Annotated in this window: 60 protein-coding genes, 2 tRNA genes and 1 other RNA gene (2 of these 63 cut by a window edge); 52 read left to right on the top strand and 11 right to left on the bottom strand. The window is 36.6% G+C overall.

Annotation, left to right across the window (positions count from 1 at the left end; all coding sequences use genetic code 11):
* The 4 genes in view from BUB87_RS01150 to BUB87_RS01135 are tightly spaced (at most 15 nt apart) and all read right to left on the bottom strand, a layout consistent with a single transcriptional unit that may run on beyond the window.
* Positions 1 to 448: the 5' portion of a metal ABC transporter permease gene (locus tag BUB87_RS01150; RefSeq protein WP_073341242.1), read on the bottom strand. 353 nt of this gene lie to the left of the window's left edge; 448 of the gene's 801 nt are visible here — the first part of the coding sequence; the start codon lies at positions 446 to 448; the stop codon falls past the left edge of the window.
* Positions 442 to 1,206 carry a metal ABC transporter ATP-binding protein gene (locus BUB87_RS01145; RefSeq protein WP_073341241.1) on the bottom strand — a complete coding sequence of 255 codons (765 nt, stop codon included), beginning with the start codon at positions 1,204 to 1,206 and terminating at the stop codon, positions 442 to 444. Before BUB87_RS01145 ends, BUB87_RS01150 begins: the two co-directional genes overlap by 7 nt.
* Complete coding sequence (locus tag BUB87_RS01140; protein WP_073341240.1) at positions 1,206 to 2,084, bottom strand: metal ABC transporter substrate-binding protein; 879 nt, start codon at positions 2,082 to 2,084, stop codon at positions 1,206 to 1,208. Before BUB87_RS01140 ends, BUB87_RS01145 begins: the two co-directional genes overlap by 1 nt.
* 15 nt (positions 2,085 to 2,099) lie before the next feature.
* A complete protein-coding gene (locus BUB87_RS01135; RefSeq protein WP_073341239.1) occupies positions 2,100 to 2,513 on the bottom strand; it encodes a Fur family transcriptional regulator in 414 nt (137 codons plus the stop codon).
* A gap of 153 nt (positions 2,514 to 2,666) precedes the next feature.
* Here BUB87_RS01135 and BUB87_RS01130 point away from each other — a divergent pair, with 153 nt between their 5' ends.
* From BUB87_RS01130 to BUB87_RS01100, 7 genes are all read left to right on the top strand, one after another.
* Entirely contained in the window at positions 2,667 to 3,152 is a 486-nt protein-coding gene (locus tag BUB87_RS01130) for a methylated-DNA--[protein]-cysteine S-methyltransferase (protein WP_073341238.1), read from the top strand.
* Entirely contained in the window at positions 3,152 to 4,465 is a 1,314-nt protein-coding gene (locus BUB87_RS01125; RefSeq protein ID WP_073341237.1) for a histone deacetylase family protein, read from the top strand. The genes BUB87_RS01130 and BUB87_RS01125 overlap by 1 nt, the downstream gene beginning before the upstream one ends.
* Positions 4,462 to 6,078 carry a hydantoinase/oxoprolinase family protein gene (locus tag BUB87_RS01120; RefSeq protein WP_073341236.1) on the top strand — a complete coding sequence of 539 codons (1,617 nt, stop codon included), beginning with the start codon at positions 4,462 to 4,464 and terminating at the stop codon, positions 6,076 to 6,078. Before BUB87_RS01125 ends, BUB87_RS01120 begins: the two co-directional genes overlap by 4 nt.
* A 58-nt stretch (positions 6,079 to 6,136) precedes the next feature.
* Complete coding sequence (smpB, locus tag BUB87_RS01115) at positions 6,137 to 6,607, top strand: SsrA-binding protein SmpB (protein ID WP_073341235.1); 471 nt, start codon at positions 6,137 to 6,139, stop codon at positions 6,605 to 6,607.
* A 32-nt stretch (positions 6,608 to 6,639) separates the two neighbouring features.
* Positions 6,640 to 6,990, top strand: a transfer-messenger RNA (tmRNA) gene (gene ssrA / locus BUB87_RS01110).
* A 24-nt stretch (positions 6,991 to 7,014) separates the two neighbouring features.
* Complete coding sequence (locus BUB87_RS01105) at positions 7,015 to 7,779, top strand: prolipoprotein diacylglyceryl transferase (protein WP_073341234.1); 765 nt, start codon at positions 7,015 to 7,017, stop codon at positions 7,777 to 7,779.
* 84 nt (positions 7,780 to 7,863) lie between these two features.
* Positions 7,864 to 8,355: a GNAT family N-acetyltransferase gene (locus BUB87_RS01100; protein ID WP_073341233.1), complete on the top strand. Its 492-nt coding sequence runs from the start codon at positions 7,864 to 7,866 to the stop codon at positions 8,353 to 8,355.
* 41 nt (positions 8,356 to 8,396) lie between these two features.
* Here the strand turns inward: BUB87_RS01100 and BUB87_RS01095 are convergent, their stop codons facing one another.
* Both BUB87_RS01095 and BUB87_RS01090 read right to left on the bottom strand, forming a co-directional pair.
* The gene (locus BUB87_RS01095; RefSeq protein WP_073341232.1) at positions 8,397 to 8,699 is read right to left on the bottom strand and encodes a hypothetical protein; all 303 of its coding nucleotides are present in this window, start codon (positions 8,697 to 8,699) and stop codon (positions 8,397 to 8,399) included.
* A 233-nt stretch (positions 8,700 to 8,932) separates the two neighbouring features.
* Positions 8,933 to 9,003: transfer RNA gene (locus tag BUB87_RS01090), tRNA-Ala, on the bottom strand.
* 869 nt (positions 9,004 to 9,872) lie between these two features.
* Here BUB87_RS01090 and BUB87_RS14495 point away from each other — a divergent pair.
* The 5 genes from BUB87_RS14495 (at position 9,873) to BUB87_RS01065 (ending at position 14,071) form a co-directional block, all read left to right on the top strand.
* Positions 9,873 to 10,070 (top strand): recombinase family protein, encoded by a 198-nt coding sequence (locus BUB87_RS14495; RefSeq protein ID WP_073341231.1) that lies wholly within the window; start codon positions 9,873 to 9,875, stop codon positions 10,068 to 10,070.
* Between the two features lie 48 nt (positions 10,071 to 10,118).
* Positions 10,119 to 11,555, top strand: a complete 1,437-nt coding sequence (locus BUB87_RS14490) for a recombinase family protein (RefSeq protein WP_073341230.1) — start codon at positions 10,119 to 10,121, stop codon at positions 11,553 to 11,555.
* A gap of 300 nt (positions 11,556 to 11,855) precedes the next feature.
* Positions 11,856 to 12,338 carry a hypothetical protein gene (locus BUB87_RS01075; protein WP_073341229.1) on the top strand — a complete coding sequence of 161 codons (483 nt, stop codon included), beginning with the start codon at positions 11,856 to 11,858 and terminating at the stop codon, positions 12,336 to 12,338.
* On the top strand, positions 12,316 to 13,314 hold the full coding sequence (locus BUB87_RS01070) for a CehA/McbA family metallohydrolase (protein ID WP_073341228.1): 999 nt from the start codon (positions 12,316 to 12,318) through the stop codon (positions 13,312 to 13,314). Before BUB87_RS01075 ends, BUB87_RS01070 begins: the two co-directional genes overlap by 23 nt.
* Before the next feature lie 37 nt (positions 13,315 to 13,351).
* Positions 13,352 to 14,071 (top strand): glycerophosphodiester phosphodiesterase, encoded by a 720-nt coding sequence (locus BUB87_RS01065; RefSeq protein ID WP_073341227.1) that lies wholly within the window; start codon positions 13,352 to 13,354, stop codon positions 14,069 to 14,071.
* A 124-nt stretch (positions 14,072 to 14,195) separates the two neighbouring features.
* Here BUB87_RS01065 and BUB87_RS01060 read toward each other — a convergent pair whose 3' ends face one another.
* Positions 14,196 to 14,555 (bottom strand): cupin domain-containing protein, encoded by a 360-nt coding sequence (locus tag BUB87_RS01060; RefSeq protein WP_073341226.1) that lies wholly within the window; start codon positions 14,553 to 14,555, stop codon positions 14,196 to 14,198.
* Between the two features lie 157 nt (positions 14,556 to 14,712).
* A complete protein-coding gene (ychF, locus tag BUB87_RS01055; protein WP_073341225.1) occupies positions 14,713 to 15,801 on the bottom strand; it encodes a redox-regulated ATPase YchF in 1,089 nt (362 codons plus the stop codon).
* A 129-nt stretch (positions 15,802 to 15,930) separates the two neighbouring features.
* On the opposite strand from ychF, the gene BUB87_RS01050 reads away from it, so the two are divergent.
* Positions 15,931 to 16,449, top strand: coding sequence for a YhcN/YlaJ family sporulation lipoprotein (locus tag BUB87_RS01050; protein ID WP_073341224.1), 519 nt, complete (start codon positions 15,931 to 15,933; stop codon positions 16,447 to 16,449).
* A gap of 15 nt (positions 16,450 to 16,464) precedes the next feature.
* Here BUB87_RS01050 and BUB87_RS01045 read toward each other — a convergent pair whose 3' ends face one another.
* Positions 16,465 to 17,712, bottom strand: a complete 1,248-nt coding sequence (locus BUB87_RS01045) for a M48 family metallopeptidase (protein ID WP_073341223.1) — start codon at positions 17,710 to 17,712, stop codon at positions 16,465 to 16,467.
* Positions 17,713 to 18,013: 301 nt separating this feature from the next.
* Between BUB87_RS01045 and BUB87_RS01040 the strand changes: the two genes are divergently transcribed.
* A complete protein-coding gene (locus BUB87_RS01040; protein WP_073341222.1) occupies positions 18,014 to 18,871 on the top strand; it encodes a phosphatase PAP2 family protein in 858 nt (285 codons plus the stop codon).
* 66 nt (positions 18,872 to 18,937) lie between these two features.
* On the opposite strand, the gene BUB87_RS01035 is transcribed toward BUB87_RS01040, so the two are convergent.
* Complete coding sequence (locus BUB87_RS01035; protein WP_073341221.1) at positions 18,938 to 20,146, bottom strand: NADP-dependent isocitrate dehydrogenase; 1,209 nt, start codon at positions 20,144 to 20,146, stop codon at positions 18,938 to 18,940.
* Between the two features lie 248 nt (positions 20,147 to 20,394).
* Between BUB87_RS01035 and BUB87_RS01030 the strand changes: the two genes are divergently transcribed.
* Complete coding sequence (locus BUB87_RS01030) at positions 20,395 to 21,543, top strand: MFS transporter (RefSeq protein WP_073341220.1); 1,149 nt, start codon at positions 20,395 to 20,397, stop codon at positions 21,541 to 21,543.
* Between the two features lie 15 nt (positions 21,544 to 21,558).
* Here the strand turns inward: BUB87_RS01030 and BUB87_RS01025 are convergent, their stop codons facing one another.
* Positions 21,559 to 22,371, bottom strand: a complete 813-nt coding sequence (locus BUB87_RS01025; RefSeq protein WP_073341219.1) for an AAA family ATPase — start codon at positions 22,369 to 22,371, stop codon at positions 21,559 to 21,561.
* 216 nt (positions 22,372 to 22,587) lie between these two features.
* On the opposite strand from BUB87_RS01025, the gene yfmF reads away from it, so the two are divergent.
* The 37 genes from yfmF to BUB87_RS00840 form a co-directional block, all read left to right on the top strand.
* Entirely contained in the window at positions 22,588 to 23,841 is a 1,254-nt protein-coding gene (yfmF, locus tag BUB87_RS01020) for an EF-P 5-aminopentanol modification-associated protein YfmF (protein WP_234945915.1), read from the top strand.
* A gap of 1 nt (position 23,842) precedes the next feature.
* Positions 23,843 to 25,126, top strand: coding sequence for an EF-P 5-aminopentanol modification-associated protein YfmH (yfmH, locus tag BUB87_RS01015; protein WP_073341217.1), 1,284 nt, complete (start codon positions 23,843 to 23,845; stop codon positions 25,124 to 25,126).
* Positions 25,127 to 25,297: 171 nt separating this feature from the next.
* Positions 25,298 to 25,729, top strand: a complete 432-nt coding sequence (mraZ, locus tag BUB87_RS01010) for a division/cell wall cluster transcriptional repressor MraZ (protein WP_073341293.1) — start codon at positions 25,298 to 25,300, stop codon at positions 25,727 to 25,729.
* Positions 25,730 to 25,737: 8 nt separating this feature from the next.
* Positions 25,738 to 26,673 carry a 16S rRNA (cytosine(1402)-N(4))-methyltransferase RsmH gene (rsmH, locus tag BUB87_RS01005; RefSeq protein ID WP_073341216.1) on the top strand — a complete coding sequence of 312 codons (936 nt, stop codon included), beginning with the start codon at positions 25,738 to 25,740 and terminating at the stop codon, positions 26,671 to 26,673.
* Positions 26,674 to 26,698: 25 nt separating this feature from the next.
* On the top strand, positions 26,699 to 27,067 hold the full coding sequence (locus tag BUB87_RS01000; RefSeq protein ID WP_073341215.1) for a cell division protein FtsL: 369 nt from the start codon (positions 26,699 to 26,701) through the stop codon (positions 27,065 to 27,067).
* Positions 27,068 to 27,118: 51 nt separating this feature from the next.
* A complete protein-coding gene (locus BUB87_RS00995) occupies positions 27,119 to 29,188 on the top strand; it encodes a stage V sporulation protein D (RefSeq protein WP_073341292.1) in 2,070 nt (689 codons plus the stop codon).
* Between the two features lie 119 nt (positions 29,189 to 29,307).
* On the top strand, positions 29,308 to 30,747 hold the full coding sequence (locus BUB87_RS00990; protein WP_073341214.1) for a UDP-N-acetylmuramoyl-L-alanyl-D-glutamate--2,6-diaminopimelate ligase: 1,440 nt from the start codon (positions 29,308 to 29,310) through the stop codon (positions 30,745 to 30,747).
* On the top strand, positions 30,740 to 32,140 hold the full coding sequence (locus BUB87_RS00985; RefSeq protein WP_073341213.1) for a UDP-N-acetylmuramoyl-tripeptide--D-alanyl-D-alanine ligase: 1,401 nt from the start codon (positions 30,740 to 30,742) through the stop codon (positions 32,138 to 32,140). The genes BUB87_RS00990 and BUB87_RS00985 overlap by 8 nt, the downstream gene beginning before the upstream one ends.
* Positions 32,125 to 33,084 (top strand): phospho-N-acetylmuramoyl-pentapeptide-transferase, encoded by a 960-nt coding sequence (gene mraY, locus BUB87_RS00980; RefSeq protein ID WP_143156589.1) that lies wholly within the window; start codon positions 32,125 to 32,127, stop codon positions 33,082 to 33,084. Before BUB87_RS00985 ends, mraY begins: the two co-directional genes overlap by 16 nt.
* 17 nt (positions 33,085 to 33,101) lie before the next feature.
* Complete coding sequence (gene murD, locus BUB87_RS00975; protein ID WP_073341211.1) at positions 33,102 to 34,460, top strand: UDP-N-acetylmuramoyl-L-alanine--D-glutamate ligase; 1,359 nt, start codon at positions 33,102 to 33,104, stop codon at positions 34,458 to 34,460.
* Between the two features lie 3 nt (positions 34,461 to 34,463).
* Complete coding sequence (gene spoVE / locus BUB87_RS00970) at positions 34,464 to 35,567, top strand: stage V sporulation protein E (protein ID WP_073341210.1); 1,104 nt, start codon at positions 34,464 to 34,466, stop codon at positions 35,565 to 35,567.
* A gap of 20 nt (positions 35,568 to 35,587) precedes the next feature.
* Positions 35,588 to 36,313 (top strand): cell division protein FtsQ/DivIB, encoded by a 726-nt coding sequence (locus BUB87_RS00965; RefSeq protein WP_073341209.1) that lies wholly within the window; start codon positions 35,588 to 35,590, stop codon positions 36,311 to 36,313.
* Between the two features lie 2 nt (positions 36,314 to 36,315).
* A complete protein-coding gene (locus BUB87_RS00960; protein ID WP_073341208.1) occupies positions 36,316 to 37,056 on the top strand; it encodes a DUF881 domain-containing protein in 741 nt (246 codons plus the stop codon).
* A complete protein-coding gene (locus BUB87_RS00955) occupies positions 37,056 to 37,388 on the top strand; it encodes a small basic family protein (RefSeq protein WP_073341207.1) in 333 nt (110 codons plus the stop codon). Before BUB87_RS00960 ends, BUB87_RS00955 begins: the two co-directional genes overlap by 1 nt.
* A 58-nt stretch (positions 37,389 to 37,446) precedes the next feature.
* A complete protein-coding gene (gene ftsA / locus BUB87_RS00950; RefSeq protein WP_073341206.1) occupies positions 37,447 to 38,685 on the top strand; it encodes a cell division protein FtsA in 1,239 nt (412 codons plus the stop codon).
* Between the two features lie 90 nt (positions 38,686 to 38,775).
* Positions 38,776 to 39,870 carry a cell division protein FtsZ gene (ftsZ, locus tag BUB87_RS00945; RefSeq protein ID WP_073341205.1) on the top strand — a complete coding sequence of 365 codons (1,095 nt, stop codon included), beginning with the start codon at positions 38,776 to 38,778 and terminating at the stop codon, positions 39,868 to 39,870.
* 158 nt (positions 39,871 to 40,028) lie between these two features.
* The gene (gene spoIIGA, locus BUB87_RS00940) at positions 40,029 to 40,886 is read left to right on the top strand and encodes a sigma-E processing peptidase SpoIIGA (protein WP_073341204.1); all 858 of its coding nucleotides are present in this window, start codon (positions 40,029 to 40,031) and stop codon (positions 40,884 to 40,886) included.
* A 56-nt stretch (positions 40,887 to 40,942) separates the two neighbouring features.
* Positions 40,943 to 41,671: an RNA polymerase sporulation sigma factor SigE gene (sigE, locus tag BUB87_RS00935; protein WP_073341203.1), complete on the top strand. Its 729-nt coding sequence runs from the start codon at positions 40,943 to 40,945 to the stop codon at positions 41,669 to 41,671.
* Between the two features lie 61 nt (positions 41,672 to 41,732).
* Positions 41,733 to 42,506, top strand: coding sequence for an RNA polymerase sporulation sigma factor SigG (gene sigG / locus BUB87_RS00930; RefSeq protein WP_073341202.1), 774 nt, complete (start codon positions 41,733 to 41,735; stop codon positions 42,504 to 42,506).
* Positions 42,507 to 42,569: 63 nt separating this feature from the next.
* Positions 42,570 to 42,842 carry a YlmC/YmxH family sporulation protein gene (locus BUB87_RS00925; RefSeq protein ID WP_073341201.1) on the top strand — a complete coding sequence of 91 codons (273 nt, stop codon included), beginning with the start codon at positions 42,570 to 42,572 and terminating at the stop codon, positions 42,840 to 42,842.
* A 55-nt stretch (positions 42,843 to 42,897) separates the two neighbouring features.
* Positions 42,898 to 43,392 carry a transcriptional regulator NrdR gene (nrdR, locus tag BUB87_RS00920; protein ID WP_073341200.1) on the top strand — a complete coding sequence of 165 codons (495 nt, stop codon included), beginning with the start codon at positions 42,898 to 42,900 and terminating at the stop codon, positions 43,390 to 43,392.
* On the top strand, positions 43,367 to 44,080 hold the full coding sequence (locus tag BUB87_RS00915; protein ID WP_073341199.1) for a response regulator: 714 nt from the start codon (positions 43,367 to 43,369) through the stop codon (positions 44,078 to 44,080). The genes nrdR and BUB87_RS00915 overlap by 26 nt, the downstream gene beginning before the upstream one ends.
* Positions 44,081 to 44,082: 2 nt before the next feature.
* A complete protein-coding gene (gene pnpS / locus BUB87_RS00910) occupies positions 44,083 to 45,501 on the top strand; it encodes a two-component system histidine kinase PnpS (RefSeq protein WP_073341198.1) in 1,419 nt (472 codons plus the stop codon).
* 99 nt (positions 45,502 to 45,600) lie between these two features.
* Complete coding sequence (gene pstC / locus BUB87_RS00905) at positions 45,601 to 46,491, top strand: phosphate ABC transporter permease subunit PstC (RefSeq protein WP_073341197.1); 891 nt, start codon at positions 45,601 to 45,603, stop codon at positions 46,489 to 46,491.
* The gene (gene pstA, locus BUB87_RS00900; protein ID WP_073341196.1) at positions 46,488 to 47,372 is read left to right on the top strand and encodes a phosphate ABC transporter permease PstA; all 885 of its coding nucleotides are present in this window, start codon (positions 46,488 to 46,490) and stop codon (positions 47,370 to 47,372) included. The genes pstC and pstA overlap by 4 nt, the downstream gene beginning before the upstream one ends.
* A 49-nt stretch (positions 47,373 to 47,421) precedes the next feature.
* A complete protein-coding gene (pstB, locus tag BUB87_RS00895) occupies positions 47,422 to 48,171 on the top strand; it encodes a phosphate ABC transporter ATP-binding protein PstB (RefSeq protein WP_073341195.1) in 750 nt (249 codons plus the stop codon).
* Positions 48,172 to 48,187: 16 nt separating this feature from the next.
* On the top strand, positions 48,188 to 48,847 hold the full coding sequence (gene phoU / locus BUB87_RS00890) for a phosphate signaling complex protein PhoU (protein ID WP_073341194.1): 660 nt from the start codon (positions 48,188 to 48,190) through the stop codon (positions 48,845 to 48,847).
* A 102-nt stretch (positions 48,848 to 48,949) separates the two neighbouring features.
* A complete protein-coding gene (locus BUB87_RS00885; protein ID WP_073341193.1) occupies positions 48,950 to 49,774 on the top strand; it encodes a DUF1614 domain-containing protein in 825 nt (274 codons plus the stop codon).
* Positions 49,740 to 50,873, top strand: coding sequence for a stage II sporulation protein P (gene spoIIP, locus BUB87_RS00880; RefSeq protein WP_234945914.1), 1,134 nt, complete (start codon positions 49,740 to 49,742; stop codon positions 50,871 to 50,873). The genes BUB87_RS00885 and spoIIP overlap by 35 nt, the downstream gene beginning before the upstream one ends.
* An 8-nt stretch (positions 50,874 to 50,881) precedes the next feature.
* Positions 50,882 to 51,307, top strand: coding sequence for a DUF3189 family protein (locus BUB87_RS00875; RefSeq protein WP_073341192.1), 426 nt, complete (start codon positions 50,882 to 50,884; stop codon positions 51,305 to 51,307).
* The gene (locus BUB87_RS00870; protein WP_073341191.1) at positions 51,291 to 51,755 is read left to right on the top strand and encodes a DUF3189 family protein; all 465 of its coding nucleotides are present in this window, start codon (positions 51,291 to 51,293) and stop codon (positions 51,753 to 51,755) included. Before BUB87_RS00875 ends, BUB87_RS00870 begins: the two co-directional genes overlap by 17 nt.
* 30 nt (positions 51,756 to 51,785) lie before the next feature.
* Positions 51,786 to 53,096 carry a DUF512 domain-containing protein gene (locus BUB87_RS00865; protein ID WP_407641810.1) on the top strand — a complete coding sequence of 437 codons (1,311 nt, stop codon included), beginning with the start codon at positions 51,786 to 51,788 and terminating at the stop codon, positions 53,094 to 53,096.
* The gene (gene der / locus BUB87_RS00860; RefSeq protein WP_073341189.1) at positions 53,097 to 54,416 is read left to right on the top strand and encodes a ribosome biogenesis GTPase Der; all 1,320 of its coding nucleotides are present in this window, start codon (positions 53,097 to 53,099) and stop codon (positions 54,414 to 54,416) included.
* A gap of 18 nt (positions 54,417 to 54,434) precedes the next feature.
* Complete coding sequence (gene plsY / locus BUB87_RS00855) at positions 54,435 to 55,031, top strand: glycerol-3-phosphate 1-O-acyltransferase PlsY (RefSeq protein ID WP_073341188.1); 597 nt, start codon at positions 54,435 to 54,437, stop codon at positions 55,029 to 55,031.
* A 111-nt stretch (positions 55,032 to 55,142) separates the two neighbouring features.
* Positions 55,143 to 56,618: a stage IV sporulation protein A gene (gene spoIVA / locus BUB87_RS00850; RefSeq protein WP_073341187.1), complete on the top strand. Its 1,476-nt coding sequence runs from the start codon at positions 55,143 to 55,145 to the stop codon at positions 56,616 to 56,618.
* A 54-nt stretch (positions 56,619 to 56,672) separates the two neighbouring features.
* Positions 56,673 to 56,748, top strand: a tRNA-Pro gene (locus BUB87_RS00845).
* A gap of 85 nt (positions 56,749 to 56,833) precedes the next feature.
* Positions 56,834 to 57,671: the 5' portion of a biotin/lipoyl attachment domain-containing protein gene (locus BUB87_RS00840; protein ID WP_073341186.1), read on the top strand. The gene runs 260 nt beyond the window's last position; the window shows 838 of its 1,098 coding nt (coding positions 1-838); its start codon is at positions 56,834 to 56,836; the stop codon falls past the right edge of the window.

Here is a 57,671-nt window from a genome sequence, read left to right as displayed (position 1 = left end):
ATATTAAAACTATTGTTATAACTACCACGATACCCAGTACTATTATAATTTTAATATCAGCGGTGGTCACAGAAATGATGCTGCCCCATAAATAGCTCACTACGTTTGTGGCCCGGCTTCCTGCTAGGCTTAAAAGCAACACTGCCAGGGCTATCCCACCTGACATAACCACAGCTATGGATATTTCTGAATATCTGAAGTATGATTTTCTCAACTTTTCTATTCCAAAGGATGAAAGTAAAACGAATATCACTGAGCTTATAGTTGGATTTGTACCCAATAGCATCCCGCCGGCTATGCCAGCTAGGGCTACATGGGACAGGGTGTCGCCCATCTGAGATAAACGCCTCAATACCAGATAATTACCCACAAGGGGAGCTATTATTGAAATAATTGCCCCGGCTATAAAGGCCCTTATCATAAAATCATAAGAAAATATGCTCACAATTTTTCACCACCGTGTTCGTGTTTTTCTAATTTTACAGGGTATCCGTATAAATCCGAAGCCCCTGCCTCCAGCAAGTCAATAGCTGTACAGTGTTCGTTTACTTTTCCGCCTGAGAGGCATATAATTCTGCTTACCTTTTCTGTGATTGCCATGATATCATGGGTTACCATTATAATCGTTATACCTGCTTTGTTCAGTTTTTCTAAGAGATCAAAAAGGTTTTTTTCGGATCTGGCATCGATGCCGACTGTTGGTTCGTCTAGAATTAAGATCTGTGGGTCAGATACGATAGATCTGGCTATAAATACCCGTTGCATCTGCCCCCCTGAAAGATTTCCTATAAGTGTGTCCTTGTGTTCATACATATCTACGATTTTGAGAGCATCATGGACTTTTTCACGATGTATAGCTCCTGGCTTCTTAAATAATCCAATGCTGGCGTAAAGGCCCATCATCACCACTTCAAATACTGTGGCCGGAAATGATAAATTAAAAGAAAAAGACCTCTGGGGCACGTAACCTATTAGATGTTTTTGCTTGAGTTTATCTATGCTTTCGCCAAATATATATATTTGACCCCGAGAGGCTTTGAGCTTACCTATAATCAGGTTCATAAGGGTACTTTTACCAGAGCCATTGGGACCTATCACGCCGATAAATTCTCCTTTTTTAATTGTAAGAGACACATCATTTAATACCTGGTTTTGTCCATAGGAAAAACTGACGTTTTTGACTTCGATGATATTTTCCACAGCCATCACTCCAGTGCTTTTTTTAGGTTATTTAAATTTTCTCTCATAAGCGAAAAATAATCTTTACCTTCTTTTATTTCACTTTGCGTTAAACCCTCTATAGTATTAAGTGGAAGCACTTGAACATGAGTATCTGCTGCGATGGTTTTTATAGCTTTAGGGGATGTCAGAGGTTCTGTGAATATATACTTGATTTTGTTTTTCTTTATATAATCCATTACGTAAGCCACTCTGGATGGAGAAGGCTCTTGTTCATCGCTTAGACCTGTCAATGATATTTGCTTTAGCCCGTAATCTTGTGCCAAATAATCAAACGCTGAGTGATATACGATAAAAGACTTTTTTGAGGTGTTTTTAAGTTCTTCAGAATAATCCTTGTTCAGTTTTTGCAGTTGATTTTTTATGTTTTCATAATTTTTTTCGTAATACGCTTTGTTTTTATTATCAATAGATATCAATGCGTCTTTTATATTTCTGGCTATTATTATAGCTCTACTGGGAGAAAGCCATATGTGGGGATTTATAGCGTTGCCTTCTTTTATTAATGGGACCCCCTTAGATACATTTATAAACTTTGTTTGAGATCCATTTTGTGCTTTTACAGCCCATGAATCTAAATCGAGGCCAATGTACAGTACAAGGCTGGCATTTGACATTTCAGCTACATTTTTTGTGGTGGGTTCCCACTCGTGGGGTTCAACGCCAGGAGGGATAATGTTTTTTACGCTTAATTTATTTCCAGCTATCTTTTGTGTGAAGTCATAAAGCGGATATATTGTCGTATATACGATTTTTTTGCCACTAACATTTTCTGCATTTTTATTACATGCCGCAGATAACATTAACACAGCTACTAATAACAATACGAGAACAACTTTTTTCATATTAATACCTCCGCGTCAATTGTTTGACTGGCATTTTTTGCAAATACCATAGATTTCTAATTTATGATCTAAAATTTTAAAATCATCTAGATTATTTACGCAATAGTCTAAAGGGCATATCTGCAACTCGAAAGAATTACCACATTTAACGCACTGTAATGTATGAGAGTGAATACTCTTTTTCATTTCATAGAGGGTATTATTCCCAATACTTGTGGAATTTAATATATTGATATCGCATAACAACTGCAGATTTCGATACACCGTATCCAGACTTATTTGTGGGAATATCTCTTTGACCCTTTCATATACATCTTTTACGGGAATGTAGCCGTCTACCTGTAAAAAGATATCAATTAAAATTTCCCTTTGAGGCGTTAACTTGTAATGATGATTTTTTAAACAGCTAACGGCCTCCTCTTTTGTCATAATATCACCTCTTAAATAAGAATATATTACTATTTAGTATAGTAATATTAATTAATTGTTTTGTCAACATATTTCATATTAGAATCATCTATTGTATTCTAACGATAAAGGATATATAGTATTAAGTAGAAATAATTTATAAGGTGTGATAAGATGTTCTTTATTTCAACGATGGAGACTGTTATAGGTAAAATCTATATTGCATCCAGCTCAAAAGGGCTCTCTAAAATAAGTTTTGACAGTGATGAGTTTAGAAAATGGCTTGAAGGTAGGGGAAAAGAATGGAAGTACGATGAATCTAAAAATTTAGAAGTGGCGAGGCAATTAAATGACTATTTTAACGGTGCTCTCAAAAAATTTGAGGTGGACCTTGACATAGTGACTACGGACTTTCAGAGATCTGTATACGATGTCCTCATGAAAGTACCTTATGGACAATTGGTTTCGTACAAGGATATAGCTGTAAGCATTCATTGTCCTAGAGCCTGTAGGGCTGTGGGAGGGGCTGTACATCGCAATCCTGTACCTATAATCGTGCCATGCCACAGGGTTATAAACAGCAATGGGACTATCGGGGGATTTGCGTATGATATAGATTTAAAAAAGAAACTTTTGAGGATAGAGGGGGTGGTGCTGTAGTGGTACTTAAAGCTCAAAATACCCTGGGAGTTGTTTTCTTTCCTGCATATGATTGGGCTATCTCACCTACTCATCCAGAGAGAGAAGAGCGGCTGTTGTATACTCACGATCAAATAATGGAAGAAGGCATCTTTGACATTGAAGGCATATGGGAGATTAATCCTGACATTGCAGGTGAAAAGGATGTAAACCGCGTACACATATGCGTTCCTGATGTAAAAACGAGGGCAACGCAATCCCACCTTATATCTGCAGGTGGAGCCATAAGAGCGGCGGAGGCTGTCATGGAGAGGAAAGTGGATAAGGCTTTTGCTGTCGTAAGGCCACCAGGCCATCATGCCCATAGAGTAGTGTGGGGTGATAGGGGTTTTTGCATTATAAACAATGAAGCGATTATGATTGAATATATTAGGAGAAAATATGGGAATATGAAAGTAGCTATTGTAGATACCGATTGTCATCATGGCGATGGGACGCAGGACATATTCTGGCATGACAAAAATACCCTCTTTATATCCCTTCATCAGGATGGCAGGACGCTTTATCCTGGAACTGGTTTTCCTGATGAGCTGGGTGGTCCCAATGCTTACGGGTATACACTAAACATACCATTACCGCCAGGGACTACAGACGAAGGTTATTTATATGTAATCGATCATGTGGTGCTACCTGTTTTATCGGAATTTAAACCCGACCTGGTGATAAATTCCGCTGGGCAGGATAACCATTATAGCGACCCTATTACCAATATGGCTATATCAGCAAGAGGTTATGCTGAATTGAATAAGAGATTGGATCCTGACATTGCGGTATTAGAAGGAGGGTATTCCATTGAAGGCGCTTTGCCGTATGTTAATCTAGGGATTATGCTGGCTATGGCAGGACTTGATTTTAGTGGCATAAAAGAGCCTGATTACAGGGAAGAGATATCAAAGCAGTCACCCCGCGAGATGGATTATATAAAGAAGGTCTGCGATATAGTTTATGACAATTGGCGACAAAAGGATGCATTAAGGGAGCGCTATGTAAAAGGAAGGGATATTGTACGGCGGCAGAGGAGAATATATTACGATACTGATAATATCATGGAATATCAGGAAGAAACGACGTGGGTTTGTTATCATTGTTCAGGCCTTACGTGTATCCAATCTTATGCAAATGGAGAAACTGTATACGCTATTACTATCCCTACAGATGCCTGCGACAGCTGCTACGAAAAGGGTGTTGAAGAATGGGAAAAGGCACAAAAAAAGTATAAAATGATATACTTGCAGGATAAGAAAAATGACTTATTTGAGAAGGTGGTAATATGATAATAGGCCTTGATGTTGGCGGAACTAATGTGGATGTGGTGGCTATAGAAAAAGGTGAGATTGTAGCTAGCGAAAAGATACCTATAGAGAGGGAATATCTATCTGAAAATATATTTAATGCTCTTAGAAAGGTTATAAAAAAGAACAGCGATATAGAACGCATAACCATAAGTACCACCCATTGTACTAATGCAATTGTAGAAGGGAATGTACAACCTGTAGCCATGATTTTAGAACCGGGTCCTGGTATTTGTCCTTCTGAGTACTTTGATGTGAATTATTGCAGTATATCAGGCTATATTGATCACAGAGGTACTGAAATCGCCCCAATAACAAAAGAGGATATAAATAGGGTGAGAAAATACGTTGAAGACTATGAATATATAGGAATTGCAGGTAAGTTTTCTGTGCGAAATCCCTCCCATGAGAATTATATAAAGGATAATCTGATAGGAAATTTTAAACATATTACGTTGGGTCATGAGCTTTCGGGTACGTTGAACTTTCCAAGGCGAGTTAATTCTACGTATTTAAATAGCTGTGTTCACAAAATCTATAAGCACTTTGTAGATTCCTTGAAAAGTGCCCTTAAGGAAATGGGCATATTATGTCCTGTGTATGTTCTAAAAGCTGATGGAGGGACTATGGACCTGGAGGCTTCTGTGAGATTTCCTCTAAATACCATATTGTCTGGTCCTTCTGCAAGTATAATGGGAGTCCTGGCTTTAACTGATGTGGATGAAGATGCTGTATCGCTGGATATAGGGGGAACCACGACTGATATTTCATTTTTCATCGATGGTGTTCCTGTTTATGAACCAAATGGAATAGAGATAGGCGGTTATAAAACCGTGGTCAAAGCTCTGTATTCACGGTCAATTGGCATAGGAGGGGATAGTACTGTCAGGCTTAAAGATGGCCGTTTACTTGTAGGGCCACAGAGATTAGATAAAGCCATGGCATTGGGAGGAAAATATCCTACGCCTACTGATGCTTTTAATGTGCTGGGGTTTTGCAACTATGGGGATATATCCAAGTCTTATAAAGGCATGGAACAAATCGCTCAAGAAATGGGTATTGATGTAAAGACCGTCGCTTACAAAATATACGACATGGTTTGTGATGCGATTGTAAGTGAGATAAATAGGTCCATGGAAGAGATCAACAACAAACCTGTGTATACGGTAAAAGAATTGATATCTGGGAGAAAGGTCAAACCTAAAGCGGTAATAGCCGTAGGAGGACCTGCAAAGGCGATAGTTGGTAAAATCGCGTCGATCCTAAACCTAAAACCTGTGGTGCCGCGGATGTACCAGCTTGCTAATTCTGTAGGTGCAGCCTTAAGCCGCGTTACGACAGAGATAACATTGCTGGCTGACACAGAAAAGGGCTTTATGGTTATACCTGAGAAAGGTATAGAAAAAAGAATAGATAGAAATTTTAGCTTAAGAGAAGCCAGGGATATAGCTCTAAATATATTAAAAAGCCAGGGAGATGGCAGGATAATAGAAGAACAATGTTTTAATATGGTCAGAGGATTTTATACCGTGGGTAAAAATATAAGAATAAAAGCAGCTATAAAGCCAGGGTTGATCGATAGTAATCGTATTTGACACCGATATATTATTCTGTTATAATAAATTGTACAAGAGAGGTCGTGGGTGTTGAAATATGGCGGAAGACAATATAAAGATTATAGCAGAAAACAGAAAAGCTTATCATGATTATTTCATAGAAGAAAGATATGAGGCTGGTATAGTACTTGCAGGTACGGAAGTAAAATCTATAAGAGCAGGTAGGGTTAATTTAAAAGATAGCTTTGCAAGGGTAGAGGACAATGAGGTTTGGTTGTATAATATGCATGTAAGCCCATATGAAAAGGGCAATATATACAATAAGGATCCGCTGCGCACCCGTAAATTGCTTTTAAACAGGCATGAGATAAATAAACTGGCGGGATATGTGCAAAAAGGCGGTTATACTCTTGTACCACTTAAGATATATTTAAAGCGTGGTCTTGTAAAGATTGAACTGGCTGTAGCAAAAGGCAAAAAGATTTATGATAAAAGAGATGTGATAGCAAAGAAAACGGCTCAAAGGGAAATGGAAAAAGAATTTAAAGTTCGCAATATAGGAATGTGATTTTAAGATTTTTAAGATAGTATTTAAGACATGGGGGCGTATTGGTTTCGACGGGGGTAACCGGAGGAAGAGAAGCGGGTCGTGGGGTCCGGGACCACGTTAAAACCTGGAGAAAAAATAAACGACAACAATAGAGTAGCTTTAGCTGCCTAATTAACAGGTAGCCGTCCAACCATCAATTCCCGCATTGATGGATTGGGCGTCGACTTAGCGGGGAACGGGTTCTCCAAAGCTTTGAGGAGAATCGGCATTTATGAAGCTAGCTGAGAGCGTATCCTGTTGCTGGGAGACGCTTGAGGCGAATTTCAAAACAGCAACTGCACCCGGAGATGCTCTTGTTTCGGTACCTTCGGACCGGGGTTCGATTCCCCGCGCCTCCAATAATTGTTATTAGATGGAGGATTTTTATGGAGTTACCTTTGAATCCTATAGCTTTTCATATAGGCCCGATAGCTGTCCATTGGTATGGCATTTTTATGGCAATATCCATAGGCATTGGTATGTATTATCTATATAAAAAAGCTATTGCCAATGGCTACGATGATGACTTTATAACCAATCTTCTCCTACTGGTTGTAATATGTGGTGTTATAGGCGCAAGATTGATGTTTGTGCTAACAAATACACCTCAATGGTTTATAAATGATCCCCTTCAGATATTAAAAGTATATCAAGGTGGGCTTTCATGGCATGGCGCCGTATTGGGAGGATTTTTAGCAGGCCTTTGGTATTGTAGAAAGAAAGGGAAAAGGATTAACCCTTTAGAAGACTATGCTGTGGTAGGTCTTGCGGTAGGGAATATACTTGTTAGGATTGGCAATATATTTAACCACGAGGTTTTAGGGAGAACAACAATATTTGCTTTTAGAAGATGGCCTGATCAACTGATTGGCGTATCTATTGGTATTATTTTATTGATAAGGTATTTTTATTTGCAAAAGAAAGGAGTTCCTGAAGGATATCAGTTCTGGTCTTTTATATTTTACTATCAATTGATAAGAGGAGTTGTTGAAGAGACCTTTAAGGATACGCCACTGCTATTGCCGATTTATTACAACAGAGCCTTAGGAATTGGATTGCTTACTACCACTCAGGTGGTTACACCGTTCATACTTTTACTTGCTTATTGGATGATGGTAAGGGTGAAGAAGGATGCTCAAATACCAAATTAATTGAAATATATAAAATACTACACATATATTATGCATGTGCTATAATATATGTGTTTTATATTGCATAAAAGGAGAAGAGGTTTGATGGATTTAGTTATAAGGAGAGCAAAAATAGAAGATGTGCCGTGGATTATGGAGATTTATAATGAGGCGATTTTATCGTCTTTTGCGACGTTTGATGTGGAACCTAAGACACTGGAGGATAGAAAGGAATGGTTTCTATCCCATGGCGATGATTATCCGATATTTGTAGCAGAGTTAAATGGAAATATTGTAGGCTGGGCCAGTATAAGCAGATTTAGAGATAGATACGCGTATAGATATACAGTAGAAGATTCTATTTATATTAAAAAAGATTATAGAGGTATGGGCATAGGGACTGAATTACTAAAAACACTCATAAATGCTGCAAAAGAATTGGGTTATCATACGATTGTGGGTGTTATTTCATCTCAAAATGTGGAAAGTATCAATTTACATAAAAAATTAGGCTTTGAGATTACGGGTGTGTGCAAAGAAGTAGGATATAAATTTGATCAATGGATAGATGTAATTTATATGCAGATTATGTTATGATATAGAGTTTGTCCAGAGAAGATTGGACTTTGTCTATTATATTATTTATGTGATGATATATGAGGATGGGCTGCCAAGGAGTGTCTGGGAGCGTGTACAATGGTGATGCTGTTTAAAATTATTTCAGTATCCCATTGCTGGTTATTTTTATCTACGGCTTTTTCTCTTATTTCTGCTCTTGGTATCACAACTGTGATTTCATGGGGAACGCTTATATCTAATTTTCGTGATACGGTGATACTTAGGCCGTAAAGATCTAATTTGACAATGTCTTTCTGGGTATGTTTAATGCCTAGAAAATCAAACATCTTTTTAAAGAGGCCTTTTTTTTCATCATTATACATAAATTTCACCTCATAACGCATTTACTCTGCTATATATTTATTCATATACTGTAGGTTTGTGAGTAACTTTGATTCGTGATTTGAATACTACAAAATTATTTAAATACAAATTGTAATAAACTCTTACCAACAGTAAAAAGCTAATATCTATTTGTATTTAATCCGTTTTTACCAAATTATTGGATAAAATAAAATAGCAGCTATTTATATTTAGCTGCTATCTATTTAAGTAGTGGAGACATCGGGAATCGAACCCGAACCACTACAATGCGAATGTAGCATTCTCCCTTTAAACTATGTCCCCGTCAAGTAGATATTATAATATAAACTTAAGTAAAAGTAAAGACTAAAATGGTTGACAACACTGTAAAATACTTATATTACTCTACTATAGATGAAGAAATTATAATCAAGAATTGTTTGGGTATTTGACTCTACATCTGTACACAAAAATGCATGCAATGCTTTATCGTTCTTAATGCTCTCTCGTTCCAACACAATAATACCACTGTATTCTCTATCCTATTAAGAGCTCCTTCATAGCGATATGCCCACTAATTATAAACTTTCACTGTAACAAGGTGAACGTCATTCTTATCAATATACTGGGCAAAGTCTTTAATCTGGATGCGAGAAATTTAATTATTATGCACAGCAGATAAGGATAATTTATTTTGCAGTTTTAGAGTATTTTTTTAATTGGAATAATGAGCCGTTTAACACTATTTTTTGTAAAGTTCATCTACCTTCCTTTGTTGGGTTTTCTCTCTATCTTCAATCTTTTTATCATTTTCTTGAATAATCGCAGGAGATTTTTTAGATCATTATTTTCCATTTACTTAGAAGAGATGGATCAACCTCATATTCTGATGCGATTTAAGCTAAAGTTTTCCGTTCTTTCAAAATTTTCAGTAAAACTTTGGATTTAAATTCTGGCGAAATATTTTTTCATATTTTTATTTTATCATATTTTTTTAAAATCGACGATTTTAGGAAATATTTAGAGTATTATATTTCATAGTTACCAACCACCACAGGTGATAGAATAATAATTGTTATTAATACCAATTTTGGTATTGATTTTTTTATTTTAGTTTGGTATGATCTGGAGTGTTAATAATATATATATTGAATCATTCTTGTATAGTAATACAAATAAAGGAGTTGCAGCATATGGAAATAAAGAGAGTAGCTTGTTTGTATAGAGTATCTACAACTAAACAGCTAGATGATAATGATATACCTATGCAGAAAAAAGCGTGTAGAGAATTTATAGCTAAACAAGATGGGTGGGTATTAGTAAAAGAATATGAAGAAAAAGGTGTGAGTGGTTATAAAATATCGGCTCATGAAAGAGATAAATTACAATAAGCAAAAATTGATGCTGAAAATGGTTTATTTGACATTCTATTAGTTTTTATGTTTGATAGGTTAGGAAGACGAGATGATGAAACTCCATTTATTGTAGAATATTTTAACAGTATCGGAGTTGAAGTTTGGTCTACTGTGGAAGGAAAACAAGAATTTAGCAGTCATGTAGATAAGCTAATAAATTATATTAGATTTTGGCAGGCAAATGGAGAAAGTCAAAAGACCTCTATACGAGTTGATACTAAACATAAACAAATGATAAAAGAAGGTTTATATAGAGGCGGAGCTGTTCCGTTTGGATATAAATTAGTAGGTACAGGTGAATACGGAAAAAAGGGAAATGAATTACATAAACTTGCTATAAATGAGGAAGAAGCTAAAGTAGTGAGAAAAATTTTTGAACTTATTTATCATGAAGGATATGGTACACATAGAATTGCTCAATACCTCAACGATAATAATATACCAACACGTAATGGTAAGAAATGGGGTTCAACAACAATTAACAATATTATTAGAAACCCTATATACAATGGTTATTTATCATACGGAAAAACTTCCCAAAAATCAGGAGCAGTTCATAGAAGAAGTAAAGATGAATGGCTACTTTCTAACCAAATTTCAGAATTGAAAATTATTCCTGATGAAATGTGGGAAAAAGTGCATGAGATTAGAAAAAGTAGAAGTCCTTTTGCTGTTAAAAATCCAGAAAAAGAAGTTTTACTTGTCCGCCCACCATCTTATGGTACATTGTTATTTACTGGATATATTTATTGCGGATATTGTGGTTCTTCTTTATCAACAACTTATCATTGTAAAGAATGGAAAAGAAAAGATGGAACGGTGAGGAGGACAATCATTGGTAAATATAGATGTAATGGAAAACTATTAAATAAAACTAAATGTAAAGGACAAACAACTTATGGACAAAAGAAAATTGAAGGATTAGTTTTAAAACAAGTTTATAAATATTTAGATAATTTAGAGAAAGTTGATTTCTCTCATGAGATTGAAAAATACAAAAGAGAATTACTTAGAGAGAAAGAAGAAGAAATAAATAAGCTACAAAAAGCGAATGAAGAAAATTATAAAGATTTAGATTTGTTAAACAATGAAATACTTAAAAGTCTAAAAGGACAAAGTAATTTCTCGCCAGATAGGCTTAGTAAATTAATAGAAGAAAAAGAAAAAGAGATAAAAGATATAGACAGTAAAATAGAACAATTACAAAAAGAACTGCAAAGCAAACAGCTGGAAGTTAATGATATGATTGAATTAAAGAATACTATCCCTGTTTGGAAAGAAGTTTTTGAAAAGGCAAGTATAAGTAAAAAGAAAATGATGCTTTCACAAATCATAGATAAGATAGTAGTATATAGAGATAAGATTGATGTTCACGTTAAAATACATTTAAATCAGTTTATCAATACCTCGAGAATTGATATTTTTGGTGATGTTAACAAGACAATGCTGGGAGAGCACTAGCTTCGCATGTTAGGGGTCAGGGGTTCGAATCCCCTTATCTCCACCAGCATTACAAGCGGAATTCCGGCACCTTGATTAGGTGCCGGAATTTTTATTTTTTTATCCAAAAGAATGTTAGCATCAGCAATTTGATATCACAGTCAAGGCACTTGCCGATGCTATTGAATTTTTTTGGAAACAACCTATTTTGTAAATATTGCAAATTACGAAATAAAGGCGCTTATTGACATAATTTGTAATGTAAATTAAAATACGATTTATAGGGAACAAAAACTCAATCGGTTACAGGAGGTGAGATTAATGAGTATACTTTTAAATGTAAAGGGGACTTTGAGTACAGATAATTCCAAAAGCCATATACGTTACCCATTTAGGATAGAAAGGGACGTAAATGTACTTTATATAGAATTTTCCTATACCCCAAAAGAAAAAACAGACATAGACAATGCAAAGAAAATAATTGTTGAATGCTTAAAAAAGTATACTCTTGACAGTATAGAACATATAAGTGGTATATGGCAAAATTATCTTCCTGTTACAAATCTTTTGACATTATCTTTGGATGATCCTGAAAAATTCAGAGGAGCTGCTCACCGTCCTTCTCCTTGCCAGCAAATATACATATCGGAAAATGAAGCTACAGATGGATTTATCCCGGGGAAAATTATTGAAGGAGATTGGTTGCTGACATTAAGTGTTCATGCGGTTGTTACAAATGAATGTCGTTATAATGTTCTTGTTTGGGGAGGAGAAGAAAAACATGAAATATTGGATTCCTTGTGAACTTCATACCCATACCACCCATAGTGATGGAAGACAAAGTTTGATGGAGCTTGCAGAAAAAGCAAAAAAAGAGGAGATAAGATGCATTGCTTTAACAGATCACAATACGATTTCGGGAAATAGTGATAAGTATAATGTTATGAAACAAACCGGTGTACACATTATAAGCGGTTTGGAATGGACGACATTTTATGGGCATATGGTTATCCTAGGAGTAAAGAGGTATGAAGATTGGAGAAATATAGAGATAGATAATATTGATGCGAGTATAGAAAAAATACATGATCATGGTGCAATAGTAGGTATTGCTCACCCTTTTCGTATTGGAAGCCCGCTGTGTACTGGATGTTATTGGGAATATAAAGTAAAAGATTGGAACAACATTGATTATATTGAGGTTATGTCGAGTGATGTTTTAAAAGACAAGTCAAGCAACATGAGAACTTTGGATTTTTGGACTGATTTATTGAATCAAGGCTTTCGCCCGACTGCTGTTTACGGTCGTGATTGGCATTCTGGTGGAAATGCCGAAAAAAATGTTGCTGTGACATATCTAGGAATTGATACGTTAAATGGGGATTTTGATTCCGCTGTATTGAATGCGATAGCTAATGGTGCTGCAGTGGTTACATCAGGTCCTTTACTGTTGATGGAGTGCAAATTAAAAAATGTAAATAAGATTTATACGATAGGAGAGACGATACAGCTAGAAAAATCGGATGGATGTATTGATATAGATGTAAGCATAGATTTTACCGTTAGAAAAGATCAATGGAGATTAGGTGAAAATATGACTTTATCAATTGTAAGCAATAAAGGTGAAATTGCTAGAGTTCCTGTTGATGTGAATAGACCCAATTTTTCATTTGATGTATTACATACAGGCATTAAGTGGATAAGAGCAGAATTGTACGGATTCATTGATGAACAGCAATTGCTTATTGCACTTACTAATCCTATATATTTTAAAATGTGAAGTAAAATTTATAAAAAGAAAGAGGTATTAAAATATTATGGGTAGAAAATTTCCTTTGATAACAGCTCATACAGGATGTATGGATACACCCGATAATACTATAGAGTCTGCTCTGGTGGGACTTGAGTCAGGAGCGGATTTTATAGAGGTTGATGTTCGTTCTACTAAAGATAAAGTTGCTTTTTTGGCTCATGATTATAGAATAATGTCTAATGATGGAAAAATACTAAATGTTTATGATTTGACACTAGAAGAATTAAAAGTAATTAGTAGAGAAAGTAATAATGAAATTGCTCTTCTGGATGACGTGTTGGATATGGTTCGATCTTATGACAAAAGAATTAATCTGGATTTAAAAGGACCGTTTGCTGCTGAAGCAATGGTAAAATCAATTAAAAAAATGAATGTGAGAGATCGAGTGGTTATCTCCGGATGTGGTTATGAGCTGGTATATTATTTGAAGCATATTTATCCTGATCTGGACTTTTATTTAAATGCTGATGATTTTTACTTTTTCGAACAATTCAACGAACAAAATGTAAGAAATGCTTTGTCGGCTTCATGTATCGGAATTAATCTGGAGTATCAAAAATGTAATCCTCGTCTTATAGAAATAGCGAAAGAAAACTCATTACTTATATCTGTGTGGACGGTTGACGACGAAGATAATATGAAGAAGATGATAGAGATGGGTGTAGATTCTATTACAACGAGAAATGTACCAGCATTATTAAGACTAAAGAACATGTTGGGCTAAAATGTAGTGAGCTAAAATGCGTGATGTAAAAAGCGGCCCCATTAATCAAAAGTCACAAGGTAGAATTTTACGATGTAGCCTTTAGAAGATAGCAAGGCTGATTAATGGGACCGATGGAAATATATCAGATGTTTGCATCTTCTAATATAATGACGGCAATAAATTCCAGTGGCTCTTCTCCGGTATTTTCAACAGAGTGACCCGCTCCGTTTCCCGTTTTAACGGCGTCGCCAGCTGCTACCTTATAGACTTGGCCGTTGTCGTTAACTATACCTTCACCTCGTAAAAAATAAAATATTTCTGTCTCATTTACATGCTCATGAAATCCGATGGAGCAGCCTTTTTCTAAAGTTAGATGTGCCAGTAAACGGCTTTTTTCTGGTAATTCATCTTTGTTAAAGATATGTGTTATTTTTACAGTACCGTTGCCTCCTCGCATCTGGTTTCTCAGTTCAACTTCCATATCATGGGCCCGTTTGAACATTTACATAACACCCCTTATAATTTGCGTTATTTAACTATAAATATTCTATCATAATCAGAAATTATTTACTATAATTTAGAACAAAAAGAAGAATTATATAAAAATTGGCAGCCATATAGGCAGCCAGATGAGAGATGAAAAATATTTTAAATCACAGCTATACATTAAACCTAAATACGATCACGTCTCCATCCTGCACAACATAATCTTTGCCTTCAAGGCGCATCAGGCCTTTTTCTTTTGCTGCAGCTGGTGAGCCAGCCGAGATAAGGTCATTGTATCCTATTACTTCTGCCCTTATAAAGCCTTTTTCAAAATCTGAGTGTATTTTACCGGCTGCTTCTGGCGCTTTTGTACCTTTTTTTATCGTCCACGCATGTACTTCTTTTGGGCCTGCTGTAAAGTAGTTAATCAGTCCTAGAATTCTATATCCTGTCCTTATCAACTTATTTAGTCCAGGCTCTGACAATCCTAGCTCTTTTAAAAATTCTTCTTTTTCGTCGTCAGGTAGATCGGCCAATTCAGCTTCAATTTTAGCGCATATAACTATTACCTCTGAGTTTTCTTTTTGGGCATATTCTTTTAAACGCTTGACGTACTGGTTTTCTTCTAATAGGTCATCTTCTGAGACATTGGCTACATATATCACTGGTTTATAGGTTAAAAGCTGTAATTGCCTCACAAAAACTTTTTCGTCATCGCTGAACTCCATTGACCTTACGGGTTTTTCTGCTTCCAGTTGATTTTTTATCCTTTCGATGATTTCGGTCTCAAGGATATATTGCTTATCACCTGATTTGGACATTTTTTTAGCTTTTTCCAGACGCCTTTCTATGACTTCTAGATCCGCTAATATAAGTTCCAGGTTTATCGTTTCTACGTCTCTAATGGGATCTATATTTCCTTCCACATGAACTATATCGGGATCTTCAAAACATCGGACTACATGAGCGATCGCTTCAACTTCTCTTATATGCGATAAAAATTTATTGCCCAAACCTTCTCCTTTGCTGGCGCCTCGAACTAGACCAGCTATATCCACAAACTCTACAGTGGCTGGAATGATTTTGGCAGGATTAACCATTGCAGCCAGTTCATTTAATCTATGATCAGGAACCGCTACTGTTCCCACATTTGGTTCTATAGTACAAAAAGGGTAATTAGCGCATTCAGCGCCGGCTTTTGTTATAGCATTAAAAAGCGTGCTCTTACCAACATTTGGTAGACCAACAATTCCGATTTGCATCCCATTCTTCCTTTCATTAGTATTTCCATCGTTTATGCAAAAATCAGTATAACACTTCAATGTATAATATTCAATACCGTATAAATAAAACTTAATAAGTTAAAATAAGATTTGGAGGTGGATTTAAAGATGAAAAAGATAAAAAATTTCAGTATGCTTTTGTTGATATTGTTTATATTTTCAGCGATTTCTTTGGGATGCACATCGGCTGCAAGAAAACCGACACCAGCCAGACCCACTAAAGTTACACCCAGAGCTATTACCCCGCGTACGACTCCTACTAGGCCAGCACCAACGCCACCCAGAGCAACTAATACTCAAGCAGCTAGAGCAAATCGGATAGCAGCTGCAGTAGCAAAATTGCCCAATGTAAACAGAGCTACGGTTGTTATTACTGGAAATACTGCATTGGTCGGAATTGATATGAAAGGACATGTTGAGAAGACAGGAATCACAAAGGTAAAAAAAGAAGTGGAAAAAACTGTTAAAACAACCGATAAAGCTATTAAAAATGTAAGTGTAACAGCAGATCCAGACTTGTATAACAGGATAAATAGCATTGCAGCTGAGATAGCCAGGGGCAAACCTGTATCAGGATTTGCTAGGGAGATTTCAGAAATCCTCAGGCGTATAACACCATCTAAATAGACTAAAATCCTATCACTATTGTGATAGGATTTTAGATTTTTCAACGTATTGGATGCGGTGCATTGTACTGGGATGCGTGTACGAAAACCACTCAATAAAATCTGGAGGTTCCACATCTGAAAGACTTTTCTTGGCCAGGTCTACTTGTAATTTGATGACAGGCTGTTTAGCATGTAGGAAACTAACGGACAACAGATCTGCTTGTTGTTCCATTTTTCGTGAGATATAATTTTGTATTGGGTTGGAATCAAAACCTATTAATATTAAAGATAAATATACCAGAGCTAATGAGGCTACAGCAATCTTTTTGCCGTGGGGCCATATCAATGTACTTTTTAGCAATTGATGTAGTATAAATAAGGCGATAAAAATTCCTATTATCCCTATTAGTAGGCTTTTTAGCACATGATTCTCCTTCCAATGAGCTGCTTCATGGGCGATCACGGCTTTGATTTCATCTTTTGGATACTTATTTAGGAGTGTATCGTAGAGTACTATCCTCCTATTTTTCCCAAAACCATAAAAGTACGCGTTGGCCCGTGTCGTTCGTCTGCTGGCATCCATCACTTCCACTCTATTAATATTTATACCGGCATTTTTTGAGATTTCTTCTACCATCTTTAGTACTGCAGGATCTTTTACCGGCGTAAATTTGTTAAATAAAGGAGCAATCACATATGGCCATATTAAATTTTGAATAAACAGCATTATAGATAGAAATACAGAAGCGGGAAGCCACCAGGAATACCTCCATTTGTTTGCAGCGTAGAAAAATAATATGACACCTAAATAAGAGATGATCACATCTAATATCGAATTTTTTAGATAGTCAAGGCACCACGCTGTAATGCTTTGGGTGGAAAACCCCAAGCTGGCATCTAAGAGGTAGCTGTATAGGCTATAAGGCAAAGATATTACTTTTAATATTAGCCATAAAATTATAAAAAATAGGCTTACGTTTAGGTAGTAATGTCCTGATGATAGCTTTTCCGTTAAAAGAGATATTTTAACTGCTCCATTTCCAAACACGAGCCAAATGAAAAAAACGGCATCGATTAAAAATGAAAATATGTATAACAATCTATTAATTTTATGGTATTCTCGCGCTTTGGCGACTTCAGCTGGCGTAAAGTATCTATATACATCAGGAGATATATTACCCGGAAATAATGTGTAATAAAGATATAACAGAAAAAAAATAAAGGCAATTGATATTAATAATGTCCAGTATCTGTTAAATTTAAAGAGATTAAAATTATCCATTGTTAGGCTCCTCTCTTTACTATTATTCTCTTTGTTATTTGGTTTTGTTTTTTTGCAAATTTGCTTTTAACTAAACCAGGTTATAAATAATTTTACTACAAATACCAATAAAATTAAAGGTGTATCATCAATTCCTTCAATTTGTAATTTACAATATTTTGTAAAATAGGTCGCTTTCCAAAAATTCAATAGCGTCGTAAGCGACTTTGATGGAATGCGTTACGACCTCAAATATCTGTATGACATAATAAGATAATATTATGATATAATAAAGGAGAATAAAAGGAGAAAGGGGATTATTTTGCAGGTTGAACTTTTAAAGATCATCCAGTCAATACATAGTCCGATTTTTGATGTTCTATTTGTTTGCATTACCTATTTAGGTAGTGAATTTTTTTATTTCGCTTTTATTACATATTTTTACTGGCATGTAAATAAAAGATTCGGATTAAAACTAGGGCTGGTGTTTCTTGCATCAGTATATTTGAACACGATTTTCAAAGAATTAACAGCAATAAAAAGACCTATTGGTTATCCCGGTATTCGTTCGTTAGCTGTGTCTACTGCAGGAGGATATTCTTTTCCCAGCGGCCATGCTCAACATGCCACGGCATTTTGGGGCATTATAGCATGTTATTATAAGTCCAGGAAATGGGATATAATAGCAATAGCGCTAATTGCAGCGGTTTCATTTTCACGATTGTATCTAGGGGTACATTGGCCTTTAGACGTAGTAGGCGGTATTGCTATAGGTCTTGCGCTAGTATATGTTTCATTAAAAGCTGAACGATTTTATTATCGGTTGTCTATTAAAAAAAGCTTTAACATCGTATGCAAAATGATGATTTCTATTGTTGTTCCTGTCCTGTTGCTTTTAATATTCCGGCACCATGATATATTGATTGCAATGGGGACGATGTCAGGTATGCTTTTTGGGTATTTTGTAGAGGCAGAATATATTGGATATGAAGCGGGAAATATGCAGGTACATACGAAGATTATAACGTATCTATTGGGAATTTCAGGTCTTTTTATAATATATATTGGATTGAGTATCATGCCCTTCAAAACGCCTTTTTTTACATATATGAAATATTTTATATTAGGGGTATATATAACCCTGTTTGTTCCGTATGTGTACAAGAGAATAACGGGATAAAAGGAAGTATAAAAGCATGTTATACGTTAAGATGATCAGAGATCTTACGCATAACATGCTTAATCATTATAAAGATTCGAATCGTTTCTTGATTTCAATCAGGAATTCTTCGGTGTTTACGACCTTTTTATCAGGTAGGTCTGAAAGCAGCGCTAGGTCTTTTGTCATTGTCCCTTCTTCAATGGTTTTAATTGAGGCTTTTTCCATTTTATCTGCAAACAATACCAGGTCGTTTATCCCGTCTAACTCTCCACGTTTTCTCAGAGCTCCCGTCCACGCGAATAATGTGGCCATTGAGTTAGTGGAAGTTTCTTCTCCTTTTAAATACCTGTAGTAATGCCGTGTAACCGTTCCATGAGCTGCTTCATATTCGTAGCAACCATCAGGTGAAACCAACACAGATGTCATCATGGCAAGGCTCCCAAAAGCAGTTGCGACCATATCTGACATAACGTCACCGTCGTAGTTTTTACATGCCCAGATCATTCCGCCTTCAGATCTCATTACACGGGCTACCGCATCATCTATCAATGTGTAAAAATATTCGATACCTGCATCAGCAAATTTATCTTTGTATTCGCTTTCAAATATTTCCTGAAATATGTCTTTGAATCTGTGATCATAGATCTTGGATATGGTATCTTTTGTGGCAAACCATAAATCTTGCTTTAGGTCCAGGGCATAATTAAAACAAGAACGGGCAAAGCTCTTTATAGAGTCATCTAAATTGTGCATGCCCAGCACCACGCCAGGGTTTTTAAATTCATATATCGTCTGCCTTACTTCATTGCCGTTTTCCGGCGTATACACTAATTCGACTTTTCCCGGACTTTGGACCCTGTATTCTACATCCTTGTAAACGTCGCCATAAGCATGTCTTGCTATAGTTATGGGTTTTTTCCAGGTTTTTACCAGCGGCTTTATACTATCTACCACAATAGGTGTACGAAAAACTGTACCATCCAGTATAGCTCTTATTGTGCCGTTGGGGCTTTTCCACATAGCTTTGAGATTGTATTCTTCTACTCTCTGGGCATTTGGTGTTATTGTTGCACATTTTACACCTACGCCATATTTTTTGATCGCATTGGCAGCGTCAACAGTCACCTGGTCATTTGTCTGGTCCCTGTTTTTAAGGCCCAGGTCGTAGTATTCGGTTTTCAGGTCTATGTATGGTTCCAGCAAGATTTCTTTTATTAGTTTCCAGATAATTCTCGTCATTTCATCGCCGTCCATCTCTACCAGTGGTACATTCATCTTGATTTTATCAGCCATTACTTACCTCTCCTTTTAGCGTAATATAAAGTTATAAATATTTTGCTGCATAAAACATTAATGGTCGTATAATTATTAATACAGCAAATAATTAAAAAGCAAATAATTAAGAATATATATACTTAATTATAATGTATATTCACGCAATATACAAGAACAAAAGAAGAGAAGGTATTTGCTTTGCTGTTATTGATTTGCTGTTCTTATAATGAAGTATTTCCAATAGATATAGTAAGGGTGAAAAAGTGATGAAAGAGGCCAAAATGAAATTGGTCATCGGCAACTTAGGAGTATCAATGGGGGTAAATATGCTGGCAACTTATATGGTTCCACTATTGCATTTTCACACTGGCAATACAGTGTTTAGCGGATTTGTATTGAGCATGGGGTTATTATCCGGAGCTGTGATACAACCCTTTTTTGGTATTTTGAGTGATTCCACCTTTTCAGTATGGGGAAGGCGCAAGCCATATGTATTTATATTTGGCATTATGTGTTTTATTTTTACATATTTTTTTAGCAGTGTTACAAAAATTCAATCTATGTTGTTATTTGTTTTTTTATTTTATATATCGTTTCACGCGTATCAGATTCCCCTTAATTCGATGATTCCTGATAATGTAATAAATAGTGAAAAAGGAAGTATGTCGGGGTACTGGAATCTGTTTGGGGGAATGGGAGCTCTCGCTGTTCCGATATTGGGCGGTCTATTCTGGGATTATGATAAGGGACTGGTTTTTAAGATGGTTGGATTGACAATAGCAATTACTTCTCTTGTCTCGGTATTATTTGTAGAGGAAAGAAAACAGATAAAAGGCAATTTTTCTTTTGAACTTTTTAAAAGGTACTTTTATAGAAGGGATGTGTGGAGCTTTTATATAGCCAAATCTATATGGTGGATGGCGCTGGCGGCTGAGGTTCCATATTTTACGATATATTATAGTCAATATATGGCTCTGGGCATGGGTGTGTCCAGTTTTCTGGTTACGGTTTTTATGTTGTTTGATATTATATCATCGCCCTTTTTAGGGAAGTTGGCAGATCGGTATAATCGTAAGTACCTTATGATAACTTTTTTGCTCTGCTTTGCAGTATTAAATTTATTTTTGCCAAAAACTACAAATTTTTTATTGCTGATGATTTTGATGGGATTGCTGGGAATATGCTATGCTTCCTTGTTTGTGTTTCCTTTTTCGCTCCTTATGGATATGACTCAAAGAGGCCATGAAGGTTTTTATCTAGGCATGGATAATGTATTTATGTATTTACCTAAAGGTATATCAACATTGATAAGCGGACATATGATAGCTAAATACGGCTATTGGATAATATTCGTAAACGCTTCGGTCTTAGCTTTATGCGCTGCTCTGGCAATTCTGTTACTATGGAAGGATTAACATAAAAATTCACTTTTACAGATGCCGCAAAAATTGCTCGGGGTTGTTGAGGAAAGCCCGCATAAAGTTTATGTGCTCAAGCTCTTCATATCTTACTTCCTTTAAGGGAATTTGATCGCAGTCGTATATGGTAGCATCAGGAAGAGCCATCAATACGGGTGAATGGGTAGCGATGATAAACTGTGAATTGTAATTTTGCGCCATATGTTTTATCATAGAAACCAAGGTCAATTGATTCATAGGAGATAAAGGGGTTTCTGGTTCGTCTAATATATAAAGGCCATCAGGTGCAAAACGAGATTGAAAAAGCTTAAAAAAACTCTCACCATGGGAATATGCGTTTAAATCTTTTCCATAATAACGTTCCCACTCGCCCAGGGCTGTTAAAATGGGAGCTTTTGCCAAGGACCTGGCGTAATCAGAACTATCTTTGTATTTTTCATCGATTTCCTTTAGCCTTTTCAAATATTCTGTTCTTTGATAGGATAGGCTTTTGCAAAAATTAAAGAAATCTTCAGAGCGCAAGAAAAAACCTCTGTGAGTCTTTTTGTTCCATATTAATTTTAAATGAGCCGCTAACTCTCTTGCCGGTTGAAGGGTATCGTCGGTTTTTATGCTCTCGCCCCCAATAGTTACAGATCCCACGGCAGCTGCCAAAGCTTCTAGCAATGTGGATTTGCCCGAACCGTTTTCCCCCACGAACAGTGTTATGGGTGATTTAAAATGTAATTCATTCAATGTATTTATTAGTGGTATATTAAACGGATATCGACCGTCCTTATCGATATCATCAGGAACTTTATATACTATAGATCTTAAAAATATCATTATATTTCACTCCCTCTGTTTTCATTATATAACATAAAAGGGGAGTGTAAAGCATTAATTCTTTAAGATTGGATATTCTTTGATAATGGTTTAAATTGGTGTATAATAATATAATAGTAATATCCACAGCGTAATTATTGTTGACAGAATTTTGGCGGAAAATTGTTCGTTTTTAAAGAAGTCAACGACATAAAATATTGAAAAGGAGGGTTTTTGTTGCAAATAGCAAATGGTGTCAACTTACATGTTGACAGGTTGAACAAGTTTAAGACCACATCGATAAATGTGTACATACAAGAAGAATTGGGTGAAAATGCTTCTAAATTTGCTTTGCTTCCATCTGTACTGAATAGAGGTTGTGAAGGATATCCTACTTATAAGGATATAACGAGGTATCTTGAAAATCTATATGGAGCCAGCTTTAGAATTGGCGTTGGCAAGAAGGGTGAGAGGCAGTTTATACAGTTTAATATGGAAGTGGTCGATGATAAATATACCGATCAGGAGATATTTACAGAAGCAGTAGATTTTATACTCAGAGTTATAACCCGCCCCGTACTGGAAAACGGATATTTTAAAAGAGATAATGTGGAAATAGAGAAACGGAACCAGATAAACCAGATAAGAGCCAGAATCAATGATAAGACCAGTTACGCGGTCGAACGTTGTTTTGAAGAAATGTGTAAAGGTGAGAGATTTGCTATCGATCGGTTGGGCACGGAGGAAATGACCAATGCCATAGACGAAAAGAACCTATATGAATATTATGTAGAGGTATTGAGGTCCAATCCTATTGATATCTTTGTGATAGGGGATGTTGATGAAGAGAAGGTAAAAGAGATTATAAGGCGGGCTTTTGATATACAAAGGGAGAACGTTAAAGCGATAAGTCCGACAAATGTATATCATAAGGTGAACGAAGTTAAAGAGGTAATAGACAGGTTTGATGTAACTCAAGGAAAACTTTCACTTGGGTATAGAACCAATATAGCGCCCGATAGTGATGATTATTTTAAATTAGTAGTATTTAATGGTATTTTAGGTGGAGGACCTCACTCTAAGCTGTTTATGAACGTGAGAGAAAAAGCCAGCCTTGCCTATTACGCATTTTCGAGGCTTGAGAGGTATAAAGGCCTTATGATCATATCTTCGGGTATTGAAATAGAGAACTATCAAAAGGCATTGGATATCATAAATCAGCAGATCGAGGATATGAAGGCAGGAAAGATATCGGATTACGAATATGATAGCACTATAAAGGCTATAGAAAACAGCATAAAATCTATAACTGATAGTCCATTTCAAAGGGCAGATTTTATATTCAGCGAGTCAATCATAGGTACTAATTATGATTTTGATACCTATTTAAAAAAGATAAGAAATGTTACTATTGCCGATGTGGTGGATGTGGCTAAAAAGATAGAATTGGATACGATTTATTTCATGAGAAACAGGGAAGGGGCGCAATGATATGCGGGAAATTATTAAAAATAATATTTTAAATGAAGAAATTGTACATCATCTAACGCCAAGTGGTTTAAATGTATTTGTAATGCCTAAAAAAGGTTATACAAAGCAATATGCTATATACGCTACCCATTATGGGTCTAACGATAGTAAATTTATTGTGCCTGGCGAAGATAAACCGACAGAGGTGCCAGATGGTATTGCCCATTTTTTGGAGCACAAGATGTTTGAAGAAGAACATGGCAATATTTTTGACGAGTACAGCAAATTAGGGGCCTCTGCTAATGCATTTACTAACTTTAACATGACGGCATATTTATTTAGCAGTACAGATAGGTTCTATGATTGCCTTAAAGTATTGGTGGGATTTGTCCAGAGACCTTATTTCACAGATGAAAACGTGGAGAAAGAAAAAGGTATAATAGGGCAGGAAATAAGGATGTATGAAGACGATCCAAACTGGAGAGTTTATTTTAATGCCCTTGACGCTTTATATAAAGTTCATCCGGTGAAAATAGACATTGCTGGTACTATTGAGAGTATATCGAAGATCAACAAGGATTTGCTTTATAAATGCTACTATACCTTTTACACCCCTCAGAACATGGTTCTTTTTGTCGTAGGGGATGTGGACAGCGAAGAAGTTTTTAGGATAGCTGATGAAATGGTGAAACCAGGCAAAGTGAAGGGTGAAGTAGTACGAATTTATCCTGATGAGCCCAAAAGCGTGAATAAAACTCAAGTGGTACAGGATATGATGGTGTCTATTCCACTGTTTAATATAGGTTTTAAGGACACAGATGTAGGTTATGATGGTTACAAGTTGTTAAAGAAAGGTATTGAAATGGAGATAGCTTTAAACATATTGATAGGCAAAAGTTCCAGGCTTTACAATGACCTTTATGACAGTGGATTGATTGATAATGATTTTGGATTTGATTTTGAAAGTCAGAAAGATTATGGTCATTCTATTATAGGTGGCGAGTCGAGAGAACCGTATGCTGTTATGGATGCTATAGTTAAAGAAGTTGAAAGGATAAAAAAAGAGGGAATAGCTGAGGGGGACTTTGATAGGATAAAAAGGTTTATAAAAGGCAGGTATATTAAGATGTTTAATTCTGTGGAGAATATTGCCCATGCTTTTGTATCCTATTACATGAAAGGGATAAGCATCTTTGATGTGTATAAGGCTGTGGAAGAGGTAAAGATCCAAGATATTAATAGCCGCTTTGAAGAGCATTTTAATAATCCAGTTATATCTATTATCAATCCTATAAGTGCCAAATAAGGCACTTTTTTTTTTACAGAATATCGTAAATTACGAAATGAAGTTCAATGTTACGAATTGAAGTTTTTATATGCTTTTATTGAAGGATTTTTGACTTTATTATAGAATATTATTATGTGAGTGGTGTAAAGTGGTGCAAAGTGGAGCAAATATGAAGGGTTTGTGATGATCATGTTTTTTGGCGAGTATCAGCATACCATGGACCCCAAAGGCCGTGTGATTTTACCGTCTAAGTTCAGGGAGGAATTGGGCGATAGTTTTATAATCACAAAAGGTCTTGATGAATGTCTTTTTGTATATTCTAAAAGCGAATGGGAGAGAATAGAACAGAAGTTGCGAGAATTACCACTCAATAGAAAAGATGCCAGGGCTTTTATGCGATTTTTTTTCGCGGGGGCATCTCAGTGTGAAGTGGATAAACAGGGCAGGGTGCTGATACCCCAAAATCTGAGAGAGTATGCATCGTTAAAAAAAGATTTGATGATAATAGGCGTTTCTACAAGAGTGGAAATATGGAGCCTGGAAAAGTGGCAAAAATATATAAATGATACAGGTGCTTTGTTTGAAGAAATCGCAGAAAATTTAGACGATCTGGAAATATAGGTGATTATATGGATTTTAGACATGTTCCAATAATGCTAAATGAAGTCATTGATGCGCTCAACCTGCAACAGGGCAGTGTAATAGTTGACGCTACGATAGGCGGTGCCGGACATTCATCGGAAATCATAAAGCGCATATTGCCAGGAGGGCTTTTGATAGGGATTGATCAGGATGAAGATGCAATAATGGCCTCGCAACAAAGGCTTGGCCCATACAGCCCAAATGTCGTAATAAAAAAAGCAAATTTTTCGGACATAAAAAAGGTATTGTCGAGTTTGGGGATTTCACGGGTGGATGGCATACTGGCAGATATCGGGGTTTCATCGCATCAATTAGACGAAGCACATAGGGGTTTCTCATATATGCATGATGCACCACTGGATATGAGGATGGATAGAAGCTCAAAAGTTACAGCGGAAGTGCTGGTAAACACACTTTCCAAAAGTGATCTGGAGAAAATTATAAGGGAATATGGGGAAGAGCGTTGGGCTTCGAGAATTTCAGAATTTATAGTGAGAGAAAGGCAACAAAAACCAATTAAGACCACCGGGCAACTTGTTGATATCATCAAAGCGGCGATTCCAGCCAGGAGTAGGCGGGAAGGGCCTCATCCTGCTAAAAGGACCTTTCAGGCGTTGAGGATTGCGGTAAACGATGAACTTAATAACCTGGAAAATGCAATATGGGATTTTATCGACGTTTTAAGGCCAGGAGGAAGGCTGGCTATAATAACTTTTCATTCACTGGAAGACAGGATCGTAAAAACAGCGTTTAAAAATGCTGAAAATCCATGCATATGTCCCAAGGACTTTCCTGTATGTATATGTAACAGGAAACCATTGATAAAAATCATCACTAAGAAACCTATAATACCTTCGGAAGAGGAGCAACAGGATAATCCCAGGAGTCGAAGCGCTAAACTTCGCGTTGCCGAGAAACTGTAATAATTCACATAAGAGGTGAATAAATTTGTTTATAGAGCAAAGGTCCTATTATGAGGTATGGGAACAAAAAGAGCAAGTTAAACAACATAAGAAAAAACCTAAATCTCGTAAAAAGTTAAAGCAACTTATTGAGATAGCATTGGTTCTTGCTGTTGGCATTATAATAACATCTTGTTATGCGACTATTGCGAAGATGAGCTATATAAATGAAAGCTTATCCAAGCAGTATAGTCAAATAGAAGCACAAAATAAAGAACTTAAACTGCAGCTTGCCCGTTCGAAAAATCTACAGCGGATTGAATATATAGCTGTGAACAAATTAGGTATGGTAAAGCCTGATGAAACGCAAATTGTTTATGTAAAGGTTCCAAAGGTCAACAAAAAAGCAAATTGAGGTGGTTCCTTAGTGAAAGTCGGTATATTGGCCAAGAGACGCCTTGTACTGATGTTATTGATAGTAGTATTGATAACATCAGCTTTAAGCGTAAGACTTGGCTATATACAGATGATAAAAGGACCGACTTACACAAAGATGGCTAAGGATCAATGGACACTGGATGTAATGGTAGCTCCAAAGCGTGGTACCATATACGACCGAAATGGAAATGAACTGGCAGTCAGCGTTACGGCTGGTAAAGTGTCAGCAATACCCAGGGAGATAAGGGATCCACATGGAACCGCTCAAGTACTATCAAAATTATTGGAGCTTAAAGAAGATGAGGTTTATAAAAAGCTTACCCAAAATGTACAGGAGGTGCTTTTGAAGCGTCGGGTATCTGAGGACATCGTAAAAAAATTAAGAGAATTAAAATTGCCAGGAATAGAAATATCTAACGATACAAAAAGGTATTATCCCGAAGGTCGTTTGCTTTCCCATGTGCTTGGTTTTACTGGTGCAGATAACCAGGGTTTGGATGGCGTTGAATTGATATATGACAAGTATTTAAAGGGCATTCCAGGATATATATCATTGCCCATTGATGCTTTGGGTAGAAAGATTGATGATCAGTTGACGCAGTATAACAAGCCCAAAGATGGTTTCAGTATCGTATTGACTATTGATGAGAATATACAAAAGTTTACTGAGAAGGCTCTAGAAGATGCATATACAGTAAATAAACCTGCAAAGGGGATAACGGCTATAGTTATGGAACCCAATACCGGAGAAATATTGGCGCTGGCTAACAAGCCTGATTATGATCCTAACAATCCATTCGAGGGCGATCAAAACAGCTTGTTTAAAAAATGGAGAGATAAAGCTATTTCAGATACCTATGAACCAGGATCGGTTTTTAAGACCATAACTGCAGCGGCGGCACTGGATTCTGGCTATGTAAAACCTGATGATAGATTTTATGATAGGGGATTTGTTACTGTAGCGGGGCATCAAATAAAATGTTGGGCATGGTATGCACCACATGGTTCTGAAACATTTGTTGAAGGCGTGCAGAATTCCTGCAATGTGGTATTTGTGGAAACGGCCCAGAAGATGGGCTCACCTGTATTTTACAAATATATCAACGCTTTTGGATTTGGCAAACCCACAAATATCAGTCTACCTGGTGAAGCCACCGGAATTGTAACTCCATTATCGAAAGTTGGACCTGTAGAGCTTGCTACCATATCTTTTGGTCAGGGTATATCGGTCACTCCTCTTCAGATGATAGATGCATTGTCTGCTATTGCTAATGGAGGAAATCTCATGCAACCCATGCTAGTTAAGTATATAAAAGATCCTGATAGCGGTAAAATCATAAAGGAGTTTAAGCCAAATGTTGTAAGAAGAGTTATATCCTCTGAGACTTCCAGAGAGATGAGGGAAATATTAGAAAGCGTGGTATCCAAGGGAACAGGTAAAAAATCATATATACCGGGTTACAGAGTTGCGGGCAAAACGGGAACGACAGAAAAATATGTACCTGGTAAGTATGTGGCTTCTTTTGCAGGTTTTGCACCAGCAGATGATCCCAAGATAGCTGTCATTGTCATGATCGATGAGCCTACAGGAGAAGGACATATGGGTGGTGCTATTGCTGCACCTGTGGTGAAAAGTATTATTGAAGATTCTTTAAAATACCTTGGAGTGAAACCAAGGTATACTCCAGAGGAGAGTAAAGAACTAGTAAGAGGCGATATCGTTATTCCAGATTTTACAGGTATGAAGGTTGAAGATGCTAAAGTTAAAGTTATAGAGTCAAAATTGACGTATAAAGTGGATGGAATAGGTGATGTTGTTTTAGATCAATCGCCAAAACCTGGCGCTTATGCGAAAGAGGGTTCAACAATATTTTTGTACGCGTCGAAAGACATCGATTCAATTGTAATTACCATACCAGATCTCATAGGTAAAACATTGAGGGAAGCATTGAGTGAACTCAACAGCCATGGTTTGAAGGTTAGTATAAGCGGTGATGGTATTGTGGTTGCCCAAGACCCACCGGCAGGTGTTCAGGTTAAAAGAGGTACGATTGTACATCTGACATTAAAACAACAACAACAGCCCATTGGACCTTAATTTTGAACAATCTTGAACAAGTAGTAATTTGTACCATATGTTTATATTCCACAGGATATGTGCTATACTTTATATAATAATAATGTTACTAAAAGATCTAGGTATAAAGGGGATATAACATGATCTTGAGGGAATTATTAGATGGGGTTGATGTCATATCAGACTATAATGGTCAGATAGACATAAAGGGAATAAAATATGATTCCAGGAAAGTTACATCAGGCGATGCTTTTTTGTGTATAAAAGGTTTTAGTGTTGATGGCCACAGATTTGCACAGGAAGCAGTTGAAAATGGGGCATCGGTGGTAATAGCTCAGGATGATGTAGCTGTGGACGGTGCGGAAGTTGTGATGGTAAGGGATACAAGAATTGCAATGGCTAGAATTGCAGCTAATTTTTATGGTCATCCTTCAAAAGATTTTGTCCTGATAGGTGTTACTGGTACTAATGGTAAAACAACTGTTACCAATATTATAAGATGGGTCTTACGAAACCTTGGCTATAGCGTAGGGCTTATAGGTACTATTAATATAGCTATGGATGATGAAGAGATTCCATCAATTCACACTACCCCTGAATCTGTAGATTTGCAGCGGATTTTCAAAGAAATGAAGGATCGGGGTGCCCATTATGTGGTTATGGAAGTTTCTTCCCATTCACTGGCACTTCATAGGGTAGATCAATGTGATTTTGATGTAGCTGTATTTACTAATTTAACTCAAGATCATCTGGATTTTCACAAGACAATGGAAGAGTATATGAAAGCAAAAATGAGGTTATTTAAGATGACAAAAAAGAGCATTGTAAATGTGGATGATGATTATAGCGATTTTTTTGTCCAGCAGGCTAATAAACCATTGTATACATATGGTATAAATGGTGGGGATTTCAGGGCCAGGAATGTAGTGATGACTAACGGAGTGGAATTTGACCTTTATCACAGCGGTTTTATCACACCTATAAAATTTCCCATCCCGGGGAAGTTCAGTGTTTATAATGCGTTGGCTGCTATAGCGACTTTGAGCGCTTTAGGATTTCCTGTACCGAATATAGCTGAATCTTTAAGCACATTTCCCGGAGTGAAAGGCAGGTGTGAGCTGGTGAATTGTGGTACACCTTATAAGGTTGTGATTGACTATGCTCACACTCCGGATGGACTTGAAAATATATTGAAGTCGGTAAGGGAGTTTACGATAAATAGATTGATAGTCGTTTTTGGGTGTGGCGGGGATAGGGATAAAGCTAAAAGACCTAAGATGGGCGAGATTGCCATTCGATATGCCGATTATACCATAATTACTACGGATAATCCACGTTCTGAAGATCCCCAGGCTATTATATCTGACATATTAAAAGGCATAAACGGGAATGAAGACAAATATAAAGTGATAGTCGATAGAAAAGAGGCTATAAAGTATGCACTTGGCATGGCAAAAGAAGGCGATGTAGTGTTATTGGCTGGTAAGGGCCATGAAACTTATCAAATATTAAGGGATAAGACCATACCTTTTGATGAAAGAGAAATTGTAAAAAGTATAGTTGGAGGAAAAAATGTTTAGCATTGATGATATTTTAAGTGCAACAGGTGGAAAGCTGGTTTGTGGTACAAAAAATGTAAATATAACGGGCATTACCACTGACTCTAGAACGGTAAAAAATGGCGATTTATTTATACCTTTGAAAGGACAAAATTTTGATGGTCATGATTTTATATGGCAGGCTTTAGAGAATGGTGCAGTAGCGGTTATGAGTTCTAAAGATCTTGCTCTTGAAACTTCAAAAGTGGTCATCAAGGTTGATGATACTCTCGTAGCTCTTCAACGAATTGCTGAATATCATAGAAGGCGGTTTGATAGGTTGAAAGTTATAGGAGTAACAGGCAGCACAGGTAAAACCACCACAAAAGAGATGATATCATGTATACTGAGCCAAAAATACAATATTTTAAAAACCAAGGGAAATTATAACAACCAGATAGGTCTTCCGTTAACCATACTAAACTTAAAACCAGAGCATGATATAGCAGTACTGGAAATGGGTATGAGTTCTTTTGGCGAGATAAGAAATTTAAAAAATATTGCAAAACCCGATATAGCTGTATATACCAATATAGGCATTTCACATATTGAGAAATTGGGTTCTAGGGAAAATATACTGAGAGCTAAACTGGAGATGATTGAGGACTTTACTGAGGATGATTATGTGGTCTTAAATGCCGACGATGATATGCTTTTGAAGGCAAAGGAAAACATGCATAGCCGTGTTATAACGTATGGAGTTGATAGAGGGGATATAAGAGCCTTTGGGATCGAGCAAAGGGATAAACTGCATTTCAATGTAAAGTTTCCTGGCGCAGATGATGGTGTTTTAAATGTAGAAATAGATACCTATGGCAAGCACAATGTGTACAATGCTCTGGCTGCTATAGCGGTGGGGTTTATATACAAGCTTGATGCCACTGATATAATCACAGGGTTGAGAGATTATAGACCCGAAAAAATGAGGTTAAATATTGTGAAAACCAAGGACCTCATTATAATAGATGACGCTTATAACGCCAGTCCTGATTCTATGAAAGCGGCTATTGATGTACTTCACGATATAGGAAAAGATGGGTTCAAAACCATTGCTGTATTGGGTGATATGAAGGAGCTGGGCGATTATTCTTATATAGCTCATCGAGATGTAGGAAAGTATGTACATCAAAAAGGCATTGATATATTGGTATCCGTTGGCAGATTCGCAGGATATATAGCTGATGGGGCTTTAGAATGCGGAATGGAACCTGAAAGGATATATAAAGCAGACGACAATAGAGAAGCGATTGAATTACTCAAGAAGATTTTAAAGAAGGGTGATGTTATATTGGTAAAAGGGTCAAGGGCTATGATGATGGAAGAAATTACAAGCTTCTTAAGGAGAGAAGAGATATGCGAATATTTACCCAATTGATTATAGTAACGATTACGTCGTTTGTAATAAGCCTGTTAACCGGACCTCTGATAATACCTACGCTGAGGGCATTGAAATTCGGTCAGACAGAAAGAGATGATGGGCCTAAATCGCATCTAGCTAAAAATGGTACACCTACTATGGGCGGTATTATTTTTATGGTTGGTATTATTATTTCTAGTTTGATATTTATCCCTGTAAATAAAGACAAACTGGTTTTGCTCCTTGTGACCCTTGGTTTTGGCTTAATTGGCTTCATTGATGACTTACTAAAAGTAGTATTTAAACGGTCTTTAGGACTTAAAGCCCGATCAAAATTGGTGTTACAGTTCATTATGGCTGCTTTGTTAGCATATTACGCTTATCGACATCCCGGTGTAGGTACAAAATTATATATTCCTTTTAGCAAAGACATGGTAGATCTGGGTAATATGTTTATACCATTTACCATTTTTGTAGTGGTAGGGACTGTAAACAGCGTTAATATAACTGATGGACTTGATGGGCTGGCCAGTGGTATAACATTTATAATTTCTGCTTTTTTTGCAGTGGTTTCCATGGGAATGAATAATTTGCCCGTAGCTCTTTTTTCTGGGAGTGTAACAGGAGCCACGCTGGCTTTTTTGCGGTATAATTCCTATCCAGCTCAGGTATTTATGGGTGATACTGGTGCGTTTTTGCTGGGAGGGGCGCTTTCGGCTATAGCGGTTTTAACAAGGTTACAGCTTTTATTGCCCATTGTAGGGTTAATATTTGTGGTTGAGGCTCTTTCAGTGATTATTCAGGTATCATCGTTCAGGCTGACAGGAAAGAGGGTTTTTAAGATGAGTCCGATTCATCATCACTTTGAGCTATCGGGTTGGCATGAAACTAAAGTCGTTCACGTGTTTTGGATTGTTACGTTAATGCTTGTTGTATTATCTTTTATACTGATGACATTATGAAATGGAGAAGATGCAAAATGGAGATAAAAGATAAAAAAATTCTAGTAGTAGGTTTGGCAAAAAGTGGTATAGCTGTTGCAGAAGTACTGAGCGAATTGGGAGCCCATGTAGTAGTAAATGATATAAAATCTTACGAACAGCTTCAAAATTCATTAAAACCACTGGAAGGATTGAAGATAGAATATCAACTGGGTAAACCAACAGAGGAACTGGTAGAATATGTAGACATGATAGTGGTAAGTCCGGGAGTTCCATTGGATCAACCTTTTTACGGAAAGGCTTTGAGTTTGGGAAAAGAAGTTATTGGAGAGGTAGAGCTGGCTTACAGGCTGAGTAGTTCGCCATTTATTGCTATCACGGGAACCAATGGCAAAACTACGACAACGACATTGACATATGAGATTTTTAAAAACGCTGGGCAGGATGCAAGATTAGCCGGAAATATCGGAATTCCAATTATAAGACAGGTGAGAAGTGCGCAACCCAATACAGTTATAGTGGCAGAAATAAGCAGTTTTCAGCTGGAAACGGCATACGAATTTAAGCCCAGGATATCGGCAATACTCAATATAACACCGGATCATTTAAATAGACATAAGACGTTTGACAATTATGTTGATGCTAAAGCCCGTATATTTATGAATCAGGCTGAAGGTGATTATCTTGTTTTAAACTACGATAACAATGTGACGAGGGAATTGTCTAAAAGAGCTCATTGCGATGTGGTCTATTTTAGCAGAAATACCATATTAGAAAAAGGCATATATGTAAAAGATGGATACATGTTAGAAAACCTTGACGGTAGAGAAAAAGTTATAATACCTGTAGAAGATATATATATTCCAGGAAAGCACAATTTAGAAAATGCATTGGCAGCTTGTGCTATAGCGCGTTTGTGGGGTATAAGTACGGAGTATATTGCTGACACATTGAGATCATTTAAAGGCGTTGAACACAGGATAGAGTATGTGGCGACCATTGATGGTGTAAAATATTATAATGACTCAAAAGGCACCAATACGGATGCTGCTATAAAGGCTATAGAAGCCTTGAACTACCCACTTGTGCTTATAGCAGGAGGATATGATAAAGGTGAAGACTTTACTCCTTTTATTAAGTCTTTTAATGGGAAAGTGAAAGCACTGATATTATTGGGAGCTACCGCAGAAAAGATAGAGAAATGTGCAAGGGAGCAGAATTTCAATGCCATATACAGGGTTAAAGACATGGAAGAAGCGGTGCGAAAAGCAAAAGAACTGGCAAAAGAAGGTTATGCTGTTTTGTTGTCACCAGCATGCGCTAGCTGGGATATGTACGATAATTATGAACAAAGGGGCAAAATTTTCAAGGAGGTTGTAATGTCATTAGGAGGATAATATATGAAAAATAAACCTGTGGATTTTAACCTGCTGTTATTTACGATGTTGTTAGTAGCTATTGGATTGGTTATGGTTTTTAGTGCCAGTTCTGTTATGGCTATGTTCAGGATGAATGATTCTTACTATTTTCTCAAGAGACAATTTTTGTGGGCAACCATGGGTTTTTTTGCCATGGTCTATATGATGAATTTTGATTATCACTACCTTGAAAAGTATAAACGACATTTATTTGTTATCAGCATAATCCTTCTGGGTTTAGTGTTTGTACCTGGGATAGGTATAAATATCAAGGGTGCAAGCCGATGGATTGGATATGGTAATTTAAGCATTCAACCATCAGAGATAGCTAAAATTGCTTTGATCGTTTGTCTTGCAAGTAATATATCCCAAAAACAGGATAGGATAAAATCATTTTTTAAAGGTGTAGTACCTAATTTGATTATAGTAGGAATATTTTTTGTACTAATAGCTCTTGAACCAAATATGAGTACTGCTGGGATTATAGCTATTGTAGGGCTTGTAATAATCTATGTAGGGGGTGCAAAGCTGTCCAATATCTTAAGCTTGATAGGATTAGGCGGTGTGTTAGGAGGAATAATGATCTTTGCAGAACAGTACCGAATGAACAGGGTTTTGGCCTTTTTGGATCCATGGAAAGATATGCAGGGTAAGGGGTATCAGGTTGTTCAATCGCTCTATGCTTTAGGATCTGGGGGCATATTTGGAGTTGGATTAGGCAGGAGCAGGCAGAAACTTTTTTATATCCCAGAACCCCAGAATGACTTTATATTTTCAATACTTGGTGAGGAACTGGGTTTTATAGGGGCTCTTTTTGTAATAACTCTTTTCCTGCTATTTATCATAAGAGGATTGAGGATAGCGGCAAAGGCTCCAGACCTTTTTGGGTGCCTTCTGGCTGTAGGCATTACATCGCTTATAGGAGTACAGTTTTTGTTGAACATAGCCGTCGTTACAGCTAGTATGCCACCTACAGGTGTGCCGTTACCATTTATTAGTTACGGTGGATCGTCTTTGGTATTTACCATGGCTCAGGTAGGCATACTCTTGAATATCTCCAGGTACGCTGATAGCGATAAGGGCTAACAAAGGCAGGGATAGGGTAAATGCAAAAAAAAATACTGAAAATTGTGTTTGTAATTATTTTATTATCAGTGTCTGTTTACATTATCCTTGGTTCAGATTATTTCAAAATAAAAGAGATAAGGGTGGAAGGGAATAAACGCGTACCGACAGGTGAAATAATTAAGTTGTCTGGTGTAAAAGTTGGTGATTTGATTTTTCAGGTAGATAAAAAAGACATAATACGAAGATTAAAAAGCATTCGATACGTGAAAAATGCTGTTGTGAAATTGAAGATGCCAGATAAAATGATTTTACACATTGTTGAAAGAATTCCAGTAGGATTAGTACCATATTATGGCTCTTTTTTAAAAATAGATGATGAAGGTGTGGTACTGGAAGTAACTAAGAACAACGACAACAAATTGCCTGTTTTATACGGTGTTAAGTTAAAAGAAACGTCGTTGGAGCAGAAAGTAAAACCTGAAAATTCTGTTATTTTTAAACAAGCACTGCAGGTATTAAAGTCATTAGATGAGATGCATATGACCAATTTGATAAATGAAGTGGAAATTAACGGGTCTACGATTGTAATGAAAGCCCGTCCAGATATAGAGGTGAAAGTTGGACAAGCAGATGACCTTTACTACAAACTTAATTTTTTGAAAGTGATATTAAATGATTTACAAAATAAAGGTTACAAAAGTGGAACGATAGATTTAAGCGTGAAAAATCCAACATTTACACCTAATTTGATAAAGGAGAGGTAGTTATGCTTAAAAAAGCAGTTGGACAGGTATCAATAGCTTTTGTCTTGTTTTTATTAGGACTTATGATCTCATTACAATATAAAACGATTCAGTATGGCGGAAGTAATGTAAATGTACAGAGAATTGAAGAACTTACATCTCAAATAAAAAAATTAGAAAGTGATAAAAAAGGACTTGCAAATCAAGTAAATGCGCTTCAAAACAAATTGGCTGATTATGAAAATGCTGCTTCTAAAGTCAATGCTGTTGCAAATGCTCTTAAAGAGGATAATGAAAAGTATAAGCTGATGGCAGGGCTGGAAGCAGTACACGGCCCTGGAGTTATAGTGACGCTTAATGATAGCACAAAACAGATACAACCGGGAGACAATGCCAATAACTATATAATTCACGATACTGATCTATTACAAGTACTTAATGAATTAAGGGCGGCAGGTGCAGAGGCATTGTCGATAAATGAAGAGCGAATAATAGCGACGACAGAAGTAAGATGTGTGGGCCCTACGGTTGATGTAAATAATAGCAGATTCGCTGCTCCTTTTGTGATAAAAGCTATAGGCAATCCGCAAACGCTTCAGGCGGCTCTGGAGTTAAAAGGCGGGATTGTAGAGGCATTACGTTATTGGGGAATACAGGTAAACATAAAAACGTCCAACGATATAACCATTCCGGCCTATAACGGTGTCATACAGTTTAAATATTCAAAACCCTTACAGGCACAGGATAAGGGAGGTGGCCAGTGATGTGGGCTTTCCTGGGGGTATTGGTAGGTATAATTGCAGGTATTTTTCTTCCGTATAAAATACCTGTAGCGTATTCATCGTATACGGCCGTGGCAATATTAGCTGCATTAGATACAGTTTTTGGGGGCCTTAAAGCGTACCTCGAAGGAAATTTTAATACCCAAATATTTATATCAGGTTTTTTTGGTAATGCGCTTTTAGCAGGTTTATTAGCGTATATAGGTGATTTGTTGGGGGTACCAATTTATCTTGCAGCTATATTTGCTTTTGGAACCAGATTATTTAATAACTTCGCTACAATTAGAAGATATGTTATCAAGAAAGGACATTAAAAAAGAGGAAATCTGGCATTTTTGTTGAATTATTATATTATACTTAGGGGGTTAAAACATGCGTGAAACTGATTCTAATGTAGTTCTTGGATTAGATATAGGAACATCAAAAATATGTGCAGTTGCTGGACAACGCAATAGAAATGGGGAAACCCGCATTGTGGGCGTGGGATTAAGTTCTTGTAAAGGTATAAAACGAGGTGTTGTCGTAGATATAGATTCTACGGTAAAAAGCATAAATGAAGCGGTAAATCAAGTAAGGCAGATGTCCAATATGGATTTTGAGGAGGTAAACATAAGCATTGTTGGTGGACACGCTTCATTGGTAGAAAATAAGGGAGTTATTGCTGTTTCGAGAGATGATAGAGAAATAACAGAAGAAGATGTGAACAGAGTACTCCAGGCGGCAAAAGTTGTTGCATTGCCTTCAGATAGGGAAATAATTGATATAATTCCCCAACAGTATATTGTAGATGGCTATGATGGCATAAAAGATCCTGTTGGAATGATTGGGGTAAGGCTCGAGGTTGATGCCAAAATAATTACAGGCAATATTACATCAGTAGAAAACTTGGTGAGGAGTGTAAATAAAGCTGGACTAAAAGTTAAAAAGATAATCCTGGAGCCTTTGGCCACTGCTGAGATATTACTAACTCGAGATGAAAAGGAATTGGGTGTTGCCCTCGTAGATGTGGGAGCTGGGAAAACAAGTGTTTCTATATTTAAAAATGGACATCTTATCGATACTTACCTGCTGCCAATTGGTGGAGAACATATAACCAATGATATAGCCCAGGGTTTTAAGATATCGATACAGGAAGCCGAGCAAATAAAGATAAAGTATGGTTGCGCAGGCGTGTTTTATGTAAAAGAAGATGAAACAATAAAGTTGCCATCTGTTGGCAATAACGTGCCAAAAGAAATATCCAGAGTTGACCTTGCCTATATAATGGAAGCTAGAATACAGGAAATTCTGCTTATGATAAACAAGGTTATTACAGAAGCTGGTTACAGAGATGAGATCACGTCGGGTATTGTACTCACAGGAGGCGGTATAGCTTTTATTCCAGGATGCCTGGAGTATGCTGTTGAAGTAATAGGTATGCCTATAAGAGTTGATTATCCTAAGATAATAGGTGTTGCTTCGCCTATCTACTCTGTTGCTACTGGGATAGTGGAATATATACTCAAAAATACAAAATATAAACCAGAGAAAAAAGAAACTGTAGCGAATAAAAATATAAGACATAATTATTTTATTAATAAGCTTAAGGAAATATTCAGCGATTTTTTTTAATATAGTACTTGGCTGTTTTTTATAATCGATTTTGATGTAAAAAACAGTGTAGGAAAATCAATATTTAATATAGGGGAGAGAGGAGTTTTTATGATAGAATTCGATGTTGATATGGAACAGTTTGCTCATATAAAAGTAGTAGGTGTTGGCGGCGGTGGAAATAATGCTGTCAACAGGATGATAACAGAAGGACTTAAGGGTGTTGAATTTATAGCTATTAATACTGATAAACAAGCACTGTATTTATCAAAGGCCACGCACAAGATTCAAATCGGAGAGAAACTGACAAAAGGGTTAGGTGCAGGTGCTAATCCAGAAATAGGAAAGAAGGCTGCGGAAGAAAGTGCAGATGAGATTTCGCAGGCGATTAAGGGAGCAGATATGGTATTTGTAACAGCGGGTATGGGTGGAGGAACCGGTACAGGGGCAGCGCCAATAGTTGCGCAGATAGCCAAAGAACTTGGAATATTAACCGTAGGTGTGGTGACGAAGCCATTTACGTTTGAAGGTAGAAAGCGTATGAAACATGCAGAAGAAGGGATAAACGCGTTAAAACAAAAGGTGGACACCCTTGTGACAATTCCTAATGATCGCCTGTTGCAGATCGTAGAAAAAAAGACCAGTATGGTAGAAGCGTTTAAGATTGCCGACGATGTATTAAGACAGGGTGTACAGGGTATATCTGATTTAATCGCGGTACCTGGACTGGTCAACTTGGATTTTGCAGATGTAAAGACTATCATGATGGAGACGGGTTTGGCCCATATGGGGATAGGCATAGCCAGTGGTGAAAATAGAGCCAAAGAGGCTGCCAAGCAAGCTATTCAAAGCCCATTGTTGGAAACATCAATAGAGGGAGCCAAAGGAGTGCTTTTAAATATAACGGGTGGTCCAAACCTCAGCCTTTTTGAGGTCAATGAAGCAGCTGAATTTATATACGAAGCAGCAGACCCTGACGCTAATATTATATTTGGAGCAGTGATAGACGAAAACCTACAAGATGAAATAAAAATAACCGTCATAGCGACAGGTTTCGAAAAAAAAGGTACTACAGAAACTGTTGCGAAAAAAACTGAAAATCTACAGGGAACTGCAAGTAAGCAGAATGTACACGTTGATGTGGAAAGTATAGACCTGGACAGATTAGATATACCTGCATTCTTACGAACGCATAATAAAAGATGAGCAGTTTTTGTAAAAAAACTGCTATTTTTTTTACCGAGTAAATGCCATAATTTTACATATTTTTTAATTAAAGTGTGATAAAATATTCGTAATAAAAAATGAGGTTAAAGCATAAATAAAATATAAGGATCCATAGATCCGTGAACTGGAGGTAGGTTATGTATATAGATTTACTCTTTATAGAGAACTTGCTGATGAATTACATTATATTGGTATTGACAGCCAAATTAGGTAAGTTTGATTTTAAAGGGTACAAACTATTGATAGCATCTGCAGCTGGTTCACTATATGTTATAATAATGTATTTACCTCATATGGGATTTATGCGAGATTTTACAGCTAAAGTAATGCTTTCTATGTTAATGGTTATCATTGCTTTTACACCGGCGAAGATAAAGTTTTTTTTTCAAGAAATTATTGTATTTTATATGGTGGCGTTTATATTTGGTGGAGCATCAATTGCCATATATTATCTAATAGGAGATAAACAAGTTATAAGAAATGGTATGTACTATTCGGCAATGGGTGTTGCTTTTGTCGTAGTAGCCATTAAATTAGGTTTAAATTATATACACGGTAAAATAAACAAAAATAAATTAAACATATCTTTAAAAGTTACAATAGAAGGAAAATCTAATGAAATGATAGGCCTGGTGGATACAGGTAATAGTCTGTATGAACCGCTTTCTCACTGGCCTGTGATCATTGTAGAGTTTAAAAAGATAAAAGAGCTTTTGCCTGATAGTATTAGAGAATTATATCTAAAAGGACTTGACATGGATCTTGGTTCACTTACTGTGGCTTTAGCCAATACAAATTGGGGATCAAGGGTGAGGATGATACCATTTTCATCATTGGGTAGAGAAAATGGTATGCTTTTAGGTTTTAAACCAGATAGCGTTCTAATAAAAGGCACTGAAGAAAAAGAGGTAAAAAACGTAATAGTTGCTATTTACAATAATTCACTGTCTAAAAACCAAGAATATGGAGCCCTTCTTCACCCAGATATATTGTGAACATGAAATATCAAGAAAAGATTGAAAATATTGAGGAAATTGAAGGAGGAGTAATTATGAGAACCTGGCATAAAATCAAATGGGATTTAAAACTTTTTATTATCAAATTGCTGGACCGATGGGATTTAAGAGAAAAAGGAATATTTTATATAGGCGGTAGTGAAGCTCTTCCACCTCCTCTTAGCAATGACGAAGAAGAATATCTGATGGTGAGGCTTAAAAATGGAGATAGTGCAGCGAAAACCGTCCTGATAGAGCGAAATTTGCGTTTAGTGGTGTATATAGCCAGGAAATTTGAAAATACAGGTGTGGGTGTGGAAGACCTGATATCTATAGGTACCATAGGTCTCATAAAAGCTGTAAATACTTTTGATCCTTTTAAGAATATAAAACTGGCTACGTACGCGTCTAGGTGCATAGAAAACGAGATATTAATGTATTTAAGGAGAAACAGCAAATCAAAATTGGAAGTATCCTTTGATGAACCGCTAAACGTAGATTGGGATGGCAATGAATTGTTGCTGTCTGATGTACTTGGAACTGATGCAGAAATAGTATCTCGAAATGTGGAAGAGGATGTAGATAGACAGTTGTTGAATATGGCCATAAAGAAGTTATCAGATAAAGAAAAAAAGATTATAAAGTTGCGTTTTGGTATAAATGGTGAAACGGAGAGGACCCAAAAGGAGGTTGCTGATATGCTGGGTATTTCTCAATCGTACATATCCAGATTAGAAAAACGCATAATAAAAAGGTTAAGAAAAGAAATAAGTAAAATGGCTTGAAGAGAATAAAAAGAACCTCCCGAGGCAATAATTTTTTATAGATGAGACGGGAGGGAACTATATGCTTAATAACAAAGTCGAAATATGTGGAGTAAACACGTCAAAACTTCCTGTGTTAAAAAGTAGCGAGATGAAGGAGTTACTTTTGAAATTAAAAAACGGTGACAAAGAAGCAAGAGAAAAATTTATATATGGCAACTTGAGACTGGTGTTGAGTGTTATTCAAAGATTTAATAATAGAGGCGAACACGTCGATGATTTGTTTCAAGTGGGATGTATAGGCCTAATTAAGGCTATCGATAACTTTGATTTGTCTCAAAATGTAAGGTTTTCTACTTATGCTGTTCCGATGATAATAGGAGAAATAAGAAGGTATTTAAGAGATAATAATTCCATAAGGGTTAGCAGGTCACTTAGGGATATAGCGTATAAAGCATTGCAGGCAAGGGATAGGCTCATCGCTAAGAATGGAAGAGAACCAAACATATCTGAAATAGCAAAAGAACTGGAATTGCCAAGAGAAGAAGTTGTATTTGCACTGGATGCTATACAAGAACCTGTATCTCTTTTTGAACCTATCTATCATGACGGCGGTGATGCTATTTACGTCATGGATCAGGTGGGAGATTACAAAAATAATGATGAGAATTGGCTTGAAAATATATCTTTAAGTGAAGCATTAAATAAATTAAATGAGCGCGAAAGACATATTCTAAATTTAAGATTTTTTGAGGGCAAAACTCAAATGGAGGTGGCAGAAGAGATAGGTATATCTCAAGCTCAGGTTTCTAGATTAGAAAAATCTGCACTTGCACATATGAGAAAATATATTTGAGTTCGACTATATGTCGAACTATTTTTCATATAATTTTATATAATAAAGAGGGAGTGAATAAAAATGGTGAGCACGACGGATTTAAGTCAGAAAGAAGTAGTTAATGTATTAGACGGTAGACGATTGGGATTTATAAGCGATATAGAGATAAATTTAGAAGAGGGGAGGATAGAAGCTCTCGTATTGCCAGGACAGGCAAAATTTTTAGGGTTTTTCGGTAAGGAGAATGAAAAAGTTATTCCCTGGAGTGATGTAAAAAAAATAGGCCGTGATGTTATACTTGTGCAATATGATGGGCCTGGTATTATCGAAAAGAATGATGATTCAGAATTTTAATGTTGTGCTATGCACAACATTTATTATATAATTAAGAAGGACAGGGGGGTGTAAGGTGAAGTGTCCATATTGTGGTTATGCTGAGACGAAAGTTATCGATTCAAGGCCTATTGAAGATAATACGGCCATAAGGAGAAGGCGTGAATGTATGCGGTGCCAGAGGCGGTTTACAACCTATGAGAAGATTGAGGACATGCCTGTTATGGTCATTAAAAAAGATGGGTCAAGACAGCCTTTTGATAAAACTAAAATACTGGCAGGTATATTGAAAGCATGTGAAAAACGACCTATATCTATTGACGTTTTGCGGAACTTTGTAGATGATATAGAGAGGCAGGTATATGAAAGCGTAGATAAAGAAATCACCAGTTCGCAGATAGGTGAGATAGTTATGGAAAAATTGATTCATCTCGACCAGGTGGCGTATGTCAGATTTGCATCGGTCTATAAAGACTTTAAAGATGTACACAGTTTTATGAACGAATTAAAAAAACTTATGGATAAATGGGAAGGGGAAACCTTTAATGCAACAAAAAATACTTGTGGTTGAGGATGAAATACACATAATAGAATTGCTCAAGTACAACATAGAAATGGCAGGTTATCAATTGATTTATACCGAAAATGGCAAAGATGGCATTGATGTTTGCATAGAACAACACCCTGATCTAGTAATATTAGATCTTATGTTGCCAGATATAGATGGTTTTGAAGTATGCAAAATATTAAAGAGAGATGATAGGACGAAAAATATACCTGTTATTATACTCACAGCTAAAGGAGAGGAGTTTGATAAGGTCCTGGGTCTGGAATTAGGTGCAGATGACTATATCACGAAGCCATTTAGCGTAAGGGAGTTGATGGCCAGGATAAAAGCAGTATTAAGGCGTTTTAAAGTTGATGAAAAGTCCGAACAAAAAGACGATGATCAGCCAATAGTTGTAAGGGATATAACGATATTACCTGATAAATTCCAGGTATTTAAAAATGGTATTCCTATAGAATTGACTTTAAAGGAATTTGAGCTTTTGAAGTTGCTGGCAGAAAACAAAGATAAGGTGTTAGCCAGAAATCTTTTGCTTGATAAAATATGGGGATACGAATATGTAGGAGAAACCAGAACAGTAGATGTCCATATAAGGCATTTAAGAAAAAAGCTAGGTGACGAAAATGTCTATCCGCCTTACATTGAAACCGTTAGGGGAATCGGGTACAAACTTAACAGCAAAGGTGAATAAAAATGCAAAAAAAGCTTTTTACTACGTATATAATTTTAGTGCTGTTGGGAGTAGGTACGACGAGCTTTTTTTTTCTGGGCACCATGTCTAAATGGCACATGCAAAATATAGTAGTGTATATGCTTTTATCGCTGCTGTTGGGTTCAAGCATTGCCATATTATTGGGGCTTAGATTTTTAAAGAAAATAATTCGGCCGATTTATGAAATAACGGAGATAGCTGAAGACATATCAAATGGCAAAATAACAAAATCTATTAATGAAGACTATGAAGATGAAATAGGAATGCTGGCAAGGGCAATAAAAAAGATGACAGAAACGTTGAATCTGACCATTAACGAATTACACGATAGAAATGCCAAATTGGAAGCAGTATTGACGAGTATTATTAATGGTGTGATTGCTATAGATAATGAGGAAAAAGTGTTATTGATAAATCACGCTGCCGCTAAGACACTGGCAGTGGATACTGAACATGCCATAGGTAAACACATTTTAGAACTGGTCAGAAGCAGTAAAATGCACGATATTATCGATGACATATTGAAGAACAAAAAATACTACGAAACTGAAATAGAGTTATTTTATCCGGAATACAGGTTTATAAAGATTTATACCAATCCTATCAGGATCCCTGTATTATCTAATGGTAGATTTGGTGAAGGAGATAAGAATATAGGTCTTGTCATCGTTTTAAATGATGTGACAGAGATAAAGAAGCTTGAAAAGATGAGGAGTGAATTCGCAGCAAATGTTTCTCACGAGTTGAGAACACCTTTGACCTCGATAAAAGGTTTTGTAGAGACTTTAAGAGAAGGGGCACTGGAGGACAAGGAGACGGCTGATAAATTTCTGGAGATTATCGAGCTTGAGACAGAGAGGCTATCGAGGCTTATTAATGATATATTGACATTGTCAGAAATAGAAGGGTTAAAGGGGGATATAAAACTTGCTCCAGAAAAAATAAAGGATATTGTTGAAGAAGTTATATATATGTTAAAAAATCAGGCGAAAGAGAAAAATATTACGGTGACGTATGTTATAGAACCTATTGATTTAGTTATGAAGACGAATAAAGACAGGATAAAACAGATGCTTCTAAATTTAGTAGAGAATGGCATAAAATATACCGGCATAGGAGGACATGTGGATATAAAGGTCTACGCTGAAGGCAAAAATGTGACGTTTTCTGTTAAGGATGACGGTATAGGTATTCCAAAGGAACATATACCAAGGTTATTCGAGAGATTTTATCGGGTAGATAAAAGCAGATCCAGAAAACTTGGAGGTACGGGTTTAGGGTTGGCTATAGTAAAGCATATTGTAAATTCATTTAATGGAACAATAACTGTAAACAGCGAGGTCGGGAAAGGTACAGAATTTATAATTAATTTACCACGAACGAGAGATTACGAAAATTAACATATACTTAACGTAGACTTAACCTGGAGTTAACAAACCTGTTTTTAAAAGTTGTTAATATTATTTTGAGTATAGACTATTAAATAAAGGAGTAAAACCATGGAAAAAAATAAGATAAAGAACGTGTTAGGGAGAAATTTCACTTTAATTTGTGCTATTCTTATGATTATTGTTACAATCTCTATTATTTATTTTATAGCTTCTCAGGGACTTTTAACATTTATACGCAATAAGGTATCGCTTTCGGAGTTTTTGTTCTCATCAAAATGGAATCCAGGTGCTTCAAAAGCTGAAGGAGGACCTCAGGTTGGCGCATTGGCTTTTATACTTGGTTCATTGGCAGTATCGTTATCTGCTCTAATTATAAGTGCGCCTATGAGTGTGTCTGTTGCTGTTTTTATGGTAGAAATATCTCCGCCCTATATGCGTAATTTTTTGCAATCTATAATAGAATTGTTTGCAGGGATACCTTCGGTAGTATACGGCTGGATTGGCTTAAGTGTCCTGGTACCATTTATAAGAAATCATATTGGAGGTCTGGGTTTTAGCTTATTGGCCGGTACAATTGTCCTTGCTGTAATGATTTTTCCAACTATAACAACTGTATCATCAGATAGCTTAAGGTCGTTGCAAAACGAGCTTAAAGAAGCATCATATGCCCTTGGTGCTACGAGATGGCAGACCATAAGAAAGGTGTTGCTACCTGCAGCACTACCCGGTATTTTGACAGGTATTGTACTGGGTTTAGCCAGGGCTTTTGGTGAAGCATTAGCTGTACAAATGGTGATAGGAAATGCGGTTCGTATACCGGACTCTTTTCTTGCACCCATGCATACTATGACGAGTATTTTGACCATGGATATGGGAAACACTGTGAGCGGTTCGCTGTGGAATAATGCTCTTTGGTCAATTGCGCTTTTACTGCTTTTGTTCTCTTTTACGTTTATAATAATAATAAGGTTAATAGGAAGAAGGGGACAACATAGATGAATTCCAGGATAAATGACAGGATAGCGACAGTATTTTTTACTGCGATTGCAGTTTTTGTTATATTGCTTTTATTTTCCATAGTAGGTTATATACTGTATAATGGATTAGGCGTTATCGACTGGCATTTTTTAACTGCGCCTCCGGCTTTTATGAAGGCGGGTGGGGGTGTTGCACCGCAGTTATTTAACTCTTTGCTGCTTTTAGTTGTTTCTATGATTATAACAGTTCCCATAGGACTGGGTGCTGGTATTTATCTGGCAGAATTTGCGAAACCTAATTTAATAACGAATGCTATACGAATTAGCATAGAATCATTAGCGTCACTGCCATCTATTGTGGTAGGTCTTTTTGGATTAATAGTATTTGTGAATATGATGGGATGGGGATTTTCTATAGTTTCTGGTGCATTTGCGCTGGCAGTATTAAATCTACCTGTTATGACTAGAATTTCTGAGGATGCTATAAGAAGTGTAAAAAATGAGTTAAGAGAAGCGAGCCTTGCATTGGGTGCCACAGAGTGGCAAACTATAACGCGCGTTTTGTTAAAAGCAGCATTGCCTTCTCTTGTCACGGGCATAATACTTACAGCAGCGAGAGTGTTCGGCGAAGCGGCTGCATTGCTTTATACAGCAGGTATGAGCACTCCTATACTTGATTTTCGAAACTGGAACCCAGCCGCGATTAATTCGCCTTTAAGATTGTTCAGACCTGGGGAGACACTAGCTGTATATATATGGAAGATTAATTCTGAAGGACTGGCGCCTGATGCCAGAAGGATTGCCAACGGCGCATCGGCGGTTTTAGTTATATGTGTCCTTTTGTTTAACTTGATTTCAAGGTGGTTGGGGAAAGTCATATATAGGAAAATAACTGGTGACTGAGTTGTAAATATATGCTATAATAATAGCGAGTTCTGAAAGGGGAAAACATATGAATAAAGTAGATATAGAAAATTTAAATCTTTTTTATGGAGACTTTCAGGCGTTAAAAAATGTAGAAATTCATGTAAAAGAGAATACGGTCATGGCATTGATAGGTCCCTCAGGCTGTGGCAAATCTACTTTCTTAAGAGTTATAAACAGGATGAATGACCTTATCCCTGGGGTTAAGATAACGGGTAGTATAAAGCTGGATAATGTTGATATTTATAATAATTTTGATGTTTTAGAGTTAAGAAAGCGCGTAGGTATGGTATTCCAAAAACCCAATCCTTTTCCTATGTCAGTTTACGACAATGTGGCTTACGGACCCAGGATACATGGAATAAAAAATAAAAAGAAGCTGGATGAAATTGTGGAGAAAAGCCTTAGAGCCGCGGCATTATGGGATGAGGTGAAAGATAGACTCAATAAATCTGCTATGGGACTTTCAGGGGGACAACAACAAAGGCTGTGTATTGCACGTACTCTTGCCATTGAACCTGAGGTTATTCTTATGGATGAACCTACATCAGCATTGGATCCGATTTCTACTGCAAAAATTGAGGATTTAATTGATACGCTGAAGAAAAAATATACCATTATAATTGTAACCCATAATATGCAGCAAGCGGGCAGAATTTCCGATTTCACTTCATTTTTCTTAAACGGGGAAGTGATCGAGAGCGGACCAACGGATGAGTTATTTTATAGGCCAAAGGATAAGCGTACAGAGGACTATATTACAGGTCGATTCGGATAATAAGGAGATGATATAATTGACTGCCAGAACACATTTTGATCAGGAATTAGAAAAAGTACATCTTCATATTCTTAAAATGGGTAGTATGGTAGAAGAAGCAATAGATAAAGCAATAGAGGCTTTGGTAAAACAGGACGAGGAGATGGCTGATGCTGTTATAGATGGTGATGATAAAATTGATGAAATGGAAGTTTTCATCGAAAATGAATGCGTAAGGCTGATCGCCACACAACAGCCTATAGCTAGGGATTTGAGGATTATTTTTACAGCTATTAAACTTATAACGGATCTTGAACGTATAGCGGATCACGCGGTGGATATTGCAAAGAACACAAAAAGGCTTGTAAATGAAGTTTATATTAAACCGTTGATAGATATACCGAGGATTGCGGATATAGTAAAGCACATGTTGAGAGATGCTCTTACATCTTATATAAACACGGATGTAGATCTGGCTATGCGCACATGTAAATTAGATGACGAAGTAGATGGCTTACACGCACAAATTTATAGAGAACTTATAGCTTTAATGTTAGAAGATCCTAGAAATATAAAACAGGCTACGCACTTCTTGTTTATAAGTAGTTATCTGGAGCGCGTAGCAGATCACGCTACAAATATATGTGAATGGGTTATATTTGTAGAGACAGGTGAGCATAAGGATTTAAATGCTTGATTTTTTAAGCAGTCCATCAAAAATGATGGACTGCTATTTTTGTATATATTATGTGCCCAAAGGGCAACATATTTGTAGAAAAGCAAATGAGAGGTGAATAATATGCCACTTGGGTACATTTTGTTAATGATTGTCGGTGTTTTAGTAATTTTTGGATTTGCCCACAGGGTTTTAGATAGGATGGGTTTGTCTGATAAAGGAGCATTAATAGTCATTATTGCCATGATATTAGGCTCTTTTATTCCAGATATACCACTAGGCAGATTAATTTCCATTAACATTGGAGGAGCTATAATACCGATAGCACTTTGCATATATTTGATAGTTAGAGCAGATGAGCCCAAAGAGAAGATACGCGCGGTGATATCGTCACTGGTTACAGGTGTAGCGGTTTTTATTGTAGCGAAGATTATACCTAATGAACCCGAGGCCATGATTATTGAACCAATGTTTATTTATGGTGTAATCGGAGGTATCGTAGCGTATCTTTTTGGTCGTTCACGCAGGTCGTCGTTTATAGGGGGTATTTTGGGGATAATTATAAATGATATAATCCAGCTGGCAGTGAATTTATCAAAGGGTATAATTCAACCTATTGTGCTGGGTGGGGCAGGTTTTTTGGATGCCATTGTCCTTTCTGGTTTGATTTCTGTTATGTTAGCTGAATTTGTTGGTGAAATAAGAGAAAGACTTCAGGGAGGTACTGCTAAAAAGGATTTACAATATGAAGGTGGAGGTTTTACAAGCAGTATAGGATTGGATGATGAAAGTAATGCTGAACGGGCGAATAGCAAGAATCAAGATAAATATGATTTAGATTTTGAGGAGAGTAGAGATGATGTAGTTGATGATAACAGTATCGTAAGGATAACAATAGAAAGAGGTGAGAACGGTGAGAGAGTTCAAAACAAAGACAATAATGAATAAAGTCTTTATTATGCTGTTATTTTTCATCTGTTTAATTCCTTATAATGTCTTCGCTGATAATATGGATAAAAAAGGATATTATACTGTTTATCAAGAAGGCACGAATAGAATTATATTTAGAATATCATGGGATCTCAATAAAGGAGATAATTATTTAAGCAGTGATAATAAATATTACGAAATAACGCGTGTAGATAAAAGCGCCAAAAAAGCTTATGCTAAATTTGTAAAAAATGTGACATTGCCTGAAATAGATGAAAGGATATCCCAGGTAAATTTTGTTAATATACCAAAAGTAATAGGCATATATTCAACCCACAGTGATGAATCTTATATTCCATCTGATGGAACTTCAAGTATAAATGGCCATGGAGGGATTTACGATGTAGATAGGGCGTTAGCATCATCACTTAAAAAGAAGGGGATAAAGGTTTTATATGATAGGACATTGCATCTTCCCCATGATGCTTATGCTTATTCTCGTTCCAGAAGAACAGCTCTTAGATTGTTAAAAAATGGTGCCGGTGCTATTTTAGATATACACAGGGATGCAGCGCCTAAAGAAGACTATATAAGGACTATAAAAGGAAAACCGGCAACAGGTGTAAGGCTTGTAGTTGGAAAAGCCAGCACCAATAGGTCTGCTAATGAGCAATTAGCGTATAAGATGAAAGCCATAGCTGATAAGATGAGTCCAGGACTTGTTAAAGATGTCTTTTTTGGGTCTGGAGATTATAATCAGGGCCTTACTCCACATTCAATATTGTTAGAATTTGGTACAGATACGCATACCAAAGAAAGAGCCATAAAATCAGCAGATATGTATGCAGATATAATAGCAACAGCATTCTTTGGAGATGCCTATAAAAAACCTACAGGAGTAGGGAATATAACCAGGACAACACCGTCTGAGAGGCGAGCAACGGGATCTGGTATATTGATGGCATTTGTAATAGCAGCAGTTGCGGTAGTCGGCTTTGCACTGATTAGTATGGGGTATGGAAAGGAGTTGAGCTCTAAATTGTCAAAATTTGTTAAAGAAGAGTTTTCAAATTATATAGGTAAAACCAGAAAGGGAAATAATAAAGATAAGAGGTAGATTGCTTATTGAAGATTATATATACAAGCTATCACGGAACTTATTCCTCGCTTTTAATGGCCATACTACACGTATATAAGTGGCGTTCTTTGCCGGAGTATAGTAAAATATTCCCCATACCTCTCTTTTGCGAATTGAGTTATGGGGACTTATTATATATAGGTATGGATGATAAATTAGACGAGATTTACGTTTTAGGTTGCAGGAGACTACATGATAATATAAAAAATTCATTATTGGGTGTTCAAAAGATCTTTAAACTGGATTATGATAGGTTGGTTTTTGTAGATACACAGAATTTAGAAGATAAAATAGATATGTTTGTTATGAAATTAATTCATCTGGGAATAGGTAAAGAAATGTTTAAGCGTTATTTATATAATAAATTTAGAGAAAAACTTAAAAATGGTGAAGCATATGATTATAATTTATAGCTGCTATGGAAGTGCTCACAGTTCAGTGGTGGCTGCGGCGATACATGTTGGCATGCTTCCAGTAGATAGAATTCCGGGTTATAGCGAAATTGTATCGATACCACATTATGACAGGACGGATTCAGAGCTAATAGGGATTCCGTTTTTTATGGGAGTAGACTGCTACGGCAATCATGTGTATATCGTTGGTATGAAAAATGGCAAAAAATTGGTTAAAGACATAATATATCAATACCTTAAAAGTTATGGCATCGAAGAACAGCTCCTCATAGTTGATGCGTTGAAAACTATAGGGATGGTTACTAAAATAGGGGGATTTATATCTAGAAAATTACACTTGATAAAAATCGGCAGGCCGTTGACCGTTTGGGGAATAAGGAAAAATTATAATAAATTTATTAAGTTAGTCCAGGATACGAAAAATAGGGTCTTGACTAAATCAATTTAATACCTGATAATAATTTATAGGTGATATATGTTGAAAGAAAATTTGATAATAGATATAGCGAAAAATAGTATTGCGGAAAAGATAGGGATACAACCCGGTGATAAACTTCTGGCTATCAATCAGTCGATTGTTAAAGATGTTTTAGACTATATGTTTCTTGTAACTGATGAGGAAATTACCCTTGATGTAAAAAAAAGCGATGGGCGTATTGTAAGGTATAAAATATCAAAAGATTACGATGATGATTTGGGTTTAATATTTGAGGATGGGCTTATGGATAAGCCCCGTGTATGCAAAAATAAATGCATGTTTTGCTTTGTGGATCAAATGCCTAAGAATATGAGGAAAAGCCTATATGTTAAAGATGATGATTACAGGCTCTCTTTCTTATATGGAAATTTTATAACATTGACCAATGTCAGCGAAAAGGAAATTCGTCGCATCATAAATATGAAGTTAAGTCCATTATATGTTTCAGTTCACGCTACCGATGATAATGTAAGAGTTGCGCTAATGGCAAATCCCAAAGCGAAGGGTATAATGGATAAGTTAACTACCCTGGTGAATGGTGGAATAAACTTACATTGTCAGCTGGTAATGGTCAGGGGCGTCAATGACGGGAAGGTATTGGACAGGAGTATAGAGGATCTTGTCAGTCTTTTTCCAGGCGTTATTTCCATTGCCGCGGTTCCTGTGGGATTGACGGCTTATAGAGAGGGTCTAGCTCCTATAACGCCGTGGGATGGGCCTTCGTCGCGAGAGATAATAGAACAGATAGAAGGTTGGGGCAAAAGACTTAAAGAGCAGTTTGGAACTCCTCTTGTATACGCATCGGATGAATTTTATGTTATGGCTGATAGAGAAGTACCCGATGCAGAGTATTACGAGGGATTTCCGCAAATAGAGAATGGAGTTGGTTTAATAGCAAAATTAAAAGATGAGTTTTATAGCTCATTGAGCAAATATAGAGGTATTACGCCTAAATCTAAGAAAGTATCAATAGCCACGGGTATCTCTGCATATAAATTTATAAAATCGTTGGCTAATCAGATTATGGATAATTTTGAAATAGAAATAGCTGTATATGCTATAAAAAATAATTTTTTTGGTCCCTCAGTAACGGTTGCAGGACTTTTAACAGGGAGTGATTTAATAAGTCAACTAAAAGATAAGGATTTAGGGCAGCGTTTGATTATTCCTGATGTCATGCTAAAAGAAGGTGAGGATATTTTTTTGGACGATAAGACGCTTGATGATGTAAAAGATGCATTAGGGGTTGAAGTTGTTGTATCAGCTGTTAATGGTGAAGATTTAATAAAAAAAGTAATAGGGGAGATATAAATGCCGAGACCAATTGTTGCTATTGTAGGAAGGCCTAATGTAGGAAAATCTACGTTGTTTAATAGACTTGCTGGGAGCAGGATTGCGATTATAGAAGATAAACCTGGTGTTACAAGGGATAGATTATATCATACCTGCGAATGGTCTGGTAAAGTTTTTACTATTGTGGATACTGGCGGTCTTGAGCCTGATTCAAAGGACGAGCTATTTCAGCAGATGCAAAGACAAACTCAGGTAGCTATAGATACGTCTGATGTTATCGTTTTTGTCGTCGATGGAAGAGAGGGAATTACCCCTTCGGATTGGCAAATTGCCGATATGCTGCGAAAATCAAATAAACCCGTTATTCTCGCGTGTAATAAGGTGGACAACAACAAGTTGAGAGAAAATTCGTATGAATTTTATGAGTTAGGGTTTGAAGATGTGTACATGATTTCAGCTATTAATGGCCTGGGAACAGGCGATTTGCTTGACGCTATCGTCAAATATTTGCCTGATCGAGAAGAATTTGTATATGAAGAAGATACGATAAAAGTAGCTGTTATCGGAAGGCCTAATGCTGGCAAGTCTTCTATAATTAATAGGGTGCTGGGCGAAGAGAGAGTGATAGTCAGCGACATGCCAGGCACTACGAGGGATGCTATAGATACTCCATTTGAAGTAGAGGGCAAAAAGTATGTTTTTATTGATACAGCGGGGATAAGGCGCAAGAGTAGAATAGATGAATCAATAGAATATTATAGTGTGTTAAGGGCACTGTCGGCCATTGAGAGGGCTGATGTATGCCTTATGGTTATAGATAGTTATGAAGGAATTGCAGAGCAGGATGCAAAAATAGCAGGATACGCTCATGAGCAAGGTAAAGGTATCATCATTGTTATGAACAAGTGGGATAAAGTAGAAAAAAATGATAGGACTATGGATGAGTATAAAAAAATAATAAGGTATAGGCTTGACTTTATTGATTATGCTCCGATTTTATTTGTATCCGCGAAGACCGGTCAGAGGGTGCAGAGAATTATTGAAACAATAGATAGAGTGGCGGCGGAGAGGTCCAAGCGGCTTGCAACAGGAGTATTAAATGACATGCTAAATGAGGTTATTGCGACAAATCCTCTTCCCTCTATAAAAGGCAAACCGATAAAAATTTATTATGGCACACAGGTTTCTATAAAACCACCAACTTTTGTATTTTTTTCAAATTATCCTGACGAGATTCATTTCTCTTACACTCGCTTTCTGGAAAATCAGCTGCGGCGCCTGTTTGGTTTTGAGGGGACACCGTTGAGAATTAAGTTTAAAAAACAAGGCGAATCGTAAGGAAAGGGGAAATAAGCAATGAATGTATTGCTGATAATCATTGCTTTGATATCATCGTATGTTATTGGAGGATTTAATTCGGCGTATTACATTGGAAAGCTATGGGGAATCGATGATATAAGAAAATACGGTAGTGGCAATCCTGGTACGACTAATGTATTAAGGATTCTAGGCAAAACAGCGGCTTTGTTAACATTGTTATTTGATGTGGCAAAAGGAGTGGTAGCGGTATTATTAGGGTTGCTTTTATTTAAAAGCTCAGGAGTTGCGATTTTATGCGGTATTGCTGTAATATTAGGGCATAATTACCCTATACAATTAGGTTTTAAAGGTGGTAAGGGGATTGCTACAAGTATAGGCGTGATTTTTTTGCTCAGTCCTGTTGCCGCAATATATTCTCTTCTAATAGGAATTATTGTGATCATTATAACAAAGTACGTATCATTGGGATCTATTGTTGGTTCGATTTTATTTCCGATTTTTGTTGCTATTTTTCATGGTTCGTGGCAATATGTCCTGTTTGGCGTGGTGATGGCATTGATGGCTGTTTATAGGCACAGGGCAAACATAGGTCGCCTGATTAGCGGGACTGAATCTAAGATAAAATTGTATTAAAAATTAGGCAAAGAATAAGCGTGTAATAAATTCCGACCTGCTCTAATATATATGTACTGTTAGAACTATGTATCATAAGATGGATATAATGTATAGAGGAGGTCGGAGCCAATGGAGTTTGACGTTTATAAGGATATAGCCGAACGCACTGACGGAGATATATATATTGGGGTTATCGGACCTATACGAACTGGTAAATCTACTTTTGTCAAGCGGTTTATGGAGCAACTGGTTATCCCTCATATAGATAATGCTTACAAACGTGAAAGAGCGAAAGATGAATTACCTCAAAGCGCAGCGGGTAAAACTGTAATGACTGTAGAACCAAAATTTGTTCCCAATGAGGCGGTGGAAATCAATATAGCGGAAAATACCAGGTTCAGGGTGAGGATGATAGATAGTGTTGGTTACCTCGTGAGAGGGGCTCTCGGGTATATGGAAGGGGAAAAACCAAGGATGGTAAAGACTCCCTGGTTTGATGAAGACATACCTTTTGAAAAAGCAGCAGAGTTGGGGACGCGAAAGATTATAACAGAGCATTCTACTATAGGTATACTTGTTACAACTGATGGCAGTATAACAGAGATACCGAGAGAAAATTATGTTGAAGCAGAAGAACGTGTTGTAAAGGAGTTAAAAGACATAAACAAGCCTTTTATAATTATTTTAAATACTATAAAGCCTAATGAACAGGATACTAAAAATTTAAGAGATATACTGCAGGAAAAATATAACGTACCTGTAATGATCCTTGATGTGATGAAAATGGATTCTGACGACATAAAAAATATCCTTCAAAAGGTTTTATTCGAGTTTCCGATCAGGGAAATCAACTTTAATCTGCCTAAATGGGTTGATGTACTGGAAAATGAGCATTGGTTAAAAAGCGATATAATGGAAAGGGTTAAAGAGACGGTAAAGGATATGTACAAGATACGGGATGTAAATGATTACATCCATATGCTGGGAGACTGCGAGCATATACAGGAATGGTCACTGGATAATATAAATCTAGGTGAAGGGATTATCAATGTGACGTTAAAGCCTGTTGAAGGTCTGTATTTTAAGATATTAAGCGAGGTCTCAGGGTATGAGATCAAAGGCGATTATCAGCTGATAAATCTCTTGAGGGATTTAGCTTATACCAAAAAAGAATATGATAGATTGTCTGATGCCCTTGAAGAAGTTAGAAATAGAGGCTATGGTGTAGTTATGCCGTCGCCAGATGAGATAAAACTGGAGGAACCACAGATCATAAAGCAAGGTGGTAGATTCGGAGTCAGGTTAAAGGCCAGTGCTCCATCATTGCATATTATGAGGGTGGATTTGCAGACGGAGATATCCCCTATAGTTGGCACAGAAAAGCAGAGTGAAGAGTTTGCCAATTACCTGATGCAGCAGTTTGAAAATGACCCCAAGAAAATATGGGAAGCTAATCTTTTTGGCAAGTCCCTTGATGATCTTGTAAAGGAAGAAATGAAAAGTAAATTGACAAATATGCCAGAAGAAGTTCAGGAAAAGTTAAAAACGACCTTACAAAGAATAGTAAACGAAGGCGGCGGAGGAATACTTTTTGTTATCTTATAAAAGAAATACTTGATTTTTTTACGATTGTGTTTTATAATATCCTCTGTAAATGATCTGGGTGTAGCGCAGGTGGTAGCGCGCCATCTTGGGGTGGTGGAGGTCGCGAGTTCGAGTCTCGCCACTCAGACCAACAAAAACTATCTTCGCGGAAGAAGATAGTTTTTTTATTTTACATTTTATTATTTTTTTGCTAAAATGATATTGTGGTGTGATATATGAAGAAAAAAATAAGAGCACTGTTTATATTTGCAACCGTTGTTATTTTGGCTTATTTTATATTAAAATTTCAATTTAATGCTCCTAAGATCGGTGTCATAACCTATGGCAGGATTGAGGAACATTTTTATGTAGATGCCCACGTATTTTATGATCAGGAAATAATAAATGCTCCTATTGGGGGTAGACTTATAAAATATGGAAGAGATGGAGAAAGAGTTAGTAAAGGTAGTGTTGTAGCGAGAATTGATGATAGTGAAGCGCATATTTATAGAGAAAAGATAAAGGATATCGATAAGCAAATAGACCAGATGAAAAATATGGATAAAGGTGTATTTACAGCTGATATTGCTAAAATAAACAACATGATTGACGAAAATTTAAATAGATTGCAGGATGCGATTAAGAAGGGCGATACTAAAAGTATTGAAAAATATAAGCAGGATATCCAGGAATTAAACGATAAAAAAAGCCGGATTACAAAAGTTTCTGGGGTGGATGTTGATCAAGTAATACAGCTTTTGAGGCAAAAAGATGAGATTATGTCCGTGTTAGACAAAAAATCAGTTGAATTGATGGCTACAAAGCCTGGATTATTACATTATATTTCAAATAGACAGGATGTTTCAGCAGGGCAGCCTGTTGTAGGACTTATAGATAATTATAAATGGTACATAAGTATTGATACAAATAGAAACGTTTTTAAACCGGGGGATTCGGTCAGTGTAGAGTTTTCTGATTATGGCGTTCCCGTGAAATTTTATGTATCTAGTGTTAAAAGAGAAAAGTCTACATATCATGTGGTATTATATACCACGTATTATGTTAAGGATTTTT

Origin of the sequence: Caldanaerobius fijiensis DSM 17918 (genome assembly GCF_900129075.1) — a bacterium.
Classification (GTDB): Bacteria; Bacillota; Thermoanaerobacteria; order Thermoanaerobacterales; family Caldanaerobiaceae; genus Caldanaerobius; species Caldanaerobius fijiensis.
Note: the sequence above shows the minus strand (reverse complement) of the source record. Positions and strands in the feature narration are given on the sequence as shown.

Excerpts from the sequence above, each read along its gene's own strand:
- BUB87_RS00985 (WP_073341213.1), top strand. The coding sequence starts at position 30,740 with ATGTTTAGCATTGATGATATTTTAAGTGCAACAGGTGGAAAGCTGGTT.
- BUB87_RS01075 (WP_073341229.1), top strand. The coding sequence starts at position 11,856 with ATGAGTATACTTTTAAATGTAAAGGGGACTTTGAGTACAGATAATTCC.
- pstB (WP_073341195.1), top strand. The coding sequence starts at position 47,422 with ATGAATAAAGTAGATATAGAAAATTTAAATCTTTTTTATGGAGACTTT.
- mraZ (WP_073341293.1), top strand. The coding sequence starts at position 25,298 with ATGTTTTTTGGCGAGTATCAGCATACCATGGACCCCAAAGGCCGTGTG.
- BUB87_RS00870 (WP_073341191.1), top strand. The coding sequence starts at position 51,291 with ATGATTATAATTTATAGCTGCTATGGAAGTGCTCACAGTTCAGTGGTG.
- BUB87_RS00990 (WP_073341214.1), top strand. The coding sequence starts at position 29,308 with ATGATCTTGAGGGAATTATTAGATGGGGTTGATGTCATATCAGACTAT.
- BUB87_RS00915 (WP_073341199.1), top strand. The coding sequence starts at position 43,367 with ATGCAACAAAAAATACTTGTGGTTGAGGATGAAATACACATAATAGAA.
- smpB (WP_073341235.1), top strand. The coding sequence starts at position 6,137 with ATGGCGGAAGACAATATAAAGATTATAGCAGAAAACAGAAAAGCTTAT.
- BUB87_RS01100 (WP_073341233.1), top strand. The coding sequence starts at position 7,864 with ATGGATTTAGTTATAAGGAGAGCAAAAATAGAAGATGTGCCGTGGATT.
- BUB87_RS01120 (WP_073341236.1), top strand. The coding sequence starts at position 4,462 with ATGATAATAGGCCTTGATGTTGGCGGAACTAATGTGGATGTGGTGGCT.
- BUB87_RS00960 (WP_073341208.1), top strand. The coding sequence starts at position 36,316 with ATGCTTAAAAAAGCAGTTGGACAGGTATCAATAGCTTTTGTCTTGTTT.
- BUB87_RS01060 (WP_073341226.1), bottom strand. The coding sequence starts at position 14,555 with ATGTTCAAACGGGCCCATGATATGGAAGTTGAACTGAGAAACCAGATG.
- BUB87_RS00925 (WP_073341201.1), top strand. The coding sequence starts at position 42,570 with ATGGTGAGCACGACGGATTTAAGTCAGAAAGAAGTAGTTAATGTATTA.
- spoIVA (WP_073341187.1), top strand. The coding sequence starts at position 55,143 with ATGGAGTTTGACGTTTATAAGGATATAGCCGAACGCACTGACGGAGAT.
- BUB87_RS01095 (WP_073341232.1), bottom strand. The coding sequence starts at position 8,699 with ATGTATAATGATGAAAAAAAAGGCCTCTTTAAAAAGATGTTTGATTTT.
- BUB87_RS00965 (WP_073341209.1), top strand. The coding sequence starts at position 35,588 with ATGCAAAAAAAAATACTGAAAATTGTGTTTGTAATTATTTTATTATCA.
- BUB87_RS01070 (WP_073341228.1), top strand. The coding sequence starts at position 12,316 with ATGAAATATTGGATTCCTTGTGAACTTCATACCCATACCACCCATAGT.
- BUB87_RS00885 (WP_073341193.1), top strand. The coding sequence starts at position 48,950 with ATGCCACTTGGGTACATTTTGTTAATGATTGTCGGTGTTTTAGTAATT.
- spoVE (WP_073341210.1), top strand. The coding sequence starts at position 34,464 with ATGAAAAATAAACCTGTGGATTTTAACCTGCTGTTATTTACGATGTTG.
- plsY (WP_073341188.1), top strand. The coding sequence starts at position 54,435 with ATGAATGTATTGCTGATAATCATTGCTTTGATATCATCGTATGTTATT.
- BUB87_RS01105 (WP_073341234.1), top strand. The coding sequence starts at position 7,015 with ATGGAGTTACCTTTGAATCCTATAGCTTTTCATATAGGCCCGATAGCT.
- der (WP_073341189.1), top strand. The coding sequence starts at position 53,097 with ATGCCGAGACCAATTGTTGCTATTGTAGGAAGGCCTAATGTAGGAAAA.
- BUB87_RS01140 (WP_073341240.1), bottom strand. The coding sequence starts at position 2,084 with ATGAAAAAAGTTGTTCTCGTATTGTTATTAGTAGCTGTGTTAATGTTA.
- BUB87_RS01030 (WP_073341220.1), top strand. The coding sequence starts at position 20,395 with ATGAAAGAGGCCAAAATGAAATTGGTCATCGGCAACTTAGGAGTATCA.
- BUB87_RS01135 (WP_073341239.1), bottom strand. The coding sequence starts at position 2,513 with ATGACAAAAGAGGAGGCCGTTAGCTGTTTAAAAAATCATCATTACAAG.
- BUB87_RS01035 (WP_073341221.1), bottom strand. The coding sequence starts at position 20,146 with ATGGCTGATAAAATCAAGATGAATGTACCACTGGTAGAGATGGACGGC.
- ftsZ (WP_073341205.1), top strand. The coding sequence starts at position 38,776 with ATGATAGAATTCGATGTTGATATGGAACAGTTTGCTCATATAAAAGTA.
- pnpS (WP_073341198.1), top strand. The coding sequence starts at position 44,083 with ATGCAAAAAAAGCTTTTTACTACGTATATAATTTTAGTGCTGTTGGGA.
- pstC (WP_073341197.1), top strand. The coding sequence starts at position 45,601 with ATGGAAAAAAATAAGATAAAGAACGTGTTAGGGAGAAATTTCACTTTA.
- ychF (WP_073341225.1), bottom strand. The coding sequence starts at position 15,801 with ATGCAAATCGGAATTGTTGGTCTACCAAATGTTGGTAAGAGCACGCTT.
- rsmH (WP_073341216.1), top strand. The coding sequence starts at position 25,738 with ATGGATTTTAGACATGTTCCAATAATGCTAAATGAAGTCATTGATGCG.
- BUB87_RS00955 (WP_073341207.1), top strand. The coding sequence starts at position 37,056 with ATGTGGGCTTTCCTGGGGGTATTGGTAGGTATAATTGCAGGTATTTTT.
- BUB87_RS01130 (WP_073341238.1), top strand. The coding sequence starts at position 2,667 with ATGTTCTTTATTTCAACGATGGAGACTGTTATAGGTAAAATCTATATT.
- pstA (WP_073341196.1), top strand. The coding sequence starts at position 46,488 with ATGAATTCCAGGATAAATGACAGGATAGCGACAGTATTTTTTACTGCG.
- BUB87_RS01050 (WP_073341224.1), top strand. The coding sequence starts at position 15,931 with ATGAAAAAGATAAAAAATTTCAGTATGCTTTTGTTGATATTGTTTATA.
- sigE (WP_073341203.1), top strand. The coding sequence starts at position 40,943 with ATGAGAACCTGGCATAAAATCAAATGGGATTTAAAACTTTTTATTATC.
- BUB87_RS14495 (WP_073341231.1), top strand. The coding sequence starts at position 9,873 with ATGGAAATAAAGAGAGTAGCTTGTTTGTATAGAGTATCTACAACTAAA.
- BUB87_RS01025 (WP_073341219.1), bottom strand. The coding sequence starts at position 22,371 with ATGATATTTTTAAGATCTATAGTATATAAAGTTCCTGATGATATCGAT.
- spoIIGA (WP_073341204.1), top strand. The coding sequence starts at position 40,029 with ATGTATATAGATTTACTCTTTATAGAGAACTTGCTGATGAATTACATT.
- BUB87_RS01045 (WP_073341223.1), bottom strand. The coding sequence starts at position 17,712 with ATGGATAATTTTAATCTCTTTAAATTTAACAGATACTGGACATTATTA.
- BUB87_RS01065 (WP_073341227.1), top strand. The coding sequence starts at position 13,352 with ATGGGTAGAAAATTTCCTTTGATAACAGCTCATACAGGATGTATGGAT.
- murD (WP_073341211.1), top strand. The coding sequence starts at position 33,102 with ATGGAGATAAAAGATAAAAAAATTCTAGTAGTAGGTTTGGCAAAAAGT.
- BUB87_RS00995 (WP_073341292.1), top strand. The coding sequence starts at position 27,119 with ATGTTATTGATAGTAGTATTGATAACATCAGCTTTAAGCGTAAGACTT.
- BUB87_RS01145 (WP_073341241.1), bottom strand. The coding sequence starts at position 1,206 with ATGGCTGTGGAAAATATCATCGAAGTCAAAAACGTCAGTTTTTCCTAT.
- sigG (WP_073341202.1), top strand. The coding sequence starts at position 41,733 with ATGCTTAATAACAAAGTCGAAATATGTGGAGTAAACACGTCAAAACTT.
- ftsA (WP_073341206.1), top strand. The coding sequence starts at position 37,447 with ATGCGTGAAACTGATTCTAATGTAGTTCTTGGATTAGATATAGGAACA.
- yfmH (WP_073341217.1), top strand. The coding sequence starts at position 23,843 with ATGCGGGAAATTATTAAAAATAATATTTTAAATGAAGAAATTGTACAT.
- BUB87_RS14490 (WP_073341230.1), top strand. The coding sequence starts at position 10,119 with ATGTTTGATAGGTTAGGAAGACGAGATGATGAAACTCCATTTATTGTA.